We start from the raw sequence: 54,464 nt of genomic DNA on the forward strand, positions 1-54,464 counted from the left end.
CTCACACGGCCACGGAGGACGAGCCATCTGCAACACCTCGATCATGTCAAGGCGTTGCACTCAAGGTTGAGCCCACAGCGAGCTCGCAGGCTCGGTCGCGCTCGCTGCTCAACCAGCACGCTTGGCGAGCAGCTTCACTGGCCCTCGCGAGCGAGGCCCAGGTAGCAGCTCACCTGCGCCCGATGATCCCGACGACGGGTGGGGCCTTCTGGTCGACCACGGAGACCCGGAAGCCGGCGCTGGAGAGCGCGGCCGACGCCTTGCTGACGATGTTGGGCACCAGCTCGGGCATCTTGGCCTCGTAGAACAGGTGCACCGCGCCACCGGGGAGCACCCGGTCGTGGAGCAGTGCCACCTCGTCGGCACACTCGCGCACCCAGAACAGGTTGACGTTGAAGGCGAACACCTTGGTGAGCCGCTTGACCGGCACCCGCAGGGTGGCCAGGTCGATCTGCCGGACCGTGAGCCGGCCCGCCTCGACGTGCTTCGCGCAGCGCCGCTTGGTGCGGTCGACGCCGGACTCGGAGCGGTCGATGGCGAACAGCTTGCCGGTCTGGAGACGCTCGCAGATCAGCTCGGCGCCGGCGCCGGGGCCGCACCCGATCTCGAGGATGTTGTCGTCCGGCCGGACGTCCATCAGGTCGACTGCCCACCGGATCCGCGGCGGGATCTGCTGCATCGCCATGGGCACAGCCTGCCACTAGCCGGCCGCACGAGTCAGCGGTGACCCACCGGCGCCGGTCGGCTCGCTAGGTTGGGCCCGTGAGCGACACGATCAGGGTGGGCGTCCTCGGGGCGCAGGGGAAGGTCGGATCCGCCGTCTGCCACGCGGTCGAGGAGGCGCCCGACACCGAGCTGGTCGCCCGCGTGGACCAGCACGACCCGATCGAGGTCCTGGAGGAGCACGGCGCCGAGGCGGTCGTCGACTTCACCCACCCCGACGCCGTCATGGACAACCTCCGGTGGTGCATCGGGCACGGCATCCACGCGGTCGTCGGCACCACCGGCTTCGACGAGGAGCGGCTGGAGACCCTGCGCGGCTGGCTGGCCGACTCGCCCGCGACCGGCGTGCTGGTCGCACCGAACTTCTCGATCGGGGCGGTGCTGATGATGCGGTTCGCGGCCCGGGCGGCGCGCCACTTCGAGTCCGTCGAGATCGTCGAGCTGCACCACCCGGACAAGGCGGACGCGCCCTCCGGCACGGCCCGTCGTACGGCGGAGCTGGTCGCGGCGGCCCGCCGCGAGGCCGGCGTCGGCCCGGTCCCCGACGCCACCTCCACGAGCCTCGACGGTGCCCGGGGTGCCGACGTCGACGGGATCCACGTCCACGCCGTGCGGTCCCGCGGACTGGTCGCCCATCAGGAGGTCGTGCTCGGCGGGCTGGGGGAGACGCTGACGATCCGGCACGACTCGACCGACCGGGCGTCGTTCACCCCGGGCGTGCTCACCGCGCTCCGGCAGATCGCGGGCCGGCCGGGCCTGACCGTGGGGCTGGACGACTTCCTGGGCCTCGACTGAGACCCGCTCAGACCAGTCGCACGAGCGCTGCGACGAGGGCCGCGCCGAACACCACGACCAGGAACGGGGCCCGGAGCAGCAGGAGCACGACCGCGGCGGCCAGGCCGACCAGCCGGGCGTCGACGACGAGGGCGCCGTCGGTGGCCAGGACCTGCACCGCGACCAGGGCAGCCAGCAGCGCGACCGGGATCAGGTCGGCCACGCGCTCGACCACGGGGTGGTCGAGCACCCAGGAGGGGATCGAGAACCCGGCCAGCTTGAGCAGGTAGCAGCCGATCCCTGCGCCGATGATCGCCGCCCAGATCATCGGGGTGCTTCGGGGAACTCGGTGGGGTCCGGGCGGCGCGACAGGACGCCGACCAGGAGGGCGACTCCGCCGGCCGCGAGGACGGGGACCCCGGCGGCGGTGACGGGCACCAGCCCGAGGGCCACGACCACCGCGAGCAGTGCGACCAGCTGGTTGCGACGGTCGGCCAGCCGAGGCCAGAGCAGCGCCAGGAACGCGGCACCGACCGCGGCGTCCAGCCCGTAGGCGCGTGGGTCGCCCAACGCCTCGCCCGCGACCGCGCCGACGAGGGTGAAGGCGTTCCAGAGGACGAAGATCGAGAGGCCCGTCGCCAGGAACCCGACCCTCGCGAGCTCGGGGGTGGGCCGGGTGATCGACATCGCGGTCGACTCGTCGATCAGCAGGTGCGCCGCGCCGACGCGGCGTACGCCGTTCCACCCCAGCAGCGGCGCCACGCGCAGGCCGTAGAGCGTGTTCCGGGAGCCGAGCAGCAGGGCGGTGGCCGACGCCGCTGCGGGGGAGCCGCCGGCAGCGAACACGCCGACCATGGAGAACTGGCTGGCTCCGGTGAACATCAGCAGCGACAGCACGCAGGTCTGCGCCACGCTCAGTCCGGAGGCGACCGCGACGGCCCCGAACGAGGTGCCGTAGAGCCCGGTGGCGACTCCCACGCCGATGCTGTCGCGGACCACCGCGCCCCGGTCCTCGGGCGGGGTCGCAGCATCGGGCACCCCGCGACCCTAGCGCCGGGCGGGACGAGGTCTCAGCGGCGTCGCGAGATGCGGATCGGACGCTCGCGCGGCCGGCGGAAGTCGTGGGTCGCGAGCCAGACGACCATCAGCCCGGCGCCGAGGCCCACCCCGATGCCACCGAGCGGGAGGTCGAAGAGGCCGGCGAGCCAGATGCCGCCGGCGAGGAACAACATGAGGAGCAGAGCGGCCACGAGAACCCTGTGCAGCTGCGGTAGTGGACCCATGCGAGGTCTCCCCCCTCCGGTCCGGCGGGTGCGACCGGACCTCCATGGTCCTCCGGATCTGCTGGAAATCAAGGGTCGGTGAGCAAAGTATGGAGCCGGACCTGCTTCACGGTGGTGGTACCGCTGCCGTCGAGGTCGAGCTCCCGGTGGGCGCCGTCCGGAGCCCACCCGGCGTCGGTCAGGAATCGGCGCAGCGCGTCGTCGTCGGCCGTGGCCCACAGCACCGCGCGCCGGAACCGGTCGGCCACCATCGTGTCGACCCCCGCCTGCAGCAGCCGCGACCCGTGGCCCAGCCCGCGTGCGTCGGGATCGACGGTCAGCTCCATCAGCTCGGCGTCGGCCACCGGGTCGCAGTCGGGGTCGAGCGCGGGGGAGGTGATGGCGAAGCCGGTCACTCGGTTGCGTTCCAGTGCGACCAGCACCCGCACCCGCCCGTCCGGTGGGCGGGTCAGCGTCTCGCGCCACGCCTCCGCCGCCTCCTCGGGCGCCACGTCGAGCACCTCGGGCGGCAACAGCCCTCCGAGGTCGGTACGCCGGGTCGCCAGCTGCACCCGGGCGATGGCCGGCGCGTCGTCGGCCCAGGCGACCCGGCAGGAGACGTCCGCGGCGGGACCCGTCACCGGTAGTGCTCGGGCAGGCTCTGCCCGATCCGGACCTGTGACTTGGGCAGCCGCATGAACTTCATCTGCATCGCCCGCGAGATCGCGTAGTAGGTGGTCCCCTTGGTCGGCTCGTCGGGGAAGCGGCGGCCCAGCTCACGACGCAGCCGGAACCGGAGCCACACCAGGTCGACCACGACGATCAGCAGCATCCCGAGCAGGATCGTGTTGCCGGTCTGCATCAGGTTGGGGTTGCCGGAGTAGCCGAGCACCAGCACCAGGATCATCACCGGGATCATCAACTCGACGAAGGAGAACCGGACGTCCACGAAGTCGCGGATGAACCGGCGGACCGGCCCCTTGTCGCGCGGCATGTAGTAGCGCTCGTCGCCGGACTTCATGGCCTGCCGGACCTTGCGGCTGGACTCCGCCCGCTGCTCGCGCTGCCGCTGGGCCAGCTCCTTGCGGCTGCGGGGCGGCTTGGCCCGCGCCTTGGCGGCGGCCTCGGCCTCCCTGCGGGTCGGCGTGGGCCTGCCCTTGCCGCCTTCCTTGACGGGCTCGGCGGGGGTGCTCGCCTCGGCGCTCTGCTTGGTACGACGGAACAAGGTGGGCCTTCGTGCTGTCCTCGATGCGGTGGGTCCCCGAAACCCTACCCGGACCTGCGTGAGGACCGTGCCCCCGCGTGCGCGTCGGGCCGCGGGGACGCCTCCGGCCCGGTGTCCTCGCGAGTGGGCTGCCAGATCCCGCGGAGCAGGTATGCGGATTGGGAGACGCGCCCTAGGGTTGGGCCATGAGCCTCATGAAGCGCATCAGTCTCATCTTCCGGTCCAAGGCCAACAAGGCCCTCGACAAGGCCGAAGATCCTCGCGAGACGCTCGACTACAGCTACCAGCGGCAGCTCGACCTCCTCGCGAAGGTGCGCCGCGGGGTGGCCGACGTCGCCACCAGCCGCAAGCGGGTGGAGCTGCAGGTCAACCAGCTCGAGCAGCAGTCGACGAAGCTGCAGGGCCAGGCCGAGAAGGCGATCTCCGTCGGCCGCGAGGACCTTGCCCGGGAGGCGCTCACCCGCAAGTCCGGGCTGGCCAGCCAGATCGGTGACCTCAAGGCCCAGCACGCCCAGCTGCAGGGTGAGGAGGAGAAGCTCACCCTGGCCCAGCAGCGCCTGCAGGCGAAGGTCGAGTCCTTCCGCACCCGCAAGGAGACCATCAAGGCGACGTACACGGCGGCCGAGGCCCAGACCAAGATCAACGAGGCGATGTCGGGCATCGGCGAGGAGATGGGCGACGTCGGGATGGCCATCCAGCGGGCCGAGGACAAGACGGCCTCGATGCAGGCGCGCGCGGGCGCCATCGACGAGCTGATCGCCTCCGGCGCCCTCGACGACGTCAGCCAGGTCGGGGGCGGCGACGACATCGCCCGCGAGCTCGACTCGATGAGCTCCGACGCCGACGTCGAGGCCGAGCTCGCCCGGCTCAAGGCCGGCGCGGCCCCCGAGGCGATCGAGTCGGGGCAGGACGGCGGCGAGATCCTGGAGGTGGAGCCCGAGAAGTCCGCCGACGAGGGCAAGACGTGATCGTCCGGATCCTCGGCGAGGGGCAGTTCGACGTCCCCGACGAGAAGGTGCAGACCCTCAACGACCTCGACGACGCGGTCGAGTCGGCCGTGGAGGCCGGCGACACCGAGGCGTTCGGCCGCGCCCTCGCGGCGCTGCTGGCCGGTGTCCGCTCCGCCGCCGTACCCCACGAGGCGGGCACCCTCGACGCCTCCGACCTGATCCTGCCGCCTCCCGACGCGTCGCTGGAGGAGGTCCGGGACCTGCTCAGCGGCGACGGCCTGATCCCCGGCTGACCCCGTGGCCCACTCACGCTTCGTCAAGGACACCGGGCTGACGGTCCGGATGACCACCGTCATGTTCCTGCTGGGGGCGCTGTTCGTCGCGCTCGTGGTGGCGATGATGTACGTGTTCAGCGAGTTCTGGCTCCTCATCGGACTGGCCGGCATCGGCGTCGCGTTCTGGCAGTGGTGGAGCTCCGACAAGGTCGCGATGCGGGCGATGCGGGCCCGCGAGGTCACACCCGAGGAGGCTCCGGAGCTCCACGGCATGATCGACCGGCTCTGTGCGCTCGCCGACATGCCCAAGCCGCGGGTCGGGATCTCCGACATGCGTGTGCCCAACGCGTTCGCGACCGGGCGTTCGCCCAACCGCGCGGTGGTCTGCGTGACCACGGGGATCCTGCACACCCTCGACGACGAGGAGCTCGAGGCGGTGCTCGCCCACGAGCTGTCCCACGTCGCCCACCGCGACGTGCTGGTGATGACCGTGGCGTCATCGGCCGGGATCGTCGCCGGGATGCTCACCCGCGGTGCCCAGTTCGGGGCGCTGTCCCGTGGCCGGGACAGCAACGGGGGCCCTGCGATCCTGATCGCGATCGTCGTGAGCCTGGTCGTCTACGCGGTGAGCTTCTTCCTGACCCGGTTGTTGTCCCGCTACCGCGAGATGTGCGCCGACCGTTCGGGCGCCTACCTCACCATGAAGCCGGCGGCCCTGGCCTCCGCTCTGCAGAAGATCACCGGGGAGATGTCGACGATCCCGCAGCGCGACCTGCGGGCGACGAAGTCGATGAACGCCTTCTTCATCGCCCCGGCGCTGCGTGGGGTCTCGCTGTCGACGATCACCTCGACCCACCCCTCGCTCGAGCAGCGGCTGGAGCAGCTCGCCCGGATCCAGGCCGAGCTCGGGCGGCCCACCTCCTGATGGGGCTCTGGGACGCGCTGACCGGACGGCGCCAGGAGAAGAGCGCCGACCTCGACTCGCTGTTCCTCGTGCCGAGCGCCGCCGTCACCCTGCAGACCTCGATGGCCCTGCAGCCGACCGGGTCCGGATCGGTCTGCTACCGGGCGGCCGGCGGCGAGGCGTTCCGGCAGCTGCAGGAAGAGGTCGTGGCGCTCCTCGACGACGACGCCGACGCGCCGGACGTGACCGTGACGACCGACTCCTACGGGTTCAGCTGGCTGACCGTCGCGGGCGACCCCACCGACGTGGCCGGCCTGTGCACCGACCTGCACGCCGTCAACACCACCCTCGAGGCCCAGGGCTTCGGCGCCGGGCTGCTGTGCTCGCTGGTCCCGTTCGTCGACGGCGCCGGCCACCGGGTCGGTCTGGTCTACCTCTACAAGCAGGGCACCTTCTACCCGTTCGCGCCCCGGGGGGCGCAGCAGCGCGACAACCTGCTGGAGATCCAGGTCCGCGACGCGATCGCCGCCGAGCTGCCGGTCGAGAAGGACCTCGGCCGCTGGCTCGCCGTGTGGGATGCTCCGGGCTTGTGAACGCCAGCGACGACCAGGTCCGCGAGCAGGCGATCGAGGAGTACGCCGTCCTCGACGCCGAGCCCCGGCGCGGCCTCGAGGCGCTGACCGAGCTCGCCGCCCTCTGCGCCGGCGTCCCGATGGCCTCCCTCAACATCATCACCGCCGCTGAGCAGCGCCAGGTCGCGACGTACGGCTTCGAGGCCTCGACCTGTGACCGCGCGGACTCCATGTGCGCCCGGGTGCTCCACGAGGAGGCGACCGTGCTCGTCCCCGACGCCAGCGTCGACGCGCGGTTCCGGGACAACCCGTTCGTGACCGGCCCCCACGGCGCGGTGCGGTTCTACGCCTCGCACGCGCTCACCACCCCGGACGGGGTGGTGATCGGGCGGCTCTGCGTGTTCGACGAGAAGGCGCACGAGATCGGACCCACCCTCGCGACGGCGCTGACCACGATCGCCGACCGGGTCGTCGACGTGCTCGAGCTCGAGCTGACCTCGCGGCGGCTGCTGGTCGCCAACGAGCGGCTCGGTGCGTTCGCCGGTCAGGTCAGCCACGACCTGAAGAACCCGCTCGCCGCGATCCGGATGTCGGTCGAGCTCGCGCGCGACGAGGTCGACGACCTCGGCCTCTCCAGGCTCCTCGAGCGCGCGGAGCGCGGGGCGCAGCGGATGGACGCCATGATCAGCGAGCTGCTCAGCTTCGCCCGGGGCGGTGGCGACCCCGAGCTCGTCGAGGTCGACCTGGCCGCCCAGACCGCCGAGGTCGTCGAGGACCTCCCCCCGGCGAGCGCCGCACAGGTCCGGGTGGGCGAGCTGCCGGTCGTCCGCGGCGACACCCTCCAGCTGCACGCCGTGATGCAGAACCTCGTGGCCAACGCGGTCAAGTTCTCCGAGGACGATGCCCCCGTCGAGGTGTCCGCCGAGCGTCTCCCGGCGGGCTGGTGGATCGGGGTGGCCGACCGCGGACCCGGGATCCCCGAGGTCGACCGCGACCGGGCCTTCGAGCCGCTGGTACGACTCGACCGGTCCAAGCCGGGCAGCGGCATCGGACTCGCGACCTGCCGCCGGATCGTGGAGGCCCACGGCGGCCGGATGGGGATCGCGGACCACGAGGGCGGCGGCGTGGTGGTCTGGTTCGAGCTGCCCGACTGAGACCGGGTGCGGCGTACGCCGGTGGTCAGTCGCGGTGGGACCGGCCCGGGAGGTCGAGCATCCGCTGCAGCGCGACCCGCGCCCAGTGGGTGGTGTCGGGGTCGACCTCGATCCGGTTGACGACCGTGCCGGCCACCAGCGACTCGAGTGCCCACACCAGGTGCGGCAGGTCGATCCGGTTCATCGTCGAGCAGTAGCAGACGTTCCGGTCCAGGAACGCGATCCGCTGCTCGGGGTGGGCGGCCGCGAGCCGCTTGACGAGATTGAGCTCGGTGCCGATCGCCCAGGCCGAACCCGGGGGAGCGGCCTCGACGGTCTTGATGATGAACTCGGTCGACCCGATCAGGTCGGCCTTGAGGACGACGTCGTGGGTGCACTCGGGGTGGACCAGCACCCGGACGTCGGGGATCGTCGCGCGCAGCTCGTCGACCACATCGGCGGAGAACCGGCCGTGCACGGAGCAGTGGCCGCGCCACAGGATCATCCGGGCGTCGCGGAGCTCCTCGGCCGTCAGCCCGCCGTCGGGCAGCAGCGGGTTCCACACGACGCAGTCGTCCAGCGAGAGGCCCAGCTGGAGCACCGCGGTGTTGCGGCCGAGGTGCTGGTCGGGGAGGAAGAGGACCTTCACAGCCTCGGACGAGCCGGGCTTCTGGTCGAAGGCCCACTCCAGCGCGGTCTCGGCGTTGCTGGAGGTGCAGACGGTCCCGCCGTGGCGACCGACGAACGCCTTGATGTCGGCGCTGGAGTTCATGTAGGTCACCGGCACGACCGAGTCGGCGACGCCGGCCGCGGTCAGCGAGTCCCAGGCGTCCTCGACCTGCGCCAGTCGCGCCATGTCGGCCATCGAGCAGCCGGCCGCGAGGTCGGGCAGGACCACCTGCTGGTGGTCGGCGGTCAGGATGTCGGCCGACTCGGCCATGAAGTGGACGCCGCAGAACACGACGTACTCGGCGTCGGGCCGGGCCGCTGCGTCGCGGGCGAGCTTGAAGGAGTCGCCGGTGACGTCGGCGAACTGGATGACCTCGTCCCGCTGGTAGTGGTGGCCGAGCACGAACGCCCGCTCGCCCAGCGCCTCGCGCGCCGCCCGCGCCCGCGCCACCAGGTCGGGGTCGGACGCCGCCGGCAGGTCACCCGGGCACTCCACGCCCCGCTCCGAGTCGAGGTCGCGTCCCCGCCCGAGCGGGAGGAGGGGAAGGTCGACGGTGCTCATGACCAGATCCTAGGCCGCGGACCGGAGACGCCTGATTGCGGTACTCCAGTGACAGTCGTCCCCCCGAGGACCCCGAAAGGGGGCCGTTCGTCACTGGAGTACCGGCCGCCGAGGCTCCGGTCAGAGGAAGGTCGGGTGCGGGAGGTACGGCGCGGGCTCCTTCATCCGGCGCAGGGCCAGGAAGCCGCGCGACCAGATCTCGAGCCGCGCCCGGGTCGCCAGGTCGACGGCCCAGTCGTTGGCCGCGGAGACGTGGCCGATCTCGACGGGCACGTCGGGGTCGGAGGCCGCCAGCCCCTCCCAGGCGAGGGCGGTGGCGGCGCGCCGGTCGGTCGCCGCGAGCAGGACCGGCGCCCCCGACCCGTCGACGTAGGCGTAGCCCGACCCCGCCGGCCGGTCGGTCACCAGCAGCCGCAGCTCGCGACCGAGCACCTCGTGGTCGGGGCCGTGGGCGGCGCCGCGGGTGCGACGGTCCAGCGAGTCGAGCAGGTCACGGTCGCCTGGCGTGCCCTCCCGCACGTGGCGCACCACGGGCAGCAGCGACCGGTCGACGGTGCCGCGGAGCAGCATCTGCGGGTGCAGGCGGAACCCGGACGTCGCGTACCGCCGCAGGGCCTGGGGGTCCTCGGACGCGTTGAGCATCCCGCGCAGGCAGCCACGGCCGTGGTGGAGCGCGGCCTCCAGGAGGGCCCGGCCGAGCCCGCGGCCCTGCAGCTGCGGCCGGACGGCGTACGACGCCAGGATCCACATCAGCTCGCGCACCGACGAGGTGGCGAAGCCGACGACCTCGCCGTCGGCCTCGGCCACCCAGCAACCACCCGGGTCGGTGGCGAGCAGGTGGTGGGTGCGCGCGTGCCAGCGTTCCCGGCGCTCGGGTGGGCGGGATTGGGGGTCGGGCCAGGCCCGCTGGTAGGTACGCAGGTCGAGCTGGTGGAACGCCGTCGAGCTGATGCGCTCGCACGCCTCGACGTCGTCGGGGCGCATCGGCCGGATCCGGGCGTCGCCGGTCATCGGGCGGCGTGCGCCGCGTAGCGCGTCATCAGGTCGTCCCAGTGGGTGTACTTCTCCCGCAACCCCGCCGTGGCCTCGGTCCAGCCGCCGTGCTCGAGCCGGACGTGCGTGCCCTCGGCGGCCGCCCGGAACGTCACGCTCAGGGTGGTCGGGTGGTCCGGTGTGTGGCCGAGCCAGAACGTCTGGGCGTACGCCGACGGCGGGTCCCACGTCGTGACCTCGCCCCAGACGTGCCGGCTCCCTCCGTGTCGCAGCGCCACCTCGCCGTCGGGGTCGATGTCCACGCCGGTGAACGTCGCCGGGTCGGGGGAGAGCACCGGGTCCCACCACTCGCCCATGTGCGCTGTGAAGGCCAGGAACGCGGTGCGGGGCGGCAGCGGGACCGTGGCCTCGGCGACGATCGGCGGGAGCGGGTCCATGGCCCCATCGTGACCCACGACCCTCAATCTCCTCGCCCCTTCGCGAGCCCGGGCACGCCCGGTCTCGCGGGCTCGGGATTTCGAGACGTCCGGGCCGTCCCGTCGCGAAGCTCCGGTGCGGCGCCGGACCCTCAATCTCCTCGCCCCTTCGCGAGCCCGGGCACGCCCGGTCTCGCGGGCTCGCGATTTCGAGACGTCCGGGCCGTCCCGTCGCGGAGCTCCGGTGCGGCGCCGGACCCTCAATCTCCTCGCCCCTTCGCGAGCCCGGGCACACCCGGTCTCGCGGGCTCGGACAGGATGGGGGGATGCGCGTCCTGATCGCCCCCGACAAGTTCGCCGGCACCCTCACGGCCGTCGAGGCCGCCGAGGCGATGGCCGAGGGGTGGCGCCGGCAGGCGCCCGCGGACGAGCTCGACCTCGCGCCGATGGCCGACGGCGGCCCCGGGTTCGTCGACGTCCTGCACGCGGCGCTGGGCGGCGAGGTGCTCGCGGTGACGGTGCGCGGGCCGCACGGCGAGCCGGTGCCGGCGACGCTGCTCCGCGTCGGGGACACCGCGTACGTCGAGTCCGCGCAGGCCTGCGGGCTGCACCTGCTGGACGGCGACGCCGAGCAGGCGACGACCGCCGGGGTGGGCGAGCTGGTGGCGGCGGCCGTGGACAGCGGTGCCCGGCGGGTCGTGGTCGGGCTCGGCGGCTCCGGCACGAACGACGCCGGCGCCGGTCTGCTGCACGCCCTCGGGGCCACGGCCGACGGGCCGCTCGACGTCGGCGCGGCCGGCCTCACCGCCGTGTCCGCGATCGACCTGGCGCCCGCGCGCGACCGGGTCGCGGGGGTGGAGCTGGTGGCGGCCAGCGACGTCGAGAACCCGCTCGCCGGGCTGTTCGGGGCGACCAAGGTCTTCGGCCCGCAGAAGGGCGTGACCGAGGAGCGGATCCCGGTGGTCGACGGCTGGCTCGAGGGCTTCGCGGCGGTGGCCGGCCGGCGTACCGCGCTGGAGAAGGGTGCCGGGGCCGCCGGCGGGCTGGGCTACGGGCTGCTGCTGCTCGGCGCGACGCGCGAGCCCGGCCTCACGCTGGTCGCGGAGGCGGTCGACCTGGGACGCCGTGCCCGCGAGGCCGACCTGGTGCTCACCGGTGAGGGCGCCTTCGACTTCTCGAGCCGGGCCGGCAAGGTCCCGTACGGCGTTGCGTCGGTCGCCGGCGAGGCGCTGCGGCCGTGCGTCGCCCTGGCCGGCAAGGTGCTGGTGGGGTCCCGTGAGATGCGGGCCCTGGGCGTGGAGGCCGCCTACGCGATGGTGGACATGGTGGGCGAGGAGCGCTCCTTCGGCAACCCGGCGGGCGCCCTGGCCGACGTGGCGGCGCGGGTGGCGCGGTCGTGGTCGCAGTGAGCCGGCAGGGCAGTCGGGGGCGCGCCGCCCTGGTCGGCCTCGTGGTGGCCGCGGTGGGGGTGCTCGGCTGGTTCCTCGCCCGCGGCTGGTACCTCGACGACTACTGCTTCAGGCGCGCCCCGGTCCCGCCGGGGGCCACCGAGAGCAGCAGCGTCCAGGGGCCGTCGCTCGCCTCCCCGGTCAGCCTGCGCTGCGACTGGGCTGCGCACCCCGACGTGGTCGTCGTGGACCCGGTGCCGGTCCTGGCGCTGCTCTTCGTGCTGCTGGTCGCCCTCGTCGCCGCGCTCGTCGTGCTGGTGCGCGGTCAGCGGGGCACGTCGGACTGACCCTCAGTCGTCGTTCCCGTCGTCCTCGTGGTCGGCCTCCGAGGAGACCACCTGGAAGTCGCGGTCGAGCTGGACGTCGACCTGGCTGCCGTCGTCGAGGGTGACCTCGACCTCGTAGTAGCTCTCCTCGTCGCCGACCTCGGTGCCGGTCACCTCGCCACCGCCGGTCTCCTGCAGCGCGGCGTCCGTTGCCTGCTCGAGGGCCGGCCCCTCGACGGGGCGATCGGTCGCGTCGTCGTCGGAACCGGCGAGCGCCGCGCCGCCGCCACCGAGCACGAGGACCGCGACGGCCGAGGTCGTGATGAGGGCCTGTTTCCTGTTCATGACCACCACGGTGCACCACCCCCGCTGAAGCCACCCTGAACGCACCTCACCTTCAGCCGCGCTTCAGCGCGCGTTCAGCGGGATCGTGCCACCGTGACGTCGTGAGGATCCTGGTGGTCGAGGACGACACCCGGGTCGCGCGCGCCGTCAAGCGCGGTCTCGAGGCCGAGGGGTACGCCGTCGACGTGGCGGCGACGGGGGAGGACGGCCACTGGCTGGCCACTGAGAACGACTACGACGCGCTCGTGCTCGACGTGATGCTCCCCGGGATGGACGGGCTCGAGCTGTGCCGCCGACTGCGCGACGCGGGTGACTGGACGCCGGTCCTGGTGCTGACCGCGCTCGACGACCCGTCCGACGAGGCGCGTGCGCTCGACGGCGGAGCCGACGACTTCCTCGGCAAGCCCTTCTCCTACGTCGTGCTGACCGCCCGGCTGCGGGCGCTGCTGCGCCGAGGTGCCGACGCACGACCCGTCGAGCTCGAGGCGGGCGACCTCCGGATGGACCCGGCGCGGCACCGGGTCTGGCGTGGCGAGACACCGGTGGAGCTCACGCCGCGACAGTTCGCGCTGCTGGAGTTCTTCCTGCGCCGTCCGGGCGAGGTGCTCTCGAAGGCGACGATCCTCGAGCACGTGTGGGACTTCGCGTTCGACGGCTCGCCCAACATCGTGGAGGTCTACGTCCGGCAGCTCCGGCAGCGGATCGACGAGCCCTTCGGCCGCCGGGCCCTGCAGACCGTCCGGCTCGCGGGCTACCGCCTCGACGAGGACGGCGGCTGATGACGCCGGACCCGGTCCGGCTCCGGATCACCGCGGCCGCCGCGGCGACCACGCTCGCGGTGCTGGTGGTCGCCGCGGCAGCCCTGACCCTCGCCTTCGCCCGGTCGCAGGCCGGCGCGGCCGACGACCTGGCCCGCGCACGGGTCGCCGACCTGGCGGCGAGGGCCGAGCAGGGCCGGGTCCCGACGCTGGTCACCGACGTCGGCGACGACGGGTTCGCGCAGGTGGTGGCCGGTGACCGGGTGGAGGGCGCCTCGGCAAGCCTCGGGGCGTCCCCACCGGTCACCGACTGGCGGCCGCCGACCGGCGACACCGCCGTACGCGACCTCGACGACGTCCCGGACGACGACGAGACGGAGGACTACCGGGTCTGGGCGACCACGGTCGCGGGGCCCGACGGACCGGTCACGGTCTACGTCGGCACGGCCCACGAGACCGTGGCCGAGTCGGTACGGCGGCTCGTGGCCAGCCTGGCGGTGGGGCTCCCGCTGCTGATGGTCGTGTCGACGTTGCTCCTGTGGCTGCTCGTCGGCCGGGTGCTGCGTCCCGTCCACCAGAGCCACCGACGGCAGCAGGAGTTCGTCGCGGACGCCGCCCACGAGCTGCAGAGCCCGCTGGCGTCGTACCGCGCGCAGCTCGAGGTGGCCCTCCGCGAGGACCGGCCGGGGGAGTGGGAGCACACCGCCCGTGACCTGCTCGCCGAGAGCGACCGGATGGAGCGGCTGGTCCGCGACCTGCTGTTCCTCGCCCGCGACGAGCACTCGTCGGCCGCACCGGCGACCCTGGTCGACCTCGACGACGTGGTGCTCGAGGAGGTGGCCCGGCTCCGGCCCGGGACCACCGTCCAGGTCGACACCTCGGCGGTGACCGCCGCGCCGGTGCGCGGTCACCGGGGCGACCTCGGGCGCCTGGTCGGCAACCTGCTGGCCAACGCTGCCCGCCACGCGGAGCGCCAGGTCGTGGTCTCCTGCGGTGTCGGCCCCGACGGCGCGGTCGAGCTCGCGGTGGCCGACGACGGCCCCGGGATCGACCCGGGCGACCGGGACCGCGTGTTCGAGCGGTTCTGGCGAGCCGACGCGGCCCGCAGCGACACCGGCAGCACCGGGCTCGGCCTCTCGATCGTGAGGGCGGTCGCCGAGCGTCACGGCGGATCGGTCCGGGCGGCGGACAGGCCCGGGGGCGCCCGGTTCGAGGTCCGGCTGCCCGCTGCGTGAGGCGACTCCGGGAATATCCCCTCGTGTGCGACCATTGGGGGAGTCAGACGGATCCACCCACACTCAGGGAGCCATCACCATGACCGAGCAGGTCGAGACCGAGCGCCGCACCGACCAGATCAACCTGAGCGACGTCGCGGCTGCCAAGGTGAAGAGCCTGCTGGAGCAGGAGGGGCGCGACGACCTCCAGCTGCGGATCTCGGTGCAGCCCGGCGGGTGCTCGGGGCTGCGCTACCAGCTGTTCTTCGACGAGCGCACCCTCGACGGCGACGTGACCACCGACTTCGGCGGTGTGACCGTGGTCGTCGACCGGATGAGCGTCCCCTACCTCAACGGCGCGATGATCGACTTCGTCGACAGCATCGAGAAGCAGGGCTTCACCATCGACAACCCCAACGCCACCGGCTCGTGCGCGTGCGGGGACAGCTTCCACTGACGCAGTCAGTGGAAGCTGTCGATGGTGGTTGAGCAGCGACCGCGGCTGAGGCACGAAGCCGCGACGGAGCGTGTCGAAACACCGTGAGGCGACAGCAGACCTGAACCACACAGCAACCAGCCCCCGCCGAGCCGGCGGGGGCTGTGTCGCACCCGGGACCTACACCTAGTCCAGGTGCAGGTGCAGCGCTCCGGCCAGCCGGGCGGCCGCGTCGCTGATCGCGATGTCGCGCTTGCGGACCTCGCGCGGGTAGTCGTCGTAGGTGAGGCCGGGCGCGGGGCGAGCGGCGCCGCGGAGGGCCCGCTCCAGTCGCAGGTTGTCGCCGACCGCGCGGGCGTCGGCCCGCATCTGGGCCGGGGTCTCGAGGTCGTCGTACGACGCCCGGGCGGCGCGCTCGTCGCTCATTTCCGGAAGCCCTGCTCGCGGCAGAACGACGTGAGCTCTCGAACGGGTTGGATCATGTGGCCGACGCTAGGGGCTACCGCGGGGTATCCGAAGCAGTACCCGGAGGTAGTGTTCCGTGGCGTGCCCCTGCTGATCGCCGGCTCCATCGCGACCGACCACCTGATGACCTTCCCGGGCAAGTTCTCCGACTCCCTCGTGGTCGACCAGCTCGACAAGCTGTCGGTCTCGTTCCTGGTCGAGGAGCTCGACGTACGCCGCGGCGGCTGCGCGGCCAACATCTGCTTCGGGCTGGGCAACCTCGGCCTCGAGCCGGTGCTCGTCGGCGCGGTGGGTGAGGACTTCGCCGAGTACCGCTCCTGGCTGCAGCGGCACCGCGTCGACTGCGACTCCGTCCACGTGTCCGACACCCGCCACACCGCCCGCTTCGTCTGCACCACCGACTCCGCCCACGCCCAGATCGCCAGCTTCTACGCCGGCGCCATGAGCGAGGCCCGCGAGATCGAGCTCAAGCCGATCGTCGACCGGGTGGGCGATCCCGACTACGTCCTGATCGGGCCTGACGACCCGGAGGCGATGCTGCGGCACACCGACGAGTGCCGGCAGCGTGGCTACCGGTTCGTCTCCGACCCGAGCCAGCAGTTGGCCTTCGGCGACGGCGACCTGATCCGCCCGCTCATCGACGGCGCGGCGATCCTCTTCTCCAACGAGTACGAGTCGGCGCTGATCACGCAGAAGACGGGGTGGAGCCACGACGAGGTCCTCTCCCGGGTCGACACCTGGGTGGTCACCCTCGGACCCGGCGGCGTACGCGTCGAGCGCAAGGGCGAGGAACCCGTCCACGTCGCGGCCGTGCCCGAGGTCCGCAAGGTCGAGCCGACCGGGGTGGGCGACGCGTTCCGGGCCGGGTTCCTGGCCGCGCTCGACTGGGGCCTGTCGCTCGAGCGGGCGGCGCAGCTCGGCTGCCTGCTGGCCGTCTACGTCGTCGAGCAGGTCGGCACCCAGGAGTACGCCCTGTCGCGGTCGCGCTTCCTGCACCGCTGCGAGGAGGCGTACGGCGCCGCCGCGGCCGCCGACCTCGACCAGCACCTCCGCACGCTGCATCCCTGACCCGACCGCTCAGCGGTCGCGTCGCGCCTTGACGCAGCACAGCCCGGGCTCGGGCTCGAGATGGGCGGTCACGCCGGCGCACCCGGCCCCGTCGGCGACCCCCTGGACGAAGTGCTGGTTCAGCCCGCACACCAGCGCGGTGTGCTCGCGGGCGAGCGCGTCGAACGGGCAGTTGGCCAGCACGACGGTCTCACCGTCGACCCTCGGCTCGAAACCGTGGTCTGCGAGGGCGTCGGCCAGCCTCACGAGGGCGTCGCGACGGCGTCGGGCCCTGCGTCCGACCGCGACGCCGGCCTCGGTGGCGGCACCTTCGACCGCCTCGTCGATCGTCGACCCACCCGCCCGGGCGGTCTCGACACCGCGAGCCAGGATCCCGCCCACCAGGTCGTAGCGACGGTCGGGGAGTGACACCGTCCACTCCTGGTCGGCGCGACGGTAGAGCTTGCTCGGCCGGCCGGCGCCCGGTCCGGTCCGGCCGGTGAGCCGGCGGTACTCCGTGGCGAGCAGCCCGACCTCCACCAGCCGGTCGAGGTGGAAGCTCGCCGTGTGCCGGGGGAGCCCGAGCGCCCGGGCCGCCTCCTCGCGTCCCACCGGCCCGGCCTGCGACGCGACGTACTCGTAGAGGTCGCGACGGGTCGCGTCGGCGAGGGCGCCGACACCGGCGGCCCGCTGGGACAGGTCCACGTCGTGCACCCCACCTTCTAAAACAGAACTCTGTTGACGCAATGGTGGCACAGTCTCTAACGTCCTACCAAGCACGTTTTAGAGGAGGTCCCATGACCACGTCCGACCTCGCGCAGTGGCGGGTCGAGCACCACGACGCCGTCCTCCCGGTCGACCTCGACCGGGCCGAGCGGGCCGCGAGCGACCTGCTGACCGCGCTCGGAGTCGACGTAGGAGCCGAGGCGACGGCGGCCACACCCGGCCGGATGGCGCGGGCCCTCGCCGAGATGCTGACGCCGCTGGACTTCGAGATGACGACGTTCCCCAACGACGAGGCGTACGACGAGCTGGTCCTGGTGCAGGACATCCCCGTCCAGTCTCTCTGCGAGCACCACGTGCTGCCGTTCGTCGGAGTGGCCCACGTCGGCTACCTGCCCGGCGACCGCATCCTCGGGCTGTCCAAGCTGGCGCGCACGGTGGAGCACCACGCCCGGCACACGCAGACCCAGGAGCGGCTGACCCAGCGGATCGCCGACCACCTCGTGCATAGTCTGGCCGCGAAGGGCGTGGGCGTCGTGATCGAGGCCGAGCACACCTGCATGACGCTCCGCGGCGCCCGGGTTCCGGGCTCGCGGACCGTGACGTCGGCCCTGTTCGGCCGGCTCCGCGAGGACCCCGCTACCCGAGCCGAGTTCCTGGCTCTGGCCAGGACAGGGAGGTGACCCGGATGGGCATGGTGATCGTGGGCGGCGGGCTGGCCGGCGCCAAGGCGGCCGAGGAGCTGCGGGAGCGTGGCTACGACGGGCCGGTGACCCTCGTGGGCGCCGAGCCGCACCTGCCGTACGAGCGGCCACCGCTCTCCAAGGAGGCGCTGCTCGGCGACCAGGAGCTCGACGAGGCGACCGTCCACGACGCCGCGTGGTACGCCGACCACGACGTCGACGTACGACTGTCGGACCCGGTGACGGGGATCGACCTCGAGCAGCGGGTGGTCACGACGGGGGCGGGCGACGTGGCCTACGACGAGCTGCTCCTGGCCACCGGCTCCGAGCCACGGCACGTCGCGGCGTTCGACGACAGCGGCGCCCGCATCGCCTACCTGCGCACCCGCGACGACTCCGCGGCGCTGCGCGAGGCCCTCCTGGCGAAGCCGCGGGTGGTGATCGTCGGCGGCGGCTGGATCGGCCTCGAGGTGGCCGCGGCCGCCCGGACCCACGGCGCAGCGGTGACCTTGGTCGAGCCCCAGGCCCAGCCGCTCCTCGGCGTGATGGGCCCGACGGTCGCGGGCATGTTCGCGGACCTCCACCGCGAGCACGACGTCGACCTGCGGCTCGGCGTCTCCGTCGAGTCGATGGAGCCCGACCGGGTGCTGCTCTCCGAGGGCGACCCGGTGCCGGCGGACCTCGTCGTGGTGGCGATCGGCGCTGCACCGCGGGTCGCCCTGGCCGAGGCCGCCGGCCTCGACACCGACAACGGCGTGCTCGTCGACGCCCGGCTGCGCACCTCCGACCCCCACGTCTGGGCAGCGGGAGACATCGCCCACCACGACCACCCCCGGCTCGGGCAGCGAGTCCGGGTCGAGCACTGGGACAACGCGATCGAGCAGGGGAAGGTGGCCGCCCGCAACATGCTGGGCGAGGGCGTCGACTACGACCGGGCGCCGTACTTCTTCACCGACCAGTACGACCTCGGCATGGAGTACGTCGGCCACGCGAGCGGCGACCAGCTCGACAGCCTCGTGGTGCGCGGCGACGTCGCCGGCCGGAAGGCGGTGTTCCTGTGGCACGACGACGGGCGGGTCCTCGCGGGGATGCACGTCAACGAGTGGGACGCCGGCGACCCGCTGCGGGCGCTGGTGGGCCGCCAGCTCGACCGGGGGCGGCTGGAGGACCCGTCGGTCCCGCTCGACGACCTCCTCAGCTGAGCCGCCGCACGAGGTAGCGCGGCGTCCCGTCGGCCGCGACGTCCTCGCCGAGGTGCTCGTGGACGCGCATCCGGCACCACGCCGCCACGTCGACCTGCGCCGCCACGTCGTCGGCGACGACGGCCACGACGCCGCCGACCGGGACCTCGGAGATCCGCCGCCCGAGCTCGACCACCGGCATCGGGCACCGCATCCCGCGGCAGTCCAGCTCGAGGTCGACGTCGACGGGCCCGGTCATCACAGCTGCAGCTCGGCTCGCAGGCGCGCCACGACGCCCGGGAGGACGCCGAGCAGCCGGTCGACGTCGGCCTCCGTCGTGCCGCGGGTCAGCGAGACCCGCACGTTGCCGTGGGTGAGGGTGCCCATCGCGGTCAGCACCGCACTCGGCTCGAGGGTCGTGGCGGCACACGCGGACCCGGAGGCGACGCCGAACCCCTCACGTTCCAGCGCGTGCACGAGCGCCTCGCCGTCGAGGTAGAGGCAGGAGAACGTGACCAGGTGGGGGAGTCGCCGGTCGGGGTCGCCGACCACCTCGACGTCGGGGATGCGGGCGACCTCCTCGCGGATCCGGGCCACCAGGGCGGACTGCCGGCGCGCGGTGTCGTCGCGCTCGGCGACCACCGCCTGCAGCGAGGCCGCCGCCGCCAGGGCCGCGGGGACGTTCTCGAACCCGGCGACCCGCTCGTCGACCCGGTCGTCACCCGGGAACGGGTTGCGCCAGCGGGCGCCCTTGCGGACCAGGAGCACACCGACCCCCGCGGGCCCGCCCCACTTGTGGGCCGACCCGGCCGCGGCGTCCCAGCCCGGGGGGATCGGCAGCCGGCCCATCGAGGCACAGGCGTCGGTGAAGAGGGGGACGTCGTGGGGCAGGTCGAGCTCCGCCAGCGGCTGCACCGTGCCGACCTCGTGGTTGGCCGTCTGCACCGCCACCGCGGACACATCCGCGGTGGCGGCGGCGACCCGCAGGGCGGGTACGTCGACGCGCCCGAGCCGGTCGACCGGAACCTCCCGCGACCCCCCACCCCAGGCCGCCGCGTGCCGGACCGCGGCGTGCTCGACGGCCGGGTGCACCACCCGGCCCGAGCCGGCCCGGTGGCCGCGCACGAGCCCCAGCATGCCCCGGTGCACCGCCTCGGTGCCGGAACCCGTGAAGCTCACCTCGTCGGGCCGGACCCCGAGGTTCTCGGCCACCACGGCGCGCGCGTTGTCCAGCAGCAGCCGGGCCGACCGGCCGGCCCGGTGCAGGCGGCGCGGGTCGGCGTACCCCCGGTCGAGTGCGGACAGGAGTGCGTCCCGTGCGGCGGGGTGCAGCGGCTCCGACGAGGCGGCGTCGAGGTCGACCGCCGGCGGTACCGACGGCGGGTCGGCGGTGGGGCTCACCGGCTCAACTTACTGCCCGACCCTGCGGCTGAACGGACGCCCGATTCCGTTAGGCTGTCCGATGTCCCTGAAGTGCTGAAGAGAGAGGCTCGTTCGTGGGTCACCAACTCCACCGGCGCACGTCCGTGGTGCTGCAGCGTTACGGGCGTCGGGCCGGGCTGGTCGCGACCTCCCTCGGCCTGGTCCTGCTGGCGGGGTGCTCCGCGGAGACGCAGCACGAGTGGCGCAACCTCGCGATGCCGGACCCCGCGACCGAGCAGGCCCACTACATCTTCGAGCTGTGGCGCTGGAGCTGGGTGGCCGCACTGGCCACCGGCGTTGTCGTCTGGGGCCTGATCTTCTGGGTGATCTGGCACTACCGGCGTCGCCACGACGACGAGGTCCCGGTGCAGACGCGCTACAACCTGCCGCTGGAGATCTTCTACACGGTCGCGCCCATCGTGATGGTGATCGTGTTCTTCTACCACACGGTCGAGACCCAGAACGCCGTGCTCGAGGACACCGACCAGGAACGCACCATCGAGGTCGTCGGCCAGCAGTGGAGCTGGACCTTCAACCACCGGCTCGAGGGCGACGAGGGCCCGGTCGTCTACACCTCCGGCGCCGGCGGCAACGTGCCGACCCTGGTGCTGCCGGTGGGGGAGACCATCCAGTTCAACCTGCACAGCCCCGACGTGATCCACGACTTCGGCGTCCCGGCGTTCCTGATGAAGATGGACGTCGTCCCCGGCCGGGTCAACCACTACGAGGTCACTCCCGAGGTGGAGGGCAGCTTCCGCGGCAAGTGCTACGAGCTCTGCGGCACCTACCACTCGCGGATGCTCTTCAACGTCGAGGTCGTGAGCCCCGAGCAGTACGAGTCCTACCTGCAGCAGCTCGAGGCCGAGGGCAACTACGCCGAGGAGCCGCTGCTCGGCGGCGAGTACTCCACCGAGCAGGAGGGCCTGGGCGAGGACGATGACGAAGGAGGGTCCGAGTGACCGCCACCGCCGCGCAGCCCACGATCACGGGTGCGCCCCGCAGGACCCTGGGCCAGCAGCTGGTCCGGATCGTGACCACGACCGACCACAAGCTGATCGGCAAGCTCTACCTCGGTACGTCGTTCGCGTGGTTCCTCATCGCCGGAGTCATGGCGCTGCTGATCCGCTCCGAGCTGGCCTACCCCGGCATGCAGGTCGTCAACGACGAGTTCTACAACCAGCTGTTCACGATGCACGGCACGATCATGCTGCTGCTGTTCGCGACACCGCTGTTCTTCGGGTTCGGCAACGTGATCATGCCGCTCCAGATCGGGTCGCCCGACGTGGCGTTCCCGCGCCTGAACATGCTCAGCTACTGGCTGTTCCTGTTCGGCGGCATCATCGCGGCCTCCGGCTTCCTGACGCCCGCGGGCGCCGCGTCGTTCGGCTGGTTCGCCTACACGCCGTTGTCCGACGCCGTCCGGTCCCCGGGCGTCGGCGGTGACCTATGGGTCATGGGCCTGTGGATGGCCGGTCTCGGCACCATCCTGGGCGCGGTCAACTTCATCACCACGATCATCTGCATGCGCGCCCCCGGCATGACCATGTTCCGGATGCCGATCTTCGTCTGGAACACGCTGGTCACCTCGCTGCTGGTGCTCATCGCGTTCCCGATCCTGGCCGGTGCGCTGCTCTCGCTGGAGGCCGACCGGCTGCTCGGGGCCCACGTGTTCGACCCGTCCCACGGCGGCCCGATCCTCTGGCAGCACCTGTTCTGGTTCTTCGGGCATCCCGAGGTCTACATCATCGCGCTGCCGTTCTTCGGGATCATCACCGAGATCCTCCCGGTGTTCAGCCGCAAGCCGATCTTCGGCTACGTCGGCCTGGTCGGTGCGACCCTCGCGATCGCGATCCTGTCGGTGGCGGTGTGGGCTCACCACATGTTCGTGACCGGCGCCGTCGATCTCCCGTTCTTCTCGGGCATGACGTTCCTGATCGCCGTGCCCACAGGGGTGAAGTTCTTCAACTGGATCGGCACGATGTGGGGCGGGTCGGTGTCCTTCGACACGCCCATGCTGTGGTCCCTGGGCTTCCTCACCACCTTCCTGTTCGGTGGCCTGACCGGCGTCATCCTGGCCAGCCCGCCGTTGGACTTCCACGTCTCCGACTCCTACTTCGTGGTGGCCCACTTCCACTACGTCGTGTTCGGCACCGTGGTGTTCGCGATGTTCGCCGGCTTCTACTTCTGGTGGCCGAAGATGACCGGGCGGATGCTCGACGAGCGGCTCGGCAAGATCCACTTCTGGCTGCTGTTCGTCGGGTTCCACACGACGTTCCTGGTCCAGCACTGGCTGGGCGTCGAGGGCATGCCGCGCCGCTACGCCGACTACCTGCCCGAGGACGGCTTCACCTTCCTCAACCAGGTCTCGACGGTCGGCGCGTTCCTGCTGGCCGCGTCCACGCTGCCGTTCTTCTACAACGTGTTCATCTCGCGCCGCAGCGAGCTGGTCGAGGTCGACGACCCGTGGGGCTGGGGCCGGTCCCTGGAGTGGGCGACCAGCTCGCCGCCGCCGCGCCACAACTTCGAGACCATCCCGCGGATCCGCTCGGAGTCCCCGGCCTTCGACCTCCACCACCCGGAGGTGGCGATCCTCGAGGTCGAGGACAACGCGGCCGAGCGGGAGCAACGGCCCGCCGACCTGCCGGAGACCCACGGCCGCGAGGAGACGCTGCGCGACCGCATCGACGGAGAAGGAGACGCCCGATGAGGGCCGAGGCCTGGATCTTCGCCATGGCCACCGCGTTCTTCGTGGTGGTCAGCCCCGCCTACTGGTGGCTGACCTACGACTGGACCGGTACCTCGGCGCTGGTGATGACCACCCTGCTGGCCGCCATGATGACCCTCTACCTCGGGTTCCACGCCGCCCGCATGGACCCGCGGCCCGAGGACCGCAAGGACGCCGAGATCGCCGACGGCGCGGGTGAGCTGGGCTTCTTCCCGCCGTACTCCTGGTGGCCGCTGTGGTGCGCCCTCACCCTCGCGGTGATGGTGTACGCCGTGGCGCTCGGCCTGTGGTGGCTGTTCATCATCGGCGCGGCGCTCGGCGCCATCGCGCTGTCCGGACTGGTGTTCGAGTACTACCGCGGAGTACACGCCCACTGACCCGGTGGCCCGGCCACCTGCCGGGCCGACACGTCGTCCCGCGATTCGGATCCGCTCCCGACCGCGGTTACATTGGCTGTGTCCCGTTCCATCGAAATCCGGAGCACTGATGACACGGTCCAGGATCGCCGGCGCTGCCGCGCTCGTGCTGACGAGCACGCTGCTGGCCGCCTGCTCGGGCGACGACGCCGCCGCGCCCACCGCCGACGGCGGTACGGTCGCGCCCGCCGCCGACGAGGAGCAGGAGGTCGCCCCGCTGCGGGTCTCGACCAACGTGAAGCGCGCCACCGTCCCGGTCGACCACGAGCTCGAGGTCACCGCCCGCAACGGGTCGCTGACCAAGGTGACCGTCACCTCGGGTGAGGGGAAGCTGGCCGGCAAGCTCGCCCAGGACGGCTCCGCGTGGACCGCGACCGGCCGCCTCGAGCCCGGCCAGCAGTACGTCGTCCGGGCCGTCGGCGAGGACGCCGAGGGCAGCCGGCGGACCGAGACCGACAAGTTCTCCACCGACGACCTGACCCTGGACGAGCAGACCTACCCGTCGGTCGCGCCGCTGGGCGGCGAGACCGTGGGAGTGGGCATGCCGGTCATCGTGACCTTCGACGTGCCGGTGACCGACAAGGCCTCCTTCGAGCGCCACATGACGGTGGACAGCGCGCCCGAGCAGCCGGGCTCCTGGCACTGGATGAGCGACTACGAGGCCCGGTGGCGCCCCAAGGCCTACTGGAAGCCCGGGACCGACGTGAGCGTCGACGTCGACATCAACAGCGTCGACGCCGGCAACGGCATCTACGGCCAGGAGAGCCGCAAGGTCGACTTCACCGTCGGTGACGCCAACATCTACAAGGTCAACATGGACACCCACCAGATGCAGGTGTTCAGCAACGGCTCCCTGCTGCGGACGATCCCGATCACGACCGGCGAGGAGCCGGCGTTCACCACCCGCTCCGGCGTGAAGGTGATCATCGAGAAGTTCGACAGCAAGCGGATGAACTCCGAGACCGTCGGCATCGACCCCAACAGCCCCGACGGCTACAACATCGGGAACGTCCAGTACGCCATGCGGGTCACCTACTCCGGTGAGTTCGTGCACGCGGCTCCGTGGTCGGTCGGATCCCAGGGCTCGGCCAACGTCAGCCACGGCTGCACCGGCATGAGCACCGAGAACGCCGCCTGGCTCTACAACATGACCAAGCGGGGCGACGTGGTCGAGTACACCGGCACCGACCGGTGGATGACCCTCGACAACGGCTACGGCGACTGGAACGCGTCGTACGCTGAGTACCGCAAGGGCTCGGCGCTGAGCTGACGTCGGTGGCAGCTGACGCCGCGGCGCTCTCGAGGCCTACGACACCCACCGGCACCACTGCCCCGCGAACCCCGGCATCACGCGGTCGAGTGGAGTCCCCCTGATCAGGGAATGCGCTCGGGACAGGACACGACGAGGGCCCCGGACCGACTGGTCCGGGGCCCTCGCGTGCGACTCAGTGCCGGCCGCCTCCGCCGCGGAGCGCGTCCTCCTCGACGGTGTGGTGGCCGTCGTACTGGTGGCCGTCGGCCGGATGGTCGAGGCCCGCCTGCAGCTCGTGCTCGTGCTCGACGTGCGTGTGGGCCTCGTCGAGCTCCTCGCGGGTGGGCTTCTGGACGTTGTGGCCGTACCAGCCGCGCGAGAGCCGCGCCCGGAGGCGCTCGAGGCCGCTGTGGCGGCGGGCGACCCCGTTGTCATCGGCACCCGCACCGGCCTCGTGGACCACGTCCCGGTCGCGCGCTGTGAGGGTGTAGGCCGACGCCTCCGGTAGGTCCAGGTGCCGCTCGGAGTAGCCGCCCTCGGCAGAGCGCATGATGATGCCGGTCTCGTAGCCGTGGAGCAGTCGGTCGTTGTCGGCCCGTTGCAGCGAGATGCACCAGCGCCTGGTGATGATGAAGGCGATCACCGGGCCGATGAAGACGGCGGCCCGCATGAAGTAGGTGATCTGGTTGATGCTGAGGTCGAAGACGATGGCGATGATGTCGTTGCCGCCCGCGGCCCACAGCAGGCCGTAGAAGGTCATCAGCGCGACGAACAGCGCCGTGCGGGTGGGGGCGTTGCGCGGGCGCTGCAGCAGGTGGTGCTCGCGCTTGTCACCGGTCACCCAGGCGTCGAGGAACGGCAGCAGGAGCAGCACCGTGAACGCCAGGCCGGGCAGCACGATGATCGGCAGGAAGACGTTCCAGGAGATGGTCACCCCGGGCAGCCCGCCCGCGGCGCCGAACAGGTGGGTCTCCCAGCCGGGCATGATCCGCAGCGCGCCGTCGGGCCAGCCCATGTACCAGTCCGGCTGGGAGCCGGCGGTCACCTTGGACGGGTCGTAGGGGCCGTACTTCCACACCGGGTTGATCGACAGCAGGCCACCCATGAAGGCCGTGACGCCGAATACGATGAAGAAGAAGCCGCCGGCCTTGGCCATGTAGACCGGCATCAGCGGGAAGCCGACGACGTTCTTCTCGGTGCGGCCGGGCCCGGGCCACTGGGTGTGCTTGTGGTAGACGAGCAGCAGCATGTGGGCGGCGATCAGCGCCAGCAGGATCCCGGGGATCAGCAGGATGTGGACCACGTAGAGGCGCGGGATGATCGAGTCGCCCGGGAACTCCCCGCCGAAGAGGAAGAACGACATGTAGGTGCCGACGACGGGCATCGACTTCATGAAGCCGTCGGCGGCACGGATGCCGGTGCCGGAGAGCAGGTCGTCGGGCAGCGAGTAGCCCGTGAAGCCCTCGAGGGTGCCCAGCAGCAGCAGCAGGCAGCCGATCACCCAGTTGAGCTCGCGCGGCTTGCGGAAGGCGCCCGTGAAGAAGACGCGCATCATGTGCACCATCATCGCGGCGATGAAGAGCATCGCGGCCCAGTGGTGCATCTGCCGCATCAGCAGTCCGCCGCGGACGTCGAAGGAGATGTCGAGGGTCGAGGCGTAGGCCTGCGACATGTGGATGCCGCGCAGCTGGTCGTAGCTGCCCTCGTAGGTGACCTCGGTCATGCTCGGGTCGAACCAGAGCGTGAGGAAGGTCCCGGTCAGCAGCAGGATCACGAAGCTCCACAGTGCGATCTCGCCGAGCATGAAGGACCAGTGGTCGGGGAAGACCTTGCGCAGCTGCTTCTTGCCGAGGGTGGCCAGGCCGAGGCGGTCATCGGCCCAGGTCGCTGCCGCGCCGATCGGGTTGGACCTCTTCGCGGTGGCGGCCGTGGTGGCGTTGGTGGTCGCCACCTTGCTCGTGTCGATGCTCAATTCGAGTCACGCTCCCAGAAGCTCGGTCCTACCGGCTCGTCGAAGTCACTCTGCGCCACCAGGTACCCCTCCGAGTCTACCGCCAGCGGAAGCTGGGGCAGCGGCCGAGCGGCCGGACCGAAGACGACCTTCGCGGAGTCGGCGAGGTCGAAGGTCGACTGGTGGCAGGGGCAGAGCACGTTGTGGGTGGTCCGCTCGTACAGGGAGATCGGGCAGCCGACGTGGGTGCAGATCTTGGAGTAGCAGAGGATGCCGTCGACGCTCCAGTCCTCGCGGCCGGGGCCCGGGATGATCTCGTCGGGCTCCATCCGGACCAGGATGACCGCCGCCTTGGACTTCGCGACCTGGAGGTCGACGCCCTCGACGAGCGGCTCACCCTCCTCGTCGGTCTCGAAGATCGCGGCCGGCTCGGCGTTGACCAGGTCGCCCACCTCGAGGTCCGAGGCCTTGATCGGGGTGCCCGTCACGTCGCGCACGACGCGCATGCCCGGCTCCCAGATCGTGTGGTAGAGCGAGTCGCCGGGGAGCGGGCCGAGGTCGCGCAGCAGCACGATGGGGACGGGCAGGGCCAGGAGCCCGACGGCGCCGAGCAGCGAGTTGCGGACCAGCGGACGGCGCGCGATCCCGGACTCCTCGAGGCCGGTGTTGAACGCCTCGACCGTCACCGCGCGGTCCTCCTCGGGGGAGGCCGCCGGGTGGCGCATCTCGACGATCTCGTGGTCCGACATCAGCTTGCGTGCCCACTGGATCGTTCCGATGCCGATGAACAGCAGCGCCCCGGCGAGGCTGAGGCCCAGCGCGACCGTCGAGGCCCCCAGACCGCCGATGGTGGTGGTCACCTCGCCGATCTCGAAGGCGAAGTAGGAGACGACGAAGAGGACGGCGCACACCGCCGAGAGTCCGAACAGGGTGGCGATCTGCCGCTCGGCACGCTGCTCGGCACGCTCGTCGACGTCGGTCGGGCGCGGCTCGTGGGCCGGCAGCCCGGGGTCGGCGATGGGGTCGGCGACCGGCGTGGCCACGGAGGCCCGCTCGGGGAGGTGCTTGCCGGAGGGCTCGTCGTGCGGGCCGTGACCGGTCTGGTCGGAGCTCACGATTCCACCTTCTCCTTCGTCTTCCTCTCGGAACGCGTGCTGTTGGCGGCGATCCAGACCGCGAACCCGACGAGGACGCCGATGCCGACGAGCCAGGCGTACATGCCCTCGGCGACCGGGCCGAGCCCGCCCATGCCGAAGCCGCCGTAGTCGGGGTTCTCCTCCAGGGACTCCAGGTAGGCGATGACGTCGCGCTTCTCCTCCGGCGTGAGGTTGCCGTTGGAGAAGCTCGGCATCGACTGTGGTCCGGTCAGCATGGCCTGGTAGATGTACCGCGGCTCCACGCCGAGGATCTTGGGCGCGTGTCCGCCCCGCGGCATCGCGCCGCCGGAGCCGGTGAAGTTGTGGCAGGCGGTGCAGTTGGTCAGGAAGATCTGGCCGCCGCGGACGATCGCCTCCTGGCGCTCCTCGTCGGACATGCCCTCGACGCTGTACTCGGACTCCTCGGGGATCGCCGGCCCCGGCCCCAGCGTGGCGACGTAGGCCGCCATTGCAGCGATCTCCTCCTCGGTGAACACCGGCTTCTTGCGCGGCGCCTGCTGGCCGGGTGCGGCCATCGGCATCCGGCCGGTGCCGACCTGGAAGTCGACCGCGGCCGCGCCCACGCCGACCAGCGACGGGCCGAGCTGGTTGCCGTCGTCGGTGCGCACGCCCTCGCCGTTCTGGCCGTGGCAGAACGAGCAGCTCACCAGGAACAGCTCACGACCCTTGGCGACCAGCTCCTCGTCGGACTCGGTCTGCTCGGCCTGGGCAGGGGAGAAGGCCGTGTAGAGGCCACCGGTCAGGAGCAGTCCGAGCAGCAGCACCAGGAGGCCGGCGAGCGGTCCACGCCGGTGCCGGGAGACACGGCCGGCCCAGCGATCGGCACTGCGGTTCAGGAAGCGCACATCTCGTCCTTCGTCAGATCCGGGCGAACGGTTACTTGATGAGGTAGATCGTGGCGAACAGGCCGATCCAGACGACGTCGACGAAGTGCCAGTAGTAGGACACGACGATCGCGCTGACGGCCTGCTCATGGGTGAACTTCCGCGCGATGTAGGTCCGCCCCAGGACGAACAGGAAGGCGACCAGTCCGCCGGTGACGTGGAGCCCGTGGAAGCCGGTGGTGAGGTAGAACATCGTGCCGTACGCCGACGCCTGGATGGTCACGCCCTCCTGAACCAGCGTGGTGTACTCGATGGCCTGGCCGGCGATGAAGACGGCACCCATCACGTAGGTGAGGATGAACCACTCGCGCAGGCCCCAGCCGCTGACCTTGAACACCCCGCCGGTGCGCCCGACCTGGCCACGCTCGGCCGCGAAGACGCCGAGCTGGCAGGTCAGCGACGACAGCACCAGGATCGTGGTGTTGACCGCGGCGAACGGCACGTCGAGCAGGGCGGTGTTCTGGGCCCAGAGCTCCTCGGAGACCGCGCGGATCGTGAAGTAGGACGCGAACAGCGCGGCGAAGAACATCAGCTCGCTGGACAGCCAGATGATCGTGCCGACGCTGACCATGCTCGGTCGGTCGTGGTGCCCGTGGAGTCGGGAGGCCGGGATCGTCGCTGCTGCAGTCGCCACGGGAGACATTATGGACAGACGAGGCCCTCCGAGGCACCCCGACCCCCTGCGAGTCGGACGCCTACCCTGTGACTGTGGTGACAGCAGAGGTGACGGACGGGCTCGACCTCCCGCCGTTCAGCCTCCAGCAGGCGCTGACCGACTGGTCGTTCGTCCCGCTGCCGTTCGTCCTGACCGTCTGGGCCGTCGGCCTGTACGTCGTCGGGCTGGTCGCGCTGCGGCGCCGGGGTGACCGGTGGCCGGTCGGCCGCACGATCGCGTTCGTCGGGGTCGGGATGAGCACCTTCGCGTTCGCGACGATGTCGGGGCTGGAGGCCTACGACACCACGCTCCTGAGCGCCCACATGGTCCAGCACATGCTGCTGTCGATGGTGGTGCCGCTCGCGCTCGCGCTCGGCGCACCGGTGACGCTGGCGCTGCGCACCCTGCCGCCGCGACCGCGGCGCTGGCTGCTGGCGGTGCTGCACTCGCGGGTCGCGCGGGTGCTCTCCTTCCCTCCGCTGACGTTCACGCTCTACGTCGTGTCGCCGTGGGCCCTCTACTTCTCGGGCTGGTACCTCGCGTCGCTGGAGTCGCCGTTCGTCCACGAGATGATGCACGTCCACCTGGTCGTGGTGGGCGCTCTGTTCTTCTGGCCGCTGATGGGCGTCGACCCGGTGCCCGGCCGGGTGGGCTACCCGGCGCGGATGCTGCTGGTCGTGCTGACGCTTCCGTTCCACGCGTTCCTCGGCGTCACGATCATGGGCCAGCAGCAGCTGATCGGTGGCGACTGGTACCCCTCGCTGCACGACGGCCCGATGGGGTGGTGGCTGCCCGACCCGCTCGCCGACCAGCACCTCGCCGGCGGGATCCTCTGGGGGAGCGGCGACCTGATCGGGCTGGTCTTCTTCGGCGTGCTGTTCGCGCAGTGGGTGCGCTCGTCGATGCGCGAGGCGCGGCGGGAGGACCGCCGGCTGGACCTGCTGGAGGCCCGGGCCGCTGCCGCGCGACCCGGCGACGACGCGAGCGCCGGGACCGGCCGGTAGCATGCCGCCCGTGACCGACGCCGCTGCCCGACCGCTCAAGGTGCTCGTCTACTCCGACGACGTCAACACCCGTCAGCAGGTCATCCTCGCCCTGGGACGCCGTCCGCACCCCGACCTGCCCGAGCTCCACTACGTCGAGGTCGCCACCGAGCCGGTCGTGATCCAGAACATGGACGCGGGCGGCATCGACCTGGCCATCCTCGACGGCGAGGCGGTCCCGGCCGGCGGCATGGGCATCGCCAAGCAGCTCAAGGACGAGATCTACGACTGCCCGCCGGTCCTGGTGCTCACCGGACGTGTCCAGGACGCGTGGCTCGCGACGTGGTCGCGCGCCGAGGCCGCCGTCCCCCACCCGATCGACCCCGTCCGGCTCGCCGAGGCGGTCGTCGCCCTGCTGCGCCCGCGCGTGCCGGCGTCCCGCTGACCCCGCCCCGCGCCATGAGCCCCACCTGGCCCGAGGTGCTCACCGCGCTCATCGAGGGCCGCGACCTCGACGCGAGCCAGACCGCGTGGGCGATGGCGCAGATCGTGGCCGGCGAGGCCACCCCGGCCCAGGTCGCCGGCTTCGCCGTCGGGCTCCGGGCCAAGGGCGAGACCGTCGAGGAGCTCACCGGCCTGCTCGAGGCCATGTACGCCGCCGCCACGCCGATCGCGGTCGAGGGCCGGCTGCTCGACGTGGTCGGCACCGGTGGCGACCGGTCGATGTCGGTCAACATCTCGACGATGGCGGCCATCGTGGCCGCCGGCGCCGGAGCCCGCGTGGTCAAGCACGGCAACCGGTCCGCGTCGTCGGCCTCCGGCTCCGCCGACGTCCTCGAACGGCTCGGCATCCGGCTCGACCTGCCGCCCGACCGGGTGGCCGCGCTGGCCACCGAGGTCGGCATCACGTTCTGCTTCGCCGCAGCGTTCCACCCCGGCATGCGGCACACGGCGGTGCCACGGCGTGAGCTCGCGGTGGCGACGACGTTCAACCTGCTCGGCCCCCTGGCCAACCCGACCCGGCCCGCGGCCCAGGCGATCGGGTGTGCCGACGTGCGCAAGGCCCCCGTCATGGCGGGCGTGTTCGCCCGGCGCGGGGTCGACGCCGTGGTCGTGCGCGGCGACGACGGCCTCGACGAGCTCACCACCACGACGACCACGTCGGTCTGGCAGGTCCATGCGGGCGAGGTCCGCGAGACCACGGTGGACCCGCAGTCGCTGGGGATCGGCCTCACCACGCCCGAGTCCCTGCGCGGCGGCGACCCCGACCACAACGCCGACGTCGTACGCCGGCTCCTCGACGGCGAGCCGGGCCCGGTGCGCGACGCCGTGCTGCTCAACGCCGCGGCCGCGCTGGCGGTCCACGCGACGCCGGAGCAGCCAGTCGAGGAGGCGCTCCCGGCGGCGTACACGCGTGCCGCGGAGGCGGTCGACTCCGGGGCCGCCCGGGACCTGCTCGAGCGCTGGGTGCGTGCTTCTCAGAGCTCCATGACGTAGGCGTCGCCCTCGCGACGGAAGCCCTGGTCGATCCGGTCGTAGTAGGGGTTGACCATCCCGGGCGGGGTCACCACGCGGCGGAAGCCGCGGTCGCGCAGCCGCGGCGACCGCCGCCACACGAACTCGCCCGGCGAGAAGTCCCGGAACCGGGGCGTGACGTAGTCCAGCTGCACGCGAGCGACGTCGCCGTCGCGGCGGACCAGCACCACCCCGACGGTCTCGTCGCCCCGCTCGACCTGGAAGGCGAGGTCGTCGGGCTCGGTGGCGGTGAAGCCGGGATGGATCCGCCGGATGTCCTCCTCGTGCACGCCGAGGAAGTGCTGGAAGTAGGCGTCGTCGGACCGGACCTGCAGCACGACGAACGCCGCCTCGTCGTGCCGCTCGCGGAGCAGCCGGACGAGGAACCAGAGGTTGATGGCGCTGGTCGCGATGTTCATCCCGACCATCGGCCAGACCTGCACCAGTGTGTTGAAGAGCACCAGGCTCAGGCACGCGGCGAGGTTGAGCACCCGGAAGCGGAGCACCCGGGTCTGCAGCAGGCTGAAGACCAGCAGGGCACTGCCCAACCAGCCCAGGACGTCGACCCAGCTCACGCCGGGCACCCTAGGCCACGGCGCGCGGTCCGCGCGCCGTGGCCGCTCGGGCTCAGCGGGTGACTGTGAGCTTCATCGCCTTCGAGGTCGAGGGCGCCACCCGGGTCTCGCCTGCGTAGGACACCTTCAGCTGGTGACGTCCCTTCGGCAGCCGCGGCAGGGTCACCGTGATCCGCCCGGACCTCGTCGCCTTGAGGGTGGCCGACGCGAGGGTCTTCGACCCCTTCTTGACCCTGACCTTGCCCGTCGGGTCGCTGAGCCCGGACGCCGACACGTAGACCGACACCTTGGCGCGCGCCTTCTTGCGGATCTTCGAGGCACTCAGCTGGCCCGTGGTGGTCGACTTCACGCGGGGGACGGCCACCGCGTCGGACGTCTCGACGCCGTCGGTGTGGCCGGTCCACTTCGCGGTCACCTGGACGCTGACCTCGCGGCCGGCGTCGGCGGCCTGCACCCGGTAGCCGCTCCCGGACACGGCCCCGGGGATCGGGGTGCCGTCACGGAGCCACTGGTAGGCGTAGCTGAAGCCGGCCCCGCTCGACGGCGTCCACGACCCCTTGTCCACGCTCAGCAGCCACCCGACCTTGGGGGTCCCGCTGATCGACGGTCGGACCTGGTTGGTGGCGGCCGGGCCGGCGACGCCGGTGATCACGTTGCTGAAGACGACGGCGTCGGCGTACCCGGTCTTGCGGCCGGTGGTCCGGTAGCTGATGTTCTTGCCCACGTCACCGCTCGTGACCGTGTAGTTCGGGCCGGTCTGGCCGCCGATCGCCACACCGTCCCGCATCCACTGGTGCGTCATGGTCACATCTGTCTGGTTCCACTGGGGCGGCGTCGCCGTGAGCACGTCACCCACGTGGCCGCTGCCCTCGATGCGCGGGGGGGACGAGGTGGTGGGTGCGGCTCCCGCCACGGCCGTGATCGCGTTGCTGACCGAGGTCGCGTCGCGATACCCGGGCAGGCGACCCGTGACCCGCAGCGAGATCGCCCGGTTGAGGTCGCCGCCGGTGAGCTCGTAGGTCGGCGACGTCGCGCCCGAGATGATCGAGCCGTTGCGCAGCCACTGGTAGTGGTTGGTGACCCCGTCGAGGTCCCACGAGGGGTCGGTGCTGGTGAGGAACGTGCCGACCTGGCCTGACCCCTCGATCCGGGTCGCGGTCTGGGCCTGGGGAAGGCCGACGACGTCGAAGGCGCGCCACTCCGAAGAGCCGAGTGTCTGCCCGGCGTTGTCGAGGGCGACCACGCGCCACTCCCAGTTGCCGTCGGGAATCGTCGTGGTCGGCGCGTACGCCGTCGCGGGCGTCGTCGCGCTCGTGACCGTGCTCGACCCGACCGCACGTCGCTCCCACCGGTAGGTGGCCGCGCCCCGCACCGGTGCCCAGCTGAACAGGCTGGTGGTGGGCGTCTGCCGGGTGCCGGCGGCAGGGGAGTGCAGCTGCACCGGCTCACCGGTCACCCGGTAGGACATCCACGAGCTCCAGTCGCCACGCCAGCCGTCACCGTCGACCCGGCGGACCCGCCAGGTGTAGGGCTGGGCGGCCGGCTCGACCGGGTCCAGCCAGCTCACCGCGGTCTGCGCGAACACACCCTCGTCGACCAGGTTCGCCTCGTCCGGCTTGGTGTCGCCGTTGCGATAGATCTGGACCTCGTACGCCGCGGCGTACGCCAGCGGCCGCCACCGCAGCGGGGTGCTCCCATCGAAGTTCGAGGTGCCCGACGGGCCGACCAGCTCCGGCACCGGGGACTGCTTGTCGAAGGTCCAGCGAGGGCTCCACGGGAGCGCGTTGCTGGACCCGTCGATCGCCTGGACCCGCCAGTAGAGCTGGGTGTCGGGGTAGGTGTTCGCGTAGGAGGTGAACGTCGTCTGGTCGACCACCACGTTGTCCAGCAGGTCGTTGAACTGCGGGTCGGACGCCACCTGGATCCGGTAGCTCCTCGCCTCGCTGCGGCTCGCGGTGTCCAGGCTGGAGCCAGCGCCGGAGGCGGCCGCGTTCGTGGCGAGGTAGTCCTCCCACGTGAACGTGATGTCGTCGGCCAGCTGCGGAAGCTCACGTCCCTCCGGACCCTCGAGCGGGATGCCGGGGGACAGCGGCTCGACGGGCTGGGAGACCTTGTTGAACGAGTGGTTCGCGTACTCCAGGTCGCGGCAGACGTCCTGGGCGGTGCAGGGCCGGACGCCCCAGTAGAACGCCGTCCCGGCGTCGGCCTCGGGCAACGCCGCGTTCGGCGTGTAGCTGGTGCCGTGCACGTCGACGGGGTACTTGATCGAGAACCGGTCGTTCTTGCCGACCAGGTTGGTCAGCTCGCGGTCGTAGGAGAGGTAGAACTCGTAGTACGCCGTCTCCGGCTCGGGGTCCCACCGGAACACCGGGGTCTGGCCGATGCCACGGCAGGCGTCCGGCTCGGTCAGCGCGCACGACGTCGACGGCTCGCCGGTGTCATCGCCGGACATGGCCAGCCGCTGGCCGGTGACCGCCGGTTGCGGAGCGATCGTGAAGCGCCCCTCGTTCTGCGAGCCCGAGAGCCGGAGGCCGTCCTGGTAGGCGTCCACCCGCCACAGGTAGTCACCCGGGCTGAGGAAGCGGTCGCTGGTGTCGGTGGCCGCCGGGTACGCGAAGTCGGGGGTCAGCGTCGTCTGGGAGGGCTCGCCCGGACGGCGGATCAGCACCTTGTAGTGGGTCGCCCCCGGCACCGGGGTCCAGGCCAGGGCCGGGAACCGGCCGTAGGTTCCCGGGGAGGTGGTGGGCTCGGGGGTGCTCGCCGTCGCCGCCGGCGGGTCGACCACCCGGAAGCTGCGCTGGCTCCCGGCGGCCGGCGTCGCGCCGACGCGGCCGTCCTCGGTCACCGTCCGCACGAACCAGCGGTAGGTCCCGTTCTCCAGCTTCGCGGTCGGGGTGTAGCTCGTGGCGCGGGTGGTGGTGTCGACGACGACCGAGCCGGTGCCGGTGTTGGTGATGACCACGTCGTACTCGGCGGCAAGGTTGACCGGTTCCCAGCGGAGCGTGGGAACGGAGACCTCGCTGCCCGAGGCCGGGGCCAGGGGTTGCGGCATCCGCGGGACGTAGCTGAACGTCCCGGTCTGGGCGTTGACGGGGTCGGTCTGCACGGCCGGCACGGCGGGGTCGTCCAGGGCGATGACCTGCCAGGTGTAGGTACCGGCCGCCACCGGCATGCAGTCGGACCGGCTGCTGGGGGTGTAGGTGGTCTGGGTGGTGATGCAGGTCCGGCCGGAGGCCGGCAGCCCGGTGCCCTTCACGGTCAGCTGGTAGCGGCTGGCGAGCTTCACCGGCGACCACTGGTAGTAGAACGGGTCGTTCGCCCACACCCCGTCGACCGGGTACTCCAGCGTGGGCTGCTCGGACCAGGCGCGCCGGAAGGTCCAGCGCGACACCGCCTCGCCGCCCTGCAGGTTGCCGAACACGTCCCGGGCGCGCACCCGCCAGTAGTACTGGTTGTTGTCCAGCGTCGTCGGCGGCGAGTAGCGCGTGCCGAGCACGTTGGTGCGGGTGTGGACGGTCGTGCTGAAGTCGGGGACCAGGGAGATCTCGACGTCGTACGACGCGGCTCCGGGGACCGGCTGCCAGTCGAGCACGACGTCGTCCACCGGCGAGAGCGACGCGCCGTCGGGAGGCGACACCAGCTGCGCCCGGTCGAGCGCGGCCAGGGTGTAGGAGCGAACCGCGCTCCAGCGGGTCGTGATGCCGCTGTCGAGCACCCCGGCGACCCGCCAGTAGTAGGGCCGTGCGGCCTGCTGGTCGTAGCGCACCAGCGTCGTGGTCTGGGTCTCGTACCGCTTGATCAGGGTGGGCTCGGTGAAGCCCGCGTCCGAGCTGATCTCGACGACGTACTCGGTGGCGCCGGGCGTGGGCGTCCACTGGAGCATGACCGGGTCGTCGGGCTGCCGGAGCACGGCTTCGTTGGCCGGACTTTGCGGGGTGGGCCCGATGCCCTGCTGGCGCTCGAACTCGTAGGTGGCCCAGTCGCTGGTGCCGCCCGGCGCGACCGCGCGGACCCGGAACCACAGGTCGCCGTTGGGCAGCTGCTCGGTCGGCACGACGTTGAGGTTCACGGTGGTCGCGGACCACGCGAGGGAGGAGAAGCTCGACGAGGTCGAGACCTGCACGTTGTACGAGGTGGCCTCGGGGACCCGGTCCCACGACAGGACGGGGATCTCGTCGGGCTGGGAGCTGCTCGTGGTCAGGCCACTCGGCGTGGGCGTCGCCGCCTGCGCCGGGCCGGAGACCGCCAGGCCGGAGAGGGGCAGGAGCAGCGCGCAGAGCGCGAGGACGACACGACGAGACATGGACAGGCTCCCCCGGGAAGGACGGTGGTCACGCAGAGGATGTCGCGACGTCCCGTGTGAGCGGGCCGAAACCCGCGGCAATAGCCCGAAGTGACTAGTACCCGCGCGTCGAGCGTCGGGCGCTACTCGAGACCGAGCGAGAACGCCGACTCGAGGTCGTGCCGGGAGTAGGTCCGGAAGGCGATGTGGGTCTCGGTCTCGGTCACGCCCGGGACCTTGTTGAGCCGGTCGGCCACCACCGCGGCGACGTCGTCGTGGGCGGTGACCCGGACCAGCGCGATCAGGTCGACCTGGCCGGTGACGGAGTAGACCTCGCTGACCCCGTCGAGCGCCGCGATCTGCTCGGCTACCTCGGGGATGCGCGCCACGTCGGCCTTCACGAACACGATGGCGGTGATCATGGCCTGACCCTAGGGCACGTCGCTAGCGGGCGGGCCGGTGGACGGGGGCGACGTTCCGGCGCTCGTCGAAGGGCACCAGCGAGAGCCGCGAGCTCGCGGCGGCGTCGTGGAGCGCCAGGTGGCGGGTCGAGCCCAGCACCGGGCACGTCCACTCGCCGTCGACCTCGACCAGCCGTACGCCGGGGGACTCCAGCCAGCGCAGGACGCGCTCGGTCTCCTCGGCCGTGGCCGCGGGGACGGGGCCCGGCCCCGGGCGGACCGACTCGGCGCTCTCGCGCAGCCCGGCGACGAAGGCGTGGGCGTCGCCGCCCGCCGGGATCACCCCCGCAGCGCCCAGCCGGCCGTGGCGGATGACGTGCACCGCCCAGCGGCCGTCGTCCTCGCGGCGCGCGGCGACCACCTCGGGACACCGGGTGAGCGCGGTCAGCCGCTGGGTGCGGGCGGTGGCGCGGATGAACGCCGAGAGCCGGTCGCGATGGGTGCCGGCCTCCTCGAACCGTTCGTCGGCGGCCAGCCGCGCCATCCGCTCGTTGATGGCCTCGACCACGTCGTCGGGCCGTCGCACCAGGCTGTCGCGCAGCCGGCGGACCACCGCGCCGTAGGTGGTCTCGTCGGTGGAGCCGTCGCAGGGGGCCAGGCAGCGGCCCATCTCGGCGAGCACGCACGGGGAGCGCCCGGCCCGACGCCCCAGCCGGTCGGAGCACTGGCGGATGGGGAACGTGTCGTGGAGCGCCGCCAGGCACTTCTCGGCCGTGCGGCGCGAGGAGAACGGGCCGACGTAGTCGGCGTCGTCGTCGGCCACCCGGCGCACCAGCGAGAGCCGCGGCCAGACCTCGCGCGTGAGCTTGAGGAAGGTGACCTTCTCGGGGAACCGCGAGCGCCGGTTGTAGCGCGGCTTGTGCTCGGCGATCAGCCGCAGCTCGCGGACCTCGGCCTCCAGCGGCGTGGCGCACACGATGCCCTGCACCGTGGTGGCGATCCCGATCATCTCGCCCATCCGCGAGCGGGTCTCGGAGGCGGTGAAGTAGGAGCGGACGCGGGAGCGGAGGTCGCGGCTGGTGCCGATGTAGAGCACGCGCTCCTGCTCGTCGCGGAACAGGTAGACGCCGGGGGAGTGGGGGAGCCCCTCGGCGAGGTGGCGCTTGCGCCGCTGGGCCGTGGAGACCCGGGAGGAGAACGTCTGCAGCTCCTCGAGGGTGTGGACCCCGAGCCCACCGAGCCGCTCCATGAGTCCGTGGAGGACGTCGACGGTGGCGCGGGCGTCGGAGAGCGCGCGGTGGTTGGGCGTCGTCGTGGCGTTGAAGACCCGCGCGAGGGAGGACAGCTTGCAGTTGGGCGCGTCGTCGCGGGTGATCACCCGCCGTGCCAGCACCGCGGTGTCGAGGACCTCGAAGCCCGGCCACGGCCGGCCCTGGAGGCCGGCGAAGTGGCGCAGGAAGCCGACGTCGAAGGGCGCGTTGTGGGCGACCAGCACGCACCCCTCGGCGAACTCGAGGAACGCCGGGAGCACCGACTCGATCGACGGCGCCTCGCTCACCATCGAGTTGGTGATGCCGGTGAGCACCGCGATGAACGCCGGGATCTCGGCGTGCGGGTTGACCAGGGTCTGGAACTCGCCGAGCACGACCCCGCCCCGGACCTTGACGGCGCCGACCTCGGTGATCATCGACCCTCCCGCCGCGGAGCCTCCCGTCGTCTCGAGGTCGACTACGCAGAAGGTGACGTCGCGCAGCGGGCGGCCGAGCTCGTCGAAGGTGCGCTGCTCCTCCCACCGGGAGGTCCCCGGGTCGGTCGGCACCGTGGTCGCGGTCACGTCGTCGACGCTAGGCGTGGGCACCGACAGGGACGGGGAGGACGCGCCACCTAGGGTGGCGTTCCGTGAGCACCGCGACCCCCGCCGTCCCCGGTCCCGCCGAGCGCTGGCGCTGCGGCGGCTGCGGCAACCTGACCAGGTTCGACGTGACCCGCGCGCGGCGGACGACGGAGTTCTGGCACTTCGACCTCGCCGGTGACCACCGGGTCGAGGAGACCGACGTCCGCGAGGAGGACGTCGAGCAGGTGACCTGCCGGTGGTGCGGCCGGTCCGACGCGATCGAGCTGGTCGCCCGGGCCGACGTGGCGGGAGGCGACGCGGGCAGCTCCTGAGGCGCGGCGACACGCCGGTACGTCGCCTCACTGCGCCCGTTGTCAGTGGTCACCCCGACCCTCGGGGACATGACGACACGAATCGACTGCGACACCTGCGTGGTGCGCGGGCTCGCCTGCCACGACTGCGTGGTGACGGTGCTGCTGGGCCCACCTCCCGAGCTGGAGCTCGACGACGAGGAGCGCCGGACCCTCGACGTCCTGGCCGAGGGCGGCCTGGTGCCGCCGCTGCGACTGGTGCAGCCGGTCGACCCGCCCGCGACCGAGTCGGCGTGACGTGGCGGGTGTGGTCGGTGTGACGTGTGCGACACCAGCGGTGCGGAAGTCGACGTGATCCTCACGACATGTGCACCAGGAGTTGGCCGACACGCGACGACGCCACTAGGGTGACTCGTCAGGTGCTCGTGGACGTGGATCAGACCGGATCCGCGCGGGCACCGCGCCGAGTCCATGGACCGGGGGGACGGTCCAGCAGCGGAGCCGGGGAACCACCTATCTGGGGTGAATCCCCTGCAAGGCGGGTCGTGTGGGTGGACCCGAGGAGCAGGGGTAGGGCAAGTCGTGCCCGAACCCGTCAGCTCACCCGGTAGGCGTACGACTAGGACAAGGGAGACCCCCCGCTCGTGCTCAACGGACGGAAGCCGCTCGTCAGCGCCCTGACCGGCCTCGCGCTCGCTGGAGTGATCGGGCTCGTGCCCGGCAGCGCGCACGCCGACCCCGACATCGACGACGTCGAAGCACGCGTCGATCGCCTCTACCACGACGCCGAGGTCGCGCAGGAGCGCTACCACGACGCCACCCTCGAGCTCGACGAGCTGCGCAACGACCTCGGGTCGCTCAAGGCCGACCAGGAGCGCCAGGACCAGCGCCTCGACGTCGTCCAGGAGCAGGTCCGCGACTCGGTCATCCGCCAGTACCAGGGCGAGAGCCTCTCGGCGGTCGGCCAGGTCTTCGTCAGCGACGAGCCCCGGTCCTTCCTCGACCAGCTCTCGACGATGACGTCCTACAGCGAGCTGCAGTCCCAGCTGTTCACCTCGTACTCCCGTGAGGCGACCGCGCTCGACATCCGCCGCGACGCCACCGAGCGCCGGCTCTCCGACATCGCCGAGCTCGAGAAGCAGCTCGCCGACGAGAAGGCGACGGTCGACGAGAAGCTCGCCGAGGCCAAGGACCTGCTGGGTGAGCTCGAGGCCGAGGAGCGGGAGCAGATGACCTCCCGCAGCGCCCCCGCGCCCGCCCCGACGAACGTCGAGGCCTCCGGCAACGCGGCGGCCGCGGTCAGCTTCGCGCTCGGCCAGGTCGGCGACGCCTACGTCTACGGCGCGGCCGGTCCCGACGCCTACGACTGCTCGGGCCTCACCATGGCGGCGTGGGCCCAGGCCGGCGTCAGCCTCCCGCACTCCTCCAGCGCCCAGTACGGCTCCGGTCCCCAGGTCGCAGCGAGCGCGCTGCAGCCGGGAGACCTGGTCTTCTACTACAGCCCGATCAGCCACGTCGGCATGTACATCGGCAACGGCCAGATCGTCCACGCGGCCAACCCGAGCACGGGCGTCCAGGTGGCGGGGCTCTACTCGATGCCCTACTCCGGCGCGGTCCGCCCTGGCTGACCCTGCGACGACGAAGGCCGGCCGCCCACGCCCATGGGTGGCCGGCCTTTCGCTGTCCCTGGCCCTCGCCGTCGCCGTGGTCGGCTGGCTGGTGCTCCGTGACGACACCTACGTCGCCCCCTCGCCCCGCACGCCGTCGGCCGCCGTCGAGCCGGGGGAGGCGGCCGCCGTGCTGCAGCGGTTCGAGCGGGCGGTGCGTGCGGGCGACGCCGATGCCGCCGCCGCGCTGGCGCCCGCCGACGACGCCGCTGCGGCCGACCTGCTGCGCGCGGTGGTCGACAACGCGGCGGCCATCGGGGTCGACCGGTTCACCCTCCGCTACGTCGACGCGGTCGGCGGCGTGGACCAGGACGGGCGCTGGACGGCCGTCGTCGAGACCACGTGGCGCTTCCCCGGGTTCGACCGGGTGGCGTCGGCCGCCGACGTCGAGTTCGACCTCCGGTCGGAGACCGACGGGACGACCACGCTCGCGGGGATCGGAGGGTCGTCGACGATCTCGCCGGTGTGGCTGACCGGCCCCGTCCGGGTCGTGCGCGGTCCCCGCGCCCTGGTGGTGGCGGCGGACGACCCGGGCCGCTACGCGCGCCTTGCGCGCGCGGCGGTGCCCGTCGTACGCCGGGTGCTGCCGGCGTGGCGGGCCGGCCTCGTCGTCGAGGTGCCGCGCAGCGGAGAGGAGCTCGATGACGCCCTGGGCGCCGAGCCGGGTCAGTACGCCGCCATCGCGGCCGTCACCAGCGGCGTGGGCGACGACCTCGCGCCCGGCGTGCCGATCCACGTGCTGGTCAACCCCGACGTCTTCGCCTCCCTCGACGGCCGGGGCGCCCGGGTCGTGATGAGCCACGAGGCCGTTCACGTGGCCACGGAGGCGGCGACCGAGCCGGACGTGGTCCCCACCTGGCTCACCGAGGGCTATGCCGACTACGTCGCGCTGCGCGACGTCGACCTGCCGCTGTCGGTGACCGCCGCCCAGGTGGCGCGGCAGGTCCGTCGCGAGGGCCTGCCCGCGCGGCTCCCCGGCGACCGGCGGTTCGACACGCGCACCACCCACCTCGGCGCCGCCTACGAGGCCGCGTGGCTCGCGTGCGTGCTGCTGGCCGAGCGGTCCGGCGAGCAGGCGCTCACCGACTTCTACGCAGGGCTGGAGGCGGGTGACGACGTCGACGCGGAGTTCCGGCGCGCGTTCGGGCTCTCGGTGGCCGCCTTCACCCGGCGGTGGCGGCAGGCCCTGTCAGACTTGCCGGCGTGACCGATGCCGCCCGTCGTACCGCCTGGGCGGTGACGGTCACCGGCGCCGTGGCCTTCGTCGTCGTGGCGTGGTGGCAGGTGCCGTGGCACCCGGTGCCCGGCGGCCTCCCACGTCCGGCCGCGGTCGACACCGTGCTCAGCGACACCCAGGTCGCCCGGGCCGAGCGCTACGCCTGGTGGGCCCGGGCGTGGAGCTGGAGCAGCCTCGCGGTGTCGCTGGCGGTCGCGTGCTGGCTCGGCTTCACGCGGGTCGGGGCGACGCTCGTGGGCCGGGTGCGGGGGCCCTGGCCGTGGCGGGTGCTGGTGGCCGTCGCGTTGTGTGCAGGGCTGGGTCGGCTGGCGACGTTGCCGTTCGCGGCGGCAGGCCAGCAGCACCGGCTCGACGCGGGCCTCGCCACCCAGTCGTGGCCGGCGTGGGCCTGGGAGCTGGCGGTGGGGCTGGCGGTGTCCGTGCTCGCGGCCAGCGTGGCGCTGGTGGTCCTGGTCGGCTGCGCGCGCCGCTGGCGGACGGCGTGGCCGGCGGTGGCCGGTCTGCTCGTCGGCGGCATGGTGTTGCTCGGGTCGTTCGTCTACCCGGTGCTGGTCGAGCCGCTGACCAACGACTTCCGGGAGCTGCCCGACGGCGAGCTGCGCTCAGAGGTGCTGGCGGTGGCCGACGCGGAGGGTGTCCCCGTCGACGAGGTGCTGGTCAGCGACGCCTCGCGCCGTACGACGACGCTGAACGCCTACGTGTCGGGCTACGGCTCCACCCGACGCGTGGTCCTGTTCGACACCCTCCTCGACGACGCCGACCGCGGCGAGGTGCTCTCCGTCGTGGCCCACGAGCTCGCCCACGCCCGGCACGACGACGTCCTGGTCGGCTCGGTGCTGGGTGCGCTGGGGGCGGCGACCGGTGTGGGGCTGCTGGCGCTGCTCCTCGGCCGGCGGCGCGGGCGGGTGGACCCGGCGCGCGACCCTTCCCGGCCCGAGGTGGTGCCGCGGGTGCTGGCCCTGGTGGCCGTGGCGGGGCTGCTGGCGAGCCCGGTGCAGTCGACGATCAGCCGGCTGGTCGAGACCCGGGCCGACGTCGACGCCTTGGCGGCGACCGACGACCCGGCCTCCTTCGTGGCGCTGCAGCGCCGGCTGGCGGTCCGCTCGCTGGCCGACCCGACTCCACCGGCGTGGTCACAGGTGTGGTTCGGGACCCACCCCACGCTGCTGGAGCGGGTCGCGCTGGCCCGCCGGGGGGCGGTCAGCAGTCGGTCGCGCTGATCTCCTGGTTGATGGTGTCGCAGGAGTTGTTGAAGAGGCCATCGACCCCGCCGCCGAACCCGAAGACGGCGAGCACGGCCAGCAGCGCGATGCCGGCGATCAGCAGGCCGTACTCCACCGCCGATGCCCCGCGCTCCCCGCGTGCGGTGTGCTCGTCCATGATTTCTCCTTCGACGCAAGAGGCCGCGACCACGGTGGTGGTCGCGGCCTCTTGACTGGGCTGGATCAGTTCGGGGTGCAGTTGGTGCCCTGGGTGTCGACGCAGTTGGTCGTACCCTCGAAGGCGTCGCTGAGGATCGGGCCGAGCGCGAAGACCGCGACGACGATCAGGGCGGCGATGCCGGCGATCAGCAGGCCGTACTCCACGGCCGAGGCGCCGCGCTCCTCCATCTTGGCGAGGCGGGCGTCCAGCATGGTCTTGAGGAAGTCGAACATTGGGGGGCTCCTTGGTGAGTGCTTCTCTGTCTGTTTTCCACCAGAGGCCGGTCGACCTCCTGTGAGCAGAATTCTTCCGGCCGTGGGGCAAGTCCGCAGCGGAATTCCGGTTCGACCTGATAGTCACTTGGGACTACCCCACGGGTGGCCCGGGAACACCAAGGCGCGCACACCCGTGGAGGGGGTCGAGGCAGGGGCGTGAGGTCAGCGCGTGGAGGCGTCGGGGTTGATGCTCGAGAGCAGCCCGATCCGCATCGCGGTGACCAGCGCCTGGGCGCGGTTGGCGGCGCCCAGCTTCTGATAGATCTTCGCGACGTGGGACTTCACGGTCGACTCCGAGAGGTGGAGCCGGGGCGCGATCTCGGCGGCGCTGAGGCCGTCGGCGAGCAGCACCAGGACGTGGTGCTCGCGGTCGGAGAGCCGCGTCGACTCGCCGCTCGCGCGTCGCATCATCGCCTGCGCCAGGCCGGCGCAGAGGAAGGAGCGCGGCGACACCGCGGCGTGCCGGGCGGCCTTGACCACCTCGCCCGACGGTGCGTCCTTGCCGACGAAGGCTGACGCGCCGGCCTCCATGGCCGCGAAGATCTGGTCGTCGCCGGAGTGCATGGTGAGCACCACGAGGCCCACCTGGCTGTCGCCACGGCGTACGTGGCGGACCACGTCGAGGCCGGTGCCGTCCTGCAGCTGCAGGTCGGTGACGACGACCTGGGGCCGGTGCTGCTCGTACATCGCGATGGCCTCGGACACGGTGGCGGCGGCGCCCACGACGTGCATGTCCGGCTGGGCCGAGAAGACGCCGGTGAGCCCGTCCCGGATCAGGTCGTGGTCGTCGACGAGGAGCACGGTCGTCGCAGTGGTCACACGGACACCTTGTCACTGGTGCCGCCCGGAACGGGAGAGGGACGCGCAGTTCTGGACGGAACCGAGACCCTGACCTCGGTGCCGTGCGGGTTCCCGGGCCGGACCTGCAGGTCCGCGTCGATGAGCGCGGCACGCTCCCGCATGATGGCCAACCCGAAGGAGTCCGGGCGCGGCCGACCGAGGCCGCCGCCGTCGTCACTGATCACGATCTCGGCGTTGGGCGCGGCGACCCGGCACTCGACGGCGATCCCCTGGGCGCCGGAGTGCCGCACCGCGTTCGTCATCGCCTCCTGGGCGATCCGGAGCAGCTCGGACTCCACCTCGGCCCGCAGCCGCGTGGTGGTCTCGCTCACGGCGACCCGGATGGGGATGCCGGAGCTCTCGCTGAGATGGCGCGCCAGGCCGCTGATCGCGGCTCCGAGGCTCTCGCTGGCCTCGGCGTCGGTGCGGAGGGTCTGCACCGAGAGCCGGACCTCTCCGACGACCGCGGTGATCCGGTCGCGCAAGCGCTGTAGCGTCTCGGCCTGGGCCGGCGTCGACGGGCTGGCGGCCAGGGCGTCCACGAGGTAGCCGAGCGACGCGATGTCCTGGGCGACGCCGTCGTGCATCTCGCGGGCGAGCCGCCGGCGTTCGTCGGCGGTCGCGGCGTCCCGGAGCTTGGAGAAGAGCAGCGCCGTGTCGAGGTGCACCGCAGTGGCCGCGAGACTGGCCGCCAGGTCCTCGAGCCGGCCCGACGCCAGCAGCCGGCGCGGGTCCAGTCGCGGCGGCAGGACGCCTGCCACGACGGCGACGACGCCGACCTCGGTGACGAGGGGGACCGCGAAGGACTGGGCGGCCACCCGGGGCTTCTGGGTGGTCCGGGCCTCCGCCGCGACGTCGACGAGCTGGGAGTCGTCGACCGAGGCGGCCCACGCGCCGCCGACGAGGGGGGCCAGCTGGTCCTCCTGCCGTGGCACGAAGACGGTGACGGCCAGCAGCGGCAGCTGGTCGCGGACAGTCACCGCGATCCGGTTCCCGAGGGCGGTCGCGTCGAGCCCCGAGCCGAGGGTGCCGGAGAGGTCGAGGAGGTCGCGCAGCAGGCGCTGGGCATCGCGGTACGGCGTGAGCGGGTCGGGCGGGAGCTGGAGCTGTGAGTGCACGTAGCTGGCGATCAGCCCGAGACCGACGCCGGTGAGCACCGACGTGAGCACGCTGGACGCCAGCTGGGCCTCGAGAGCGCCGTGGACCCGCGCGGTCATCAGCACCAGGACCACCAGCTCGAGCGACAGCGCCACGGTCATGCCACGGAGCCCCCGGCGCAGCCCAGCCGTGAACGGTGGGACTGCGAGCGCGGCGAGCAGGGTCGCGCCGTGGTCGAGGCTGAGCGCGGCGATCAGCGCAACTGCGCCCGCCTCCAGTGGACTGAGGAACCAGCCCGACAGCCGGGTGCGCTCGAGCAGGGTGACGACGGCCCAGGTGCCGCCCAGGGCGCCCAGCGCCGCCAGGGACTCGAGGGTGCCGTAGACGAGGACCGGGATGCCGAGGATGAGCATGGCCAGCGCCCGGGCACCCACCGCCATGCGGTGGTACTCGGGAGCGAGCGAGGCCGGGGTCATCCCTTGAAGTTCTCCATGATGCTGATCGCGGCCGGGCCCATGACCGCGATGAAGAGGGTCGGCAGGATGCAGAAGATCAGCGGGATCGTGATCTTCACGGGCACCTGCTGGGCCTTCTCCTCGGCGCGCTGGCGGCGCTTGACCCGGATCTCACTGGACTGTACCCGCAGCACCTGCGCGATCGGGATACCGAACGAGTCGGCCTGCACCATGGCGCTGACGAAGCTACGCACCTCGGGCACGTTGGTCCGGTCGGCCAGTGCGCGCAGGGCCTCGGCGCGGCTCTGCCCGATCTGCATCTCCCGGAGCACTCGCGCGAACTCCTCGGCCAGCGGGCCCTCCGTGTTGGCGGCGACCTGCTGCACGGCCGCGTCGAAGCCGAGGCCGCTCTCCACGCAGATCGTCATCAGGTCGATGGCGTCGGGGAGCTCGCGCTGCAACCGGGCGCTCCGGTCGTACGCCGACTGGTAGAGGTACAGGTTGGGCGCCATGAAGCCGATCACCACACCCGCGGCGATCGCCACGACCCGCAGCGAGAACGAGGTGCCGAGCAGGGCGGTCACGCCCACGGAGAGGGCCAGCCCGATCACGGCGCCGATCACCTTGCCGGCGATGATCTGGTCGACGGTCAGGTTGCGGGGGTTCCCCGCGAGGTCGAGCTTGCGCCGGATGCGGTCGGAGCTGTCGGCCCCGGTGAAGCGCTTGCCGATCTTGAGTGCGCGCGCCTGCAGCGGTTCGAGGACGCGCTCGGAGAACGGCTGGTTGAGCTCCTCGGTGAGCTCCGAGGGGGCCGTCGACATGGCCTCGAGCACGGCGATACTGCGGTGGACGCCCTGGGCCTGCGGCTTGGCGATCGCCATGCCGACCAGCGTGATCGAGACCAGGACGAGCACGACTCCGGTGATGAGCAACAGCGTCATCTCAGACCTCCACCTTCACCAGACGGCTCATCCAGAACACTCCGACGCCGAGGATCAGGCCGGCGCCACCCAGCATCAGCAGACCCAGCGGTTCGGTGAACATCGGCATCACGTAGTCACGGTTGGACACGAGCAGGTACAGCATGAACGCCGGCGGCAGGCCGCCGAGCACCCACGCCGACAGCTTGCCCTCAGCGGCGAGCGCCGAGACCTGGCGGCGCATGTACTCCCGCTCCCGCATCGTCGCGGCCACGGTGTCGAGCAGCTCGGCCAGGTTGCCGCCGACCTGCCGCTGGATCCGGATGGCCATCACGACCCAGGCGAAGTCCTTGCTCTCGAAGCGCTGGGCGACGCCCTCGAGCGCGTCGTCGAGGCTGATCCCGAGCCGGGTCTCGACCAGCACCCGCTTGAACTCGCTGGAGATCGGCTCGGTGCCCTCACGCACGATCGTGTCGATCGACTGGGCCAGCGAGAGCCCGGCGGCCAGTGACCCGGACATCAGCTGCAGGGTGTCGGGCAGGCTCGCCTCGAACTTCTTGCGGCGCCGGCCGCGCTTGAACCCGAGGAAGAACCACGGGCCGATGGCCCCCAGCACCAGGAACAGGATGCCGACCACGACACTGCCGCCGCCGATCAGGAAGCCGAGCGCTCCCGCGCCGAGGAAGACCGCGAGGTGGACCAGCACCCACTCGGCGGGCTTGAACGGGTTGCCGGCTCCGTCGAGGCGCTCCTCGATCCGGGTCTCGAGGGACTTGTTGGCCCTGAGCACCTTCTCGGCCGTCTCGGTGACCTGTCCGGCCTGCCCGCCGGTGGAGTCTGCGCGGTGCGCCCCTCCGGTGACGTGGAGGGTGTAGCTGACTGCGAGCTCGTCGGCGCTGAGGGGCTTCTGCTTGCGCGGCATCAGCACCAGCATCAGGACCAGGATCCCCACGCCGAGGGCACCGAGCCCGCCGAGCAGCCAGACGTTGCCGAGCACCATCGTCTGCTCAGCCGCGGGGAGGGGCGCCGGCCCGCCGGGCTCCTCGGGCGTCGCCTTGCCGAGGCGGGTGTACGCCTCGGCGGACAGGGTCCCGGCGTCGGAACTCAAGGACACCGCGACGGTCGCACCGGAGGACGTGACCTCGGCCGGGACGGGCGCGGTGACCAGCACCTGGCGGGCCAGGATGTCGGCCTGCGCGTTGAACGCCTGCTCGAGGGCCTTGGAGTCGGCGGTGATCAGGGAGCCTTCCCCGGCGGACGTGAGGCTCTCGAGCGCCTCCACGGCCCGGCCGGACTGCTCGAGACCGACGACGTTCACCTGGGCCCCGGAGGCGCTGACGGCGTCCGTGGTCTCGGTGAGCGCGGTCTCGCTGGTGTCGGCACCGTCGGAGAGGACCAGCAGCTGGCGCTGGCCCTCGGTCCCGGCCACGGAAAGGCCCTCCTGCACGCCGTCGTAGAGCCGGGTCTGGGGGCGCAGGGTGAGGGCGTCGACGACGGCGCGGGCCTCGTCGCGGTCCAGGCTGGGGGCGAGGTCCTCGGTGACGTCGCTGTCGAAGCTCACGATGCCGACGTAGACGTCGTCGGGGACGGTCTCCAGGAAGGTGTACGCCGCGGCCTGCGCGGCCTCGAACCGCTCGCCCTCCATCGAGTTGCTGGTGTCCATCACCAGGACGGCGGTGCGGCGCACCGACGTGGTCGAGTCGGCCGGGGCGGCCTCGGCCGCTTCCGTGTCGGTGCCGTCGACGGTCACCGCGACGTCGTCGACGTCGACGGTGGCGTCGGGCGGGACGTTGACCAGGATCTGCAGGCCGTCGTCGGTGGTCTCGACGTAGGAGATGCTCGCGTCCGCGTCCGCCACCGTCGTGGCCGCGGCGGGGGCGGCGACAGCCGCGGCGGCCGCCAGCGGCACGGCCGCCAGCGCGAGCGCGAGCCGGTGCCCCATCACAGCCTGCCCTGGACGAAGATGCGCGGGTCGACGGACACGTTGGCGTGCTCCATCTTCTCCAGGAACTTCGGCCGCAGCCCGGTCGCGCGGAGCGAACCCATGGCCCGGCCCTCGGCGTCGAAGCCCGCGCCGTGGTCGTAGATGAAGACGTCCTGGAGGGTGATCACGTCGCCCTCCATCCGCTCCACCTCGGTGAGGTGGGTGATCCGGCGGCTGCCGTCCTTGAAGCGCGTCTGGTGCACGATCAGGTCGACCGCCGAGGCCACCTGCTCGCGGATCGCCCGCATCGGCAGGTCCATGCCGGCCATCAGCACCATGGTCTCCATGCGCGACAGGGTGTCGCGGGGGCCGTTGGAGTGCAGGGTGCACAGCGAGCCGTCGTGGCCGGTGTTCATCGCCTGCAGCATGTCCAGCGCGGAGGCGTCCCGGACCTCACCGACGATCACGCGGTCGGGCCGCATGCGGAGGCAGTTCTTGACCAGGTCGCGGATCGTGACCTCGCCCTTGCCCTCGATGTTGGAGGGGCGGGACTCCAGCCGGACGACGTGCTCCTGCTTGAGCTGCAGCTCGGCGGCGTCCTCGACCGTGACGATCCGCTCGTCCGGGGGGATGAACGACGAGAGCACGTTCAGGGTCGTGGTCTTTCCCGACCCGGTGCCGCCGGACACGATGACGTTGAGCCTGCCGCGGACGCAGGCCTCGAGGAAGTCGGCCGTCTGCGGGCTCAGCGAGCCGAACTTGATCAGGTCGTGGACGGTCAGCGGGTCGGTGGAGAACTTGCGGATGGTGAGCGCGGAGCCGTCCACGGCCAGCGGCGGGATGACGGCGTTCACGCGGCTGCCGTCGGGGAGACGGGCGTCGACCATGGGACTGGACTCGTCGACGCGACGGCCGATGCGCGACACGATCTTGTCGATGGTGCGGCGCAGGTGCTTCTCGTCGGCGAACTGGGCCTGTACCGGGGTGAGCCGGCCCGACCGCTCCACCCAGATGCTGTCGGGGCCGTTCACCATCACCTCGGAGACGTCACCGTCACGGAGGAAGGGCTCGATCGGGCCGTACCCGAGGATGTCGTCGCTGATCTCCTGGGTGATCACCCCGCGGTCGCTGTTGCTGAGCGGCCGCTCCTGCTGGGAGAGGACGTCGGTGAGCACGGCGCGCACCTGGCGGTCCAGCTCGGTGGCGTCCATCTCGGAGGCGTAGAGCTTGGGACCGAGCTGCTTGAGCAGCTCGGCGTGCACGGTCTGCTTGAGCTCCTCGAGCCGGTCCTGCTGGTTGCCGAGCGAGCGGCGCCCCTCGGCGAAGCCGGGCTCGGACTTGGCGGACGGGGTGCTCGTGGAGGCGCCGCCGGCAGCGGGTACGGAGGCGAAGGACGGCTTCGGAGCCGGAGCCGGAGCCGGAGCTGCCGCCGCCGCCGGGGCCGGGGGCGCCGGCGGCGCCAGGGTCGGCTGCGGAGCCGGAGCCGTTGCCTGGGCGCGCGCCATGAACGTGGGGCTGGTCAACGGGTCGTCGAAGTCGATGCCGGTGTCGACCACCGGGCGGTCGGGAGCCACGTCGGTGGCCGGAGCCTCGTCCGTGGTCTCCTCGGGGGAGGGCACGTCGTCCTCGTGGGCACGTCGTGCCGCGTTGAGCCTGTCGGAGAGGCTGCTCATGGCCTACCTCACTTCTTCCTGCGGAACAGTCCGGACTTCTTGTCCAGCTGGCTGGCGGAGAGCCCCGCACTGCCGGGCTCGGCACCCTCGGGAGCGACGGGCTCGCCGGTGAGCTGGGTCGCGAGCTCGCGCAGCGCCTCGCTGGAGGCGTGCTGGGGGTTCTCGCTCATGATCGGCCGGCCCGCGTTGGTGGCGGCGGCGATCTCCATCGAGGAGCCGATCCGGCCGGAGATCTCCATCCCGAGGATGGACTGCACCCGGTCGGCGCCGAGCCCGACCTCGTCGTCGGCCCGGTTGAGCAGCAGGTGGCGGTGGCCGCGGGCGATGTCGAGCATCTCCAGCGTCTCGAGCGCCACCTTGACGTTCTTGAGGGTCGGCACGTCCAGGGTCGCCACGACCACGCACTCGTCGGTCTCGTCGAGTGCCGTGAGCGTCTGCTCGTCGAAGGCGGGCGCCGTGTCGACCACGATGTAGTCGAAGGAGTCACGCAGCGCCTTCAGCACGCGGGAGACCAGCATCGGCGAGACCCGCTCTCGCACGTCGGGGTGGCTGGGGGCGGCGAGCACCATGACGGAGTCCGCGTGCCGGGTGAGCAGCGACTCCAGCAGCGGCGCGTCGACGGAGTCCTCGGAGCCGATCGCGTGCTCGAGGGTGTGGCTCGGGAACAGCTGCAGCGTGATCGCGACGTCGCCGAAGGCCAGGTCGAGGTCGACGATGCAGACCTTCCGTGCCCCCTTGTCCGCGAGGGCGAGCGCCAGGTTGACCGAGACGGTGGTCTTGCCGACACCTCCCTTGGGGGAGAACACCGTCACGATCCGGCCCTGGTGCATCGCACCGCCGGGACCGCGCAGGGCGAGGTAGAGCTGGTAGGCCCGGTCGACGGCGGCGCGGACCGCGTCGGTGTCCTTGAGCTGGACGACGTCGCGGACGCCGGCGTGCATCGCATCGCGCATGACCAGTGCGTCGACGTCGTCGCGCACCAGCACGACACTGGTCGACGGCCGGCTCAGCCGCATGCCGTCGGCGAGCGCCAGCGCGGCGCTCAGCTCGACCTGGGGGCCGAGCACGACGACGTACTCCTCGGGTCGGTTCGCGAGCCACGCCTGCAGCCGGTCGGGCTGGTCGATGGCGTGCGCACCCGCCGGGACCGTCGTGAGCAGCGTCTCGATGGTCTCGTTGTCAGGGTCGACGACGACAGGCATGTGTCCTCACTCGAAAAGTGTGTTGCCGGTGATCCCGGGTCCGGGCTCGACGTCGCTCTCGTCGGTCAACAGGCCGAACGCGAGCTCCCCGTTGGCGGCGCCGTAGAGGACCTTCTCCGCGTCCCGCTTGTCGACGGCGATCGTCATCAGGGTCTTGGGGAGCTCCTCGGTGGTCTGCTCGCCCTCGGCGTTGGTGGTGGTCTTCTGGGTCGTGGAGGTCGAACCCACCCCGATGACCTGGACCTCCTCGAGGAGCATCCGGCTGATGCCGTCTCCGTCGGTGGGGACGCCGGTGTAGAAGATGGTGACCTTGGTCCCGGGGTTGACGAAGCCGGAGACCCGGGCGGGGTCGGTGAGGTTGACCGAGACCGCGACCGTGCCCTTGGGGATGCTGAGCGCGGGCTCGGCCTCCACCTCCTGGTCGAACTTCGACTCGATGATCTGCTCGCCCGGGTAGATCGCGGTGCTCGCGAACTGGCCGGCCAGTGGGTCGAGCGAGGTCTGGTAGCCCTGCTGCAGGTAGTCGCGCACCACGGGCTGCATGGCGATCTTGCCGGCGGCGGCGGCGTCGTCGAGCGACTCGCCGGCCTCGATGGCCTGCGTGGCGCGGAGCACCTCGACCGTCTCGAACCGGTTCTCGGCGCGCTGGTCGGCGCCGCGGACGTACAGGAACACGAGGGCGGTGCCCATCAACGCGACGATGACGGCGACCACGAGGAAGATGCGTCGGCGGTCCATCGGTACCTCTTTGTTTCAGACGGCGACCCGGGGTCGCGAGGGGGTGTACTGGGGGGCGTGCGGTTCCGGGAGAAGCGGATTCTGGGGGGCTAGACCGGAACGTGGATCACTGTAATGAGAAACCCCGGTCGTCACAGACGAATCAGGATTTGTTGCTGCCCGGTGGGGAAGTCCACGCCCACACCGGGTCCGGAGGGCCTGCTCAGCCGCGGTACAGGGCGTCGATCTCGTGTCGGGACTGGCCGATGACGACCGCACGCCGGAGCTTCAGGCTGGGGGTCAGCTGGCCGCCCTCCTCGGTCCAGTCGTGGGGGAGGACGGCGAACCGGCGGATGGACTCGGCCTTCGACACCGCGCCGTTCGCCTCCTCGACCGCCTCCTCGATCGCGGCGCGCAGGTCGGGGTCCTCGGTGTGGTCGGCGACGGTCCCGGTCTTGCCGTGGGAGTCCGCCCAGGTCGCGAACGCCTCGGGGTCGATGGTGACGAGCGCGCCGATGAAGGGGCGGCCGTCGCCGACGACGAGGCACTGGCTGACCAGTGCGTGTGCCCGGACCCGGTCCTCGAGCACGGCGGGGGAGACGTTCTTGCCTCCGGCGGTCACCAGGATCTCCTTCTTCCGTCCGGTGATCCGCACGAACCCCTCGTCGTCCACCTCGCCCACGTCGCCGGTGTGGATCCATCCGTCACGGTCCAGCACCTCACGGGTGGCGTCCTCGTCCTGCCAGTAGCCCGCGAACACCTGGCCGCCCGAGAAGAGCAGCTCCCCGTCGTCGGCGACCCGCACCGCCGTGCCGGGGAGCGGCCGGCCGACGGTGCCGACCTTCTGGGCGTCGGGCAGGTTGACCGTCACCGCTGCCGTGGTCTCGGTCAGCCCGTAGCCCTCGAGGACGGTGAGGCCGATGCCGCGGTAGAAGTGGCCCAGGCGCTCGCCGAGCGGGGCGCCACCCGCGATGGCGTGGCGGCAGCGGCCCCCCATGGCGTCGAGCAGCCGCGGGTAGACGAGCCGGGAGTACAGCGCGTGACGCGCGCGGACCGCCACCGAGGGCCGTCCCCGGTCCAGTCCGCGCGACCACTCCATCGCGGTGCGGGCCGCCCGGTCGAAGAGCCCACCGCGCCCGTCGGCGGTGGCCCGCTGGGAGGCGGTGTTGAAGACCTTCTCGAAGACGCGGGGAACCGCGAGCAGGAACGTCGGCCGGAAGGAGCCCAGCTGGCCGGCCAGGTCGGTCACGTCGGCGGAGTGGCCGAGCCGGGTCCGGGTGTGGACGCACCCGACCTGGATCACCCGGGCGAACACGTGGGCGAGGGGGAGGAACAGCAGGGTCGAGGCGTCGTCGTCCTCGAACAGGGCCGCGAGCTCACCGGTCGCGACACCGAGCTCGAACATGAAGTTGCCGTGGGTGAGCATGCAGCCCTTGGGCCGACCGGTCGTGCCGGAGGTGTAGACGAGCGTCGCCAGGTCGAGCGGGGTCGCCGTCGTACGGCGCTGCTCGAGCTCGTCGTCGCCGACACCCGACCCCAGCCGGGCGAGGGCGTCGACGGCCCCGTCGTCGAGGCACCACACCGTCTCGAGGGCCGGCAGCCGGTCGCGCACCTCGCCGAGCCGTTCGAGGTGCGCGGCTGTCTCGA

The 54,464-nt window shown here is 72.0% G+C and carries 57 protein-coding genes, 1 pseudogene and 1 riboswitch (1 of these 59 running past the window's edge); of the genes and pseudogenes, 26 read left to right on the forward strand and 32 right to left on the reverse strand.

Going from position 1 to position 54,464, the window contains the following annotated elements; all coding sequences use genetic code 11:
• Positions 1 to 169: 169 nt before the first annotated feature.
• Positions 170 to 685 carry a class I SAM-dependent methyltransferase gene (locus tag ACQ1X7_RS18715; RefSeq protein ID WP_432479751.1) on the reverse strand — a complete coding sequence of 172 codons (516 nt, stop codon included), beginning with the start codon at positions 683 to 685 and terminating at the stop codon, positions 170 to 172.
• Positions 686 to 762: 77 nt separating this feature from the next.
• Between ACQ1X7_RS18715 and dapB the strand changes: the two genes are divergently transcribed.
• Positions 763 to 1,518: a 4-hydroxy-tetrahydrodipicolinate reductase gene (dapB, locus tag ACQ1X7_RS18720; RefSeq protein WP_432479752.1), complete on the forward strand. Its 756-nt coding sequence runs from the start codon at positions 763 to 765 to the stop codon at positions 1,516 to 1,518.
• 7 nt (positions 1,519 to 1,525) lie between these two features.
• Here the strand turns inward: dapB and ACQ1X7_RS18725 are convergent, their stop codons facing one another.
• From ACQ1X7_RS18725 to ACQ1X7_RS18745, 5 genes are all read right to left on the reverse strand, one after another.
• Positions 1,526 to 1,825, reverse strand: coding sequence for an AzlD domain-containing protein (locus ACQ1X7_RS18725; RefSeq protein ID WP_432479753.1), 300 nt, complete (start codon positions 1,823 to 1,825; stop codon positions 1,526 to 1,528).
• Positions 1,822 to 2,535, reverse strand: coding sequence for an AzlC family ABC transporter permease (locus tag ACQ1X7_RS18730; RefSeq protein WP_432479754.1), 714 nt, complete (start codon positions 2,533 to 2,535; stop codon positions 1,822 to 1,824). The genes ACQ1X7_RS18725 and ACQ1X7_RS18730 overlap by 4 nt, the downstream gene beginning before the upstream one ends.
• Before the next feature lie 32 nt (positions 2,536 to 2,567).
• Complete coding sequence (locus tag ACQ1X7_RS18735; RefSeq protein WP_432479755.1) at positions 2,568 to 2,747, reverse strand: hypothetical protein; 180 nt, start codon at positions 2,745 to 2,747, stop codon at positions 2,568 to 2,570.
• A 101-nt stretch (positions 2,748 to 2,848) separates the two neighbouring features.
• Positions 2,849 to 3,400: a GNAT family N-acetyltransferase gene (locus tag ACQ1X7_RS18740; protein ID WP_432479756.1), complete on the reverse strand. Its 552-nt coding sequence runs from the start codon at positions 3,398 to 3,400 to the stop codon at positions 2,849 to 2,851.
• Positions 3,397 to 3,984 carry a DUF3043 domain-containing protein gene (locus tag ACQ1X7_RS18745; RefSeq protein WP_432479757.1) on the reverse strand — a complete coding sequence of 196 codons (588 nt, stop codon included), beginning with the start codon at positions 3,982 to 3,984 and terminating at the stop codon, positions 3,397 to 3,399. Before ACQ1X7_RS18745 ends, ACQ1X7_RS18740 begins: the two co-directional genes overlap by 4 nt.
• 185 nt (positions 3,985 to 4,169) lie before the next feature.
• Here ACQ1X7_RS18745 and ACQ1X7_RS18750 point away from each other — a divergent pair.
• The 5 genes and pseudogenes from ACQ1X7_RS18750 to ACQ1X7_RS18770 all read left to right on the forward strand — a co-directional run.
• Positions 4,170 to 4,939: pseudogene (locus ACQ1X7_RS18750) on the forward strand (PspA/IM30 family protein); the annotation flags it as partial.
• Between the two features lie 9 nt (positions 4,940 to 4,948).
• Positions 4,949 to 5,227, forward strand: a complete 279-nt coding sequence (gene pspAA / locus ACQ1X7_RS18755; RefSeq protein WP_432479836.1) for a PspA-associated protein PspAA — start codon at positions 4,949 to 4,951, stop codon at positions 5,225 to 5,227.
• A gap of 4 nt (positions 5,228 to 5,231) precedes the next feature.
• Positions 5,232 to 6,134, forward strand: a complete 903-nt coding sequence (gene htpX / locus ACQ1X7_RS18760) for a zinc metalloprotease HtpX (RefSeq protein ID WP_432479758.1) — start codon at positions 5,232 to 5,234, stop codon at positions 6,132 to 6,134.
• Entirely contained in the window at positions 6,134 to 6,706 is a 573-nt protein-coding gene (gene pspAB / locus ACQ1X7_RS18765; protein ID WP_432479759.1) for a PspA-associated protein PspAB, read from the forward strand. Before htpX ends, pspAB begins: the two co-directional genes overlap by 1 nt.
• Complete coding sequence (locus ACQ1X7_RS18770) at positions 6,703 to 7,839, forward strand: sensor histidine kinase (RefSeq protein WP_432479760.1); 1,137 nt, start codon at positions 6,703 to 6,705, stop codon at positions 7,837 to 7,839. The genes pspAB and ACQ1X7_RS18770 overlap by 4 nt, the downstream gene beginning before the upstream one ends.
• A 25-nt stretch (positions 7,840 to 7,864) precedes the next feature.
• Here ACQ1X7_RS18770 and nadA read toward each other — a convergent pair whose 3' ends face one another.
• The 3 genes from nadA to ACQ1X7_RS18785 all read right to left on the reverse strand — a co-directional run bounded on the left by nadA (position 7,865) and on the right by ACQ1X7_RS18785 (position 10,479).
• Positions 7,865 to 9,049 carry a quinolinate synthase NadA gene (nadA, locus tag ACQ1X7_RS18775; protein WP_432479761.1) on the reverse strand — a complete coding sequence of 395 codons (1,185 nt, stop codon included), beginning with the start codon at positions 9,047 to 9,049 and terminating at the stop codon, positions 7,865 to 7,867.
• Between the two features lie 120 nt (positions 9,050 to 9,169).
• Entirely contained in the window at positions 9,170 to 10,060 is an 891-nt protein-coding gene (locus ACQ1X7_RS18780; protein WP_432479762.1) for a GNAT family N-acetyltransferase, read from the reverse strand.
• Entirely contained in the window at positions 10,057 to 10,479 is a 423-nt protein-coding gene (locus ACQ1X7_RS18785) for an SRPBCC domain-containing protein (RefSeq protein WP_432479763.1), read from the reverse strand. The genes ACQ1X7_RS18780 and ACQ1X7_RS18785 overlap by 4 nt, the downstream gene beginning before the upstream one ends.
• 305 nt (positions 10,480 to 10,784) lie before the next feature.
• Between ACQ1X7_RS18785 and ACQ1X7_RS18790 the strand changes: the two genes are divergently transcribed.
• Entirely contained in the window at positions 10,785 to 11,867 is a 1,083-nt protein-coding gene (locus ACQ1X7_RS18790) for a glycerate kinase family protein (protein WP_432479764.1), read from the forward strand.
• Complete coding sequence (locus tag ACQ1X7_RS18795; protein ID WP_432479765.1) at positions 11,855 to 12,193, forward strand: hypothetical protein; 339 nt, start codon at positions 11,855 to 11,857, stop codon at positions 12,191 to 12,193. Before ACQ1X7_RS18790 ends, ACQ1X7_RS18795 begins: the two co-directional genes overlap by 13 nt.
• Positions 12,194 to 12,196: 3 nt before the next feature.
• Here ACQ1X7_RS18795 and ACQ1X7_RS18800 read toward each other — a convergent pair whose 3' ends face one another.
• Positions 12,197 to 12,517, reverse strand: coding sequence for a PepSY domain-containing protein (locus tag ACQ1X7_RS18800; RefSeq protein ID WP_432479766.1), 321 nt, complete (start codon positions 12,515 to 12,517; stop codon positions 12,197 to 12,199).
• Between the two features lie 101 nt (positions 12,518 to 12,618).
• On the opposite strand from ACQ1X7_RS18800, the gene ACQ1X7_RS18805 reads away from it, so the two are divergent.
• The 3 genes from ACQ1X7_RS18805 to erpA all read left to right on the forward strand — a co-directional run bounded on the left by ACQ1X7_RS18805 (position 12,619) and on the right by erpA (position 14,946).
• Positions 12,619 to 13,296, forward strand: a complete 678-nt coding sequence (locus ACQ1X7_RS18805; RefSeq protein ID WP_432479767.1) for a response regulator transcription factor — start codon at positions 12,619 to 12,621, stop codon at positions 13,294 to 13,296.
• The gene (locus ACQ1X7_RS18810; RefSeq protein ID WP_432479768.1) at positions 13,296 to 14,510 is read left to right on the forward strand and encodes a sensor histidine kinase; all 1,215 of its coding nucleotides are present in this window, start codon (positions 13,296 to 13,298) and stop codon (positions 14,508 to 14,510) included. Before ACQ1X7_RS18805 ends, ACQ1X7_RS18810 begins: the two co-directional genes overlap by 1 nt.
• Positions 14,511 to 14,589: 79 nt before the next feature.
• The gene (gene erpA, locus ACQ1X7_RS18815; RefSeq protein ID WP_432479769.1) at positions 14,590 to 14,946 is read left to right on the forward strand and encodes an iron-sulfur cluster insertion protein ErpA; all 357 of its coding nucleotides are present in this window, start codon (positions 14,590 to 14,592) and stop codon (positions 14,944 to 14,946) included.
• Between the two features lie 165 nt (positions 14,947 to 15,111).
• Here the strand turns inward: erpA and ACQ1X7_RS18820 are convergent, their stop codons facing one another.
• Positions 15,112 to 15,351, reverse strand: a complete 240-nt coding sequence (locus tag ACQ1X7_RS18820) for a hypothetical protein (RefSeq protein ID WP_432479770.1) — start codon at positions 15,349 to 15,351, stop codon at positions 15,112 to 15,114.
• Positions 15,352 to 15,471: 120 nt separating this feature from the next.
• Here ACQ1X7_RS18820 and ACQ1X7_RS18825 point away from each other — a divergent pair, with 120 nt between their 5' ends.
• Complete coding sequence (locus ACQ1X7_RS18825; RefSeq protein ID WP_432479771.1) at positions 15,472 to 16,458, forward strand: carbohydrate kinase family protein; 987 nt, start codon at positions 15,472 to 15,474, stop codon at positions 16,456 to 16,458.
• Between the two features lie 9 nt (positions 16,459 to 16,467).
• Here ACQ1X7_RS18825 and ACQ1X7_RS18830 read toward each other — a convergent pair whose 3' ends face one another.
• The gene (locus ACQ1X7_RS18830; protein WP_432479772.1) at positions 16,468 to 17,151 is read right to left on the reverse strand and encodes a helix-turn-helix transcriptional regulator; all 684 of its coding nucleotides are present in this window, start codon (positions 17,149 to 17,151) and stop codon (positions 16,468 to 16,470) included.
• Positions 17,152 to 17,234: 83 nt separating this feature from the next.
• On the opposite strand from ACQ1X7_RS18830, the gene folE reads away from it, so the two are divergent.
• Both folE and ACQ1X7_RS18840 read left to right on the forward strand, forming a co-directional pair.
• Positions 17,235 to 17,843 carry a GTP cyclohydrolase I gene (folE, locus tag ACQ1X7_RS18835; RefSeq protein WP_432479773.1) on the forward strand — a complete coding sequence of 203 codons (609 nt, stop codon included), beginning with the start codon at positions 17,235 to 17,237 and terminating at the stop codon, positions 17,841 to 17,843.
• A 5-nt stretch (positions 17,844 to 17,848) separates the two neighbouring features.
• Positions 17,849 to 19,045: an NAD(P)/FAD-dependent oxidoreductase gene (locus ACQ1X7_RS18840; RefSeq protein ID WP_432479774.1), complete on the forward strand. Its 1,197-nt coding sequence runs from the start codon at positions 17,849 to 17,851 to the stop codon at positions 19,043 to 19,045.
• Here ACQ1X7_RS18840 and ACQ1X7_RS18845 read toward each other — a convergent pair.
• Complete coding sequence (locus ACQ1X7_RS18845; RefSeq protein WP_432479775.1) at positions 19,038 to 19,283, reverse strand: sulfurtransferase TusA family protein; 246 nt, start codon at positions 19,281 to 19,283, stop codon at positions 19,038 to 19,040. The genes ACQ1X7_RS18840 and ACQ1X7_RS18845 overlap by 8 nt on opposite strands.
• Positions 19,283 to 20,425, reverse strand: coding sequence for a cysteine desulfurase family protein (locus ACQ1X7_RS18850; RefSeq protein WP_432479776.1), 1,143 nt, complete (start codon positions 20,423 to 20,425; stop codon positions 19,283 to 19,285). The genes ACQ1X7_RS18845 and ACQ1X7_RS18850 overlap by 1 nt, the downstream gene beginning before the upstream one ends.
• A 95-nt stretch (positions 20,426 to 20,520) precedes the next feature.
• Here ACQ1X7_RS18850 and ctaC point away from each other — a divergent pair, with 95 nt between their 5' ends.
• From ctaC to ACQ1X7_RS18870, 4 genes are all read left to right on the forward strand, one after another.
• Entirely contained in the window at positions 20,521 to 21,405 is an 885-nt protein-coding gene (gene ctaC / locus ACQ1X7_RS18855) for an aa3-type cytochrome oxidase subunit II (RefSeq protein ID WP_432479777.1), read from the forward strand.
• Positions 21,402 to 23,153 carry an aa3-type cytochrome oxidase subunit I gene (ctaD, locus tag ACQ1X7_RS18860; protein WP_432479778.1) on the forward strand — a complete coding sequence of 584 codons (1,752 nt, stop codon included), beginning with the start codon at positions 21,402 to 21,404 and terminating at the stop codon, positions 23,151 to 23,153. Before ctaC ends, ctaD begins: the two co-directional genes overlap by 4 nt.
• Positions 23,150 to 23,548 carry a cytochrome c oxidase subunit 4 gene (locus tag ACQ1X7_RS18865; protein ID WP_432479779.1) on the forward strand — a complete coding sequence of 133 codons (399 nt, stop codon included), beginning with the start codon at positions 23,150 to 23,152 and terminating at the stop codon, positions 23,546 to 23,548. Before ctaD ends, ACQ1X7_RS18865 begins: the two co-directional genes overlap by 4 nt.
• 109 nt (positions 23,549 to 23,657) lie before the next feature.
• On the forward strand, positions 23,658 to 24,857 hold the full coding sequence (locus ACQ1X7_RS18870; protein ID WP_432479780.1) for an Ig-like domain-containing protein: 1,200 nt from the start codon (positions 23,658 to 23,660) through the stop codon (positions 24,855 to 24,857).
• Between the two features lie 175 nt (positions 24,858 to 25,032).
• On the opposite strand, the gene qcrB is transcribed toward ACQ1X7_RS18870, so the two are convergent.
• From qcrB to ctaE, 4 genes are read right to left on the reverse strand one after another with little or no spacing between them, the layout of a single operon-like run.
• A complete protein-coding gene (gene qcrB / locus ACQ1X7_RS18875) occupies positions 25,033 to 26,811 on the reverse strand; it encodes a cytochrome bc1 complex cytochrome b subunit (RefSeq protein ID WP_432479781.1) in 1,779 nt (592 codons plus the stop codon).
• Complete coding sequence (gene qcrA / locus ACQ1X7_RS18880) at positions 26,808 to 27,905, reverse strand: cytochrome bc1 complex Rieske iron-sulfur subunit (protein ID WP_432479782.1); 1,098 nt, start codon at positions 27,903 to 27,905, stop codon at positions 26,808 to 26,810. The genes qcrB and qcrA overlap by 4 nt, the downstream gene beginning before the upstream one ends.
• A complete protein-coding gene (gene qcrC / locus ACQ1X7_RS18885) occupies positions 27,902 to 28,792 on the reverse strand; it encodes a cytochrome bc1 complex diheme cytochrome c subunit (protein WP_432479783.1) in 891 nt (296 codons plus the stop codon). Before qcrC ends, qcrA begins: the two co-directional genes overlap by 4 nt.
• Before the next feature lie 31 nt (positions 28,793 to 28,823).
• The gene (gene ctaE, locus ACQ1X7_RS18890; RefSeq protein ID WP_432479784.1) at positions 28,824 to 29,474 is read right to left on the reverse strand and encodes an aa3-type cytochrome oxidase subunit III; all 651 of its coding nucleotides are present in this window, start codon (positions 29,472 to 29,474) and stop codon (positions 28,824 to 28,826) included.
• A 68-nt stretch (positions 29,475 to 29,542) separates the two neighbouring features.
• Between ctaE and ACQ1X7_RS18895 the strand changes: the two genes are divergently transcribed.
• From ACQ1X7_RS18895 to trpD, 3 genes are read left to right on the forward strand one after another with little or no spacing between them, the layout of a single operon-like run.
• Positions 29,543 to 30,490: a cytochrome c oxidase assembly protein gene (locus ACQ1X7_RS18895; protein WP_432479785.1), complete on the forward strand. Its 948-nt coding sequence runs from the start codon at positions 29,543 to 29,545 to the stop codon at positions 30,488 to 30,490.
• A 10-nt stretch (positions 30,491 to 30,500) separates the two neighbouring features.
• Positions 30,501 to 30,914: an Rv3143 family two-component system response regulator gene (locus ACQ1X7_RS18900; protein ID WP_432479786.1), complete on the forward strand. Its 414-nt coding sequence runs from the start codon at positions 30,501 to 30,503 to the stop codon at positions 30,912 to 30,914.
• A gap of 14 nt (positions 30,915 to 30,928) precedes the next feature.
• A complete protein-coding gene (trpD, locus tag ACQ1X7_RS18905; protein ID WP_432479787.1) occupies positions 30,929 to 31,966 on the forward strand; it encodes an anthranilate phosphoribosyltransferase in 1,038 nt (345 codons plus the stop codon).
• Here the strand turns inward: trpD and ACQ1X7_RS18910 are convergent.
• The 4 genes from ACQ1X7_RS18910 to ACQ1X7_RS18925 form a co-directional block, all read right to left on the reverse strand.
• Positions 31,948 to 32,559 (reverse strand): hypothetical protein, encoded by a 612-nt coding sequence (locus tag ACQ1X7_RS18910; protein ID WP_432479788.1) that lies wholly within the window; start codon positions 32,557 to 32,559, stop codon positions 31,948 to 31,950. The two genes, trpD and ACQ1X7_RS18910, sit on opposite strands and share 19 nt — an antisense overlap.
• A 52-nt stretch (positions 32,560 to 32,611) precedes the next feature.
• Positions 32,612 to 36,862, reverse strand: a complete 4,251-nt coding sequence (locus ACQ1X7_RS18915; protein WP_432479789.1) for an Ig-like domain repeat protein — start codon at positions 36,860 to 36,862, stop codon at positions 32,612 to 32,614.
• A 122-nt stretch (positions 36,863 to 36,984) separates the two neighbouring features.
• The gene (locus ACQ1X7_RS18920; RefSeq protein ID WP_432479790.1) at positions 36,985 to 37,263 is read right to left on the reverse strand and encodes an Lrp/AsnC family transcriptional regulator; all 279 of its coding nucleotides are present in this window, start codon (positions 37,261 to 37,263) and stop codon (positions 36,985 to 36,987) included.
• 22 nt (positions 37,264 to 37,285) lie between these two features.
• Positions 37,286 to 39,076 (reverse strand): DEDD exonuclease domain-containing protein, encoded by a 1,791-nt coding sequence (locus ACQ1X7_RS18925; protein WP_432479791.1) that lies wholly within the window; start codon positions 39,074 to 39,076, stop codon positions 37,286 to 37,288.
• Between the two features lie 65 nt (positions 39,077 to 39,141).
• On the opposite strand from ACQ1X7_RS18925, the gene ACQ1X7_RS18930 reads away from it, so the two are divergent.
• The 5 genes from ACQ1X7_RS18930 (at position 39,142) to ACQ1X7_RS18950 (ending at position 43,511) form a co-directional block, all read left to right on the forward strand.
• Complete coding sequence (locus ACQ1X7_RS18930) at positions 39,142 to 39,408, forward strand: hypothetical protein (RefSeq protein WP_432479792.1); 267 nt, start codon at positions 39,142 to 39,144, stop codon at positions 39,406 to 39,408.
• A gap of 69 nt (positions 39,409 to 39,477) precedes the next feature.
• A complete protein-coding gene (locus ACQ1X7_RS18935; RefSeq protein ID WP_432479793.1) occupies positions 39,478 to 39,684 on the forward strand; it encodes a hypothetical protein in 207 nt (68 codons plus the stop codon).
• 154 nt (positions 39,685 to 39,838) lie between these two features.
• Positions 39,839 to 40,015, forward strand: a riboswitch (cyclic di-AMP (ydaO/yuaA leader).
• A 16-nt stretch (positions 40,016 to 40,031) separates the two neighbouring features.
• On the forward strand, positions 40,032 to 41,015 hold the full coding sequence (locus tag ACQ1X7_RS18940) for an NlpC/P60 family protein (protein WP_432479794.1): 984 nt from the start codon (positions 40,032 to 40,034) through the stop codon (positions 41,013 to 41,015).
• Positions 41,016 to 41,052: 37 nt separating this feature from the next.
• On the forward strand, positions 41,053 to 42,261 hold the full coding sequence (locus ACQ1X7_RS18945) for a hypothetical protein (RefSeq protein ID WP_432479795.1): 1,209 nt from the start codon (positions 41,053 to 41,055) through the stop codon (positions 42,259 to 42,261).
• Positions 42,258 to 43,511, forward strand: coding sequence for a M48 family metallopeptidase (locus ACQ1X7_RS18950; RefSeq protein ID WP_432479796.1), 1,254 nt, complete (start codon positions 42,258 to 42,260; stop codon positions 43,509 to 43,511). The genes ACQ1X7_RS18945 and ACQ1X7_RS18950 overlap by 4 nt, the downstream gene beginning before the upstream one ends.
• Here ACQ1X7_RS18950 and ACQ1X7_RS18955 read toward each other — a convergent pair.
• The 10 genes from ACQ1X7_RS18955 to ACQ1X7_RS19000 all read right to left on the reverse strand — a co-directional run.
• Positions 43,492 to 43,671 (reverse strand): Flp family type IVb pilin, encoded by a 180-nt coding sequence (locus ACQ1X7_RS18955; RefSeq protein WP_432479797.1) that lies wholly within the window; start codon positions 43,669 to 43,671, stop codon positions 43,492 to 43,494. The two genes, ACQ1X7_RS18950 and ACQ1X7_RS18955, sit on opposite strands and share 20 nt — an antisense overlap.
• Before the next feature lie 65 nt (positions 43,672 to 43,736).
• On the reverse strand, positions 43,737 to 43,946 hold the full coding sequence (locus ACQ1X7_RS18960; RefSeq protein WP_432479798.1) for a Flp family type IVb pilin: 210 nt from the start codon (positions 43,944 to 43,946) through the stop codon (positions 43,737 to 43,739).
• Between the two features lie 204 nt (positions 43,947 to 44,150).
• Complete coding sequence (locus ACQ1X7_RS18965; RefSeq protein ID WP_432479799.1) at positions 44,151 to 44,807, reverse strand: response regulator transcription factor; 657 nt, start codon at positions 44,805 to 44,807, stop codon at positions 44,151 to 44,153.
• A complete protein-coding gene (locus ACQ1X7_RS18970; protein ID WP_432479800.1) occupies positions 44,804 to 46,402 on the reverse strand; it encodes a sensor histidine kinase in 1,599 nt (532 codons plus the stop codon). The genes ACQ1X7_RS18965 and ACQ1X7_RS18970 overlap by 4 nt, the downstream gene beginning before the upstream one ends.
• A complete protein-coding gene (locus ACQ1X7_RS18975; RefSeq protein ID WP_432479801.1) occupies positions 46,399 to 47,322 on the reverse strand; it encodes a type II secretion system F family protein in 924 nt (307 codons plus the stop codon). The genes ACQ1X7_RS18970 and ACQ1X7_RS18975 overlap by 4 nt, the downstream gene beginning before the upstream one ends.
• 1 nt (position 47,323) lies before the next feature.
• Entirely contained in the window at positions 47,324 to 49,243 is a 1,920-nt protein-coding gene (locus tag ACQ1X7_RS18980; protein ID WP_432479802.1) for a type II secretion system F family protein, read from the reverse strand.
• Positions 49,243 to 50,898, reverse strand: a complete 1,656-nt coding sequence (locus ACQ1X7_RS18985; protein WP_432479803.1) for a CpaF family protein — start codon at positions 50,896 to 50,898, stop codon at positions 49,243 to 49,245. The genes ACQ1X7_RS18980 and ACQ1X7_RS18985 overlap by 1 nt, the downstream gene beginning before the upstream one ends.
• 8 nt (positions 50,899 to 50,906) lie before the next feature.
• Positions 50,907 to 52,100 (reverse strand): AAA family ATPase, encoded by a 1,194-nt coding sequence (locus ACQ1X7_RS18990; RefSeq protein WP_432479804.1) that lies wholly within the window; start codon positions 52,098 to 52,100, stop codon positions 50,907 to 50,909.
• 6 nt (positions 52,101 to 52,106) lie between these two features.
• A complete protein-coding gene (gene cpaB, locus ACQ1X7_RS18995; protein ID WP_432479805.1) occupies positions 52,107 to 52,838 on the reverse strand; it encodes a Flp pilus assembly protein CpaB in 732 nt (243 codons plus the stop codon).
• Positions 52,839 to 53,040: 202 nt separating this feature from the next.
• Positions 53,041 to 54,464, reverse strand: partial view of an AMP-dependent synthetase/ligase gene (locus tag ACQ1X7_RS19000; protein WP_432479806.1) — the 3' portion only. 367 nt of this gene lie beyond the right edge of the window; only the last 1,424 of its 1,791 coding nucleotides appear in the window; its start codon lies off the right edge, out of view — the gene reads right to left on this strand; the stop codon is at positions 53,041 to 53,043.

The sequence above is a fragment of the Nocardioides sp. GXQ0305 genome (assembly GCF_050880345.1).
GTDB lineage: Bacteria > Actinomycetota > Actinomycetes > Propionibacteriales > Nocardioidaceae > Nocardioides.

Excerpts from the sequence above, each read along its gene's own strand:
- ACQ1X7_RS18715 (WP_432479751.1), bottom strand. The coding sequence starts at position 685 with ATGGCGATGCAGCAGATCCCGCCGCGGATCCGGTGGGCAGTCGACCTG.
- ACQ1X7_RS18725 (WP_432479753.1), bottom strand. The coding sequence starts at position 1,825 with ATGATCTGGGCGGCGATCATCGGCGCAGGGATCGGCTGCTACCTGCTC.
- pspAB (WP_432479759.1), top strand. The coding sequence starts at position 6,134 with ATGGGGCTCTGGGACGCGCTGACCGGACGGCGCCAGGAGAAGAGCGCC.
- nadA (WP_432479761.1), bottom strand. The coding sequence starts at position 9,049 with ATGAGCACCGTCGACCTTCCCCTCCTCCCGCTCGGGCGGGGACGCGAC.
- ACQ1X7_RS18780 (WP_432479762.1), bottom strand. The coding sequence starts at position 10,060 with ATGACCGGCGACGCCCGGATCCGGCCGATGCGCCCCGACGACGTCGAG.
- ACQ1X7_RS18785 (WP_432479763.1), bottom strand. The coding sequence starts at position 10,479 with ATGGACCCGCTCCCGCCGATCGTCGCCGAGGCCACGGTCCCGCTGCCG.
- ACQ1X7_RS18790 (WP_432479764.1), top strand. The coding sequence starts at position 10,785 with ATGCGCGTCCTGATCGCCCCCGACAAGTTCGCCGGCACCCTCACGGCC.
- ACQ1X7_RS18800 (WP_432479766.1), bottom strand. The coding sequence starts at position 12,517 with ATGAACAGGAAACAGGCCCTCATCACGACCTCGGCCGTCGCGGTCCTC.
- ACQ1X7_RS18810 (WP_432479768.1), top strand. The coding sequence starts at position 13,296 with ATGACGCCGGACCCGGTCCGGCTCCGGATCACCGCGGCCGCCGCGGCG.
- erpA (WP_432479769.1), top strand. The coding sequence starts at position 14,590 with ATGACCGAGCAGGTCGAGACCGAGCGCCGCACCGACCAGATCAACCTG.
- ACQ1X7_RS18820 (WP_432479770.1), bottom strand. The coding sequence starts at position 15,351 with ATGAGCGACGAGCGCGCCGCCCGGGCGTCGTACGACGACCTCGAGACC.
- folE (WP_432479773.1), top strand. The coding sequence starts at position 17,235 with ATGACCACGTCCGACCTCGCGCAGTGGCGGGTCGAGCACCACGACGCC.
- ACQ1X7_RS18840 (WP_432479774.1), top strand. The coding sequence starts at position 17,849 with ATGGGCATGGTGATCGTGGGCGGCGGGCTGGCCGGCGCCAAGGCGGCC.
- ACQ1X7_RS18845 (WP_432479775.1), bottom strand. The coding sequence starts at position 19,283 with ATGACCGGGCCCGTCGACGTCGACCTCGAGCTGGACTGCCGCGGGATG.
- ACQ1X7_RS18865 (WP_432479779.1), top strand. The coding sequence starts at position 23,150 with ATGAGGGCCGAGGCCTGGATCTTCGCCATGGCCACCGCGTTCTTCGTG.
- ACQ1X7_RS18870 (WP_432479780.1), top strand. The coding sequence starts at position 23,658 with ATGACACGGTCCAGGATCGCCGGCGCTGCCGCGCTCGTGCTGACGAGC.
- ctaE (WP_432479784.1), bottom strand. The coding sequence starts at position 29,474 with ATGTCTCCCGTGGCGACTGCAGCAGCGACGATCCCGGCCTCCCGACTC.
- trpD (WP_432479787.1), top strand. The coding sequence starts at position 30,929 with ATGAGCCCCACCTGGCCCGAGGTGCTCACCGCGCTCATCGAGGGCCGC.
- ACQ1X7_RS18915 (WP_432479789.1), bottom strand. The coding sequence starts at position 36,862 with ATGTCTCGTCGTGTCGTCCTCGCGCTCTGCGCGCTGCTCCTGCCCCTC.
- ACQ1X7_RS18920 (WP_432479790.1), bottom strand. The coding sequence starts at position 37,263 with ATGATCACCGCCATCGTGTTCGTGAAGGCCGACGTGGCGCGCATCCCC.
- ACQ1X7_RS18935 (WP_432479793.1), top strand. The coding sequence starts at position 39,478 with ATGACGACACGAATCGACTGCGACACCTGCGTGGTGCGCGGGCTCGCC.
- ACQ1X7_RS18955 (WP_432479797.1), bottom strand. The coding sequence starts at position 43,671 with ATGGACGAGCACACCGCACGCGGGGAGCGCGGGGCATCGGCGGTGGAG.
- ACQ1X7_RS18960 (WP_432479798.1), bottom strand. The coding sequence starts at position 43,946 with ATGTTCGACTTCCTCAAGACCATGCTGGACGCCCGCCTCGCCAAGATG.
- ACQ1X7_RS18970 (WP_432479800.1), bottom strand. The coding sequence starts at position 46,402 with ATGACCCCGGCCTCGCTCGCTCCCGAGTACCACCGCATGGCGGTGGGT.
- ACQ1X7_RS18975 (WP_432479801.1), bottom strand. The coding sequence starts at position 47,322 with ATGACGCTGTTGCTCATCACCGGAGTCGTGCTCGTCCTGGTCTCGATC.
- ACQ1X7_RS18980 (WP_432479802.1), bottom strand. The coding sequence starts at position 49,243 with ATGGGGCACCGGCTCGCGCTCGCGCTGGCGGCCGTGCCGCTGGCGGCC.
- ACQ1X7_RS18985 (WP_432479803.1), bottom strand. The coding sequence starts at position 50,898 with ATGAGCAGCCTCTCCGACAGGCTCAACGCGGCACGACGTGCCCACGAG.
- ACQ1X7_RS18990 (WP_432479804.1), bottom strand. The coding sequence starts at position 52,100 with ATGCCTGTCGTCGTCGACCCTGACAACGAGACCATCGAGACGCTGCTC.
- cpaB (WP_432479805.1), bottom strand. The coding sequence starts at position 52,838 with ATGGACCGCCGACGCATCTTCCTCGTGGTCGCCGTCATCGTCGCGTTG.